The 57,671-nt window shown below is 44.3% G+C and carries 50 protein-coding genes and 3 pseudogenes (1 of these 53 running past the window's edge); 39 read left to right on the plus strand and 14 right to left on the minus strand.

Annotated elements, in window-relative coordinates:
• Positions 1-256 precede the first annotated feature (256 nt).
• The 4 genes and pseudogenes from ACYRYG_RS07605 to ACYRYG_RS07620 all read left to right on the plus strand — a co-directional run.
• Positions 257-1,243: pseudogene (locus ACYRYG_RS07605) on the plus strand (efflux RND transporter periplasmic adaptor subunit); the annotation flags it as partial.
• An 18-nt stretch (positions 1,244-1,261) separates the two neighbouring features.
• Positions 1,262-4,522 (plus strand): efflux RND transporter permease subunit, encoded by a 3,261-nt coding sequence (locus ACYRYG_RS07610; protein ID WP_293425470.1) that lies wholly within the window; start codon positions 1,262-1,264, stop codon positions 4,520-4,522.
• A 13-nt stretch (positions 4,523-4,535) separates the two neighbouring features.
• Positions 4,536-5,996, plus strand: coding sequence for a TolC family protein (locus tag ACYRYG_RS07615; protein ID WP_293428041.1), 1,461 nt, complete (start codon positions 4,536-4,538; stop codon positions 5,994-5,996).
• Positions 5,997-6,009: 13 nt separating this feature from the next.
• Entirely contained in the window at positions 6,010-6,849 is an 840-nt protein-coding gene (locus ACYRYG_RS07620) for an acyl-ACP--UDP-N-acetylglucosamine O-acyltransferase (protein ID WP_293418278.1), read from the plus strand.
• 27 nt (positions 6,850-6,876) lie between these two features.
• On the opposite strand, the gene ACYRYG_RS07625 is transcribed toward ACYRYG_RS07620, so the two are convergent.
• Positions 6,877-7,656 carry a radical SAM protein gene (locus ACYRYG_RS07625; RefSeq protein ID WP_460197933.1) on the minus strand — a complete coding sequence of 260 codons (780 nt, stop codon included), beginning with the start codon at positions 7,654-7,656 and terminating at the stop codon, positions 6,877-6,879.
• Positions 7,657-7,909: 253 nt separating this feature from the next.
• Between ACYRYG_RS07625 and ACYRYG_RS07630 the strand changes: the two genes are divergently transcribed.
• From ACYRYG_RS07630 to folK, 6 genes are all read left to right on the plus strand, one after another.
• The gene (locus ACYRYG_RS07630) at positions 7,910-8,788 is read left to right on the plus strand and encodes a cell division protein FtsX (protein ID WP_293418274.1); all 879 of its coding nucleotides are present in this window, start codon (positions 7,910-7,912) and stop codon (positions 8,786-8,788) included.
• A 45-nt stretch (positions 8,789-8,833) separates the two neighbouring features.
• Positions 8,834-9,130, plus strand: coding sequence for a DUF3098 domain-containing protein (locus ACYRYG_RS07635; protein ID WP_460197934.1), 297 nt, complete (start codon positions 8,834-8,836; stop codon positions 9,128-9,130).
• A 20-nt stretch (positions 9,131-9,150) separates the two neighbouring features.
• The gene (locus ACYRYG_RS07640) at positions 9,151-9,981 is read left to right on the plus strand and encodes an undecaprenyl-diphosphate phosphatase (RefSeq protein ID WP_293418272.1); all 831 of its coding nucleotides are present in this window, start codon (positions 9,151-9,153) and stop codon (positions 9,979-9,981) included.
• A gap of 43 nt (positions 9,982-10,024) precedes the next feature.
• Positions 10,025-10,777, plus strand: a complete 753-nt coding sequence (gene truB, locus ACYRYG_RS07645; protein ID WP_293418286.1) for a tRNA pseudouridine(55) synthase TruB — start codon at positions 10,025-10,027, stop codon at positions 10,775-10,777.
• Positions 10,774-11,940, plus strand: a complete 1,167-nt coding sequence (queA, locus tag ACYRYG_RS07650) for a tRNA preQ1(34) S-adenosylmethionine ribosyltransferase-isomerase QueA (RefSeq protein ID WP_293418270.1) — start codon at positions 10,774-10,776, stop codon at positions 11,938-11,940. The genes truB and queA overlap by 4 nt, the downstream gene beginning before the upstream one ends.
• An 82-nt stretch (positions 11,941-12,022) precedes the next feature.
• Positions 12,023-12,469, plus strand: coding sequence for a 2-amino-4-hydroxy-6-hydroxymethyldihydropteridine diphosphokinase (gene folK / locus ACYRYG_RS07655; protein ID WP_293418268.1), 447 nt, complete (start codon positions 12,023-12,025; stop codon positions 12,467-12,469).
• Between the two features lie 90 nt (positions 12,470-12,559).
• Here folK and rpsO read toward each other — a convergent pair whose 3' ends face one another.
• Positions 12,560-12,829, minus strand: a complete 270-nt coding sequence (gene rpsO / locus ACYRYG_RS07660) for a 30S ribosomal protein S15 (RefSeq protein WP_293418266.1) — start codon at positions 12,827-12,829, stop codon at positions 12,560-12,562.
• 265 nt (positions 12,830-13,094) lie between these two features.
• Between rpsO and typA the strand changes: the two genes are divergently transcribed.
• Together typA and ACYRYG_RS07670 are read left to right on the plus strand one after the other, a co-directional pair.
• Positions 13,095-14,906 carry a translational GTPase TypA gene (gene typA, locus ACYRYG_RS07665; RefSeq protein WP_293418264.1) on the plus strand — a complete coding sequence of 604 codons (1,812 nt, stop codon included), beginning with the start codon at positions 13,095-13,097 and terminating at the stop codon, positions 14,904-14,906.
• A 54-nt stretch (positions 14,907-14,960) separates the two neighbouring features.
• Positions 14,961-15,692: a porin family protein gene (locus ACYRYG_RS07670; protein ID WP_293418262.1), complete on the plus strand. Its 732-nt coding sequence runs from the start codon at positions 14,961-14,963 to the stop codon at positions 15,690-15,692.
• Between the two features lie 40 nt (positions 15,693-15,732).
• Here the strand turns inward: ACYRYG_RS07670 and ACYRYG_RS07675 are convergent, their stop codons facing one another.
• Entirely contained in the window at positions 15,733-16,212 is a 480-nt protein-coding gene (locus tag ACYRYG_RS07675; RefSeq protein WP_293418260.1) for an S-ribosylhomocysteine lyase, read from the minus strand.
• Between the two features lie 66 nt (positions 16,213-16,278).
• Entirely contained in the window at positions 16,279-16,980 is a 702-nt protein-coding gene (locus ACYRYG_RS07680; RefSeq protein WP_293424102.1) for a 5'-methylthioadenosine/adenosylhomocysteine nucleosidase, read from the minus strand.
• 222 nt (positions 16,981-17,202) lie between these two features.
• On the opposite strand from ACYRYG_RS07680, the gene ACYRYG_RS07685 reads away from it, so the two are divergent.
• From ACYRYG_RS07685 to ACYRYG_RS07730, 10 genes are all read left to right on the plus strand, one after another.
• Positions 17,203-19,725, plus strand: a complete 2,523-nt coding sequence (locus ACYRYG_RS07685) for a YfhO family protein (protein WP_460197935.1) — start codon at positions 17,203-17,205, stop codon at positions 19,723-19,725.
• Entirely contained in the window at positions 19,725-20,204 is a 480-nt protein-coding gene (locus ACYRYG_RS07690; protein WP_293424846.1) for an NUDIX hydrolase, read from the plus strand. The genes ACYRYG_RS07685 and ACYRYG_RS07690 overlap by 1 nt, the downstream gene beginning before the upstream one ends.
• A 78-nt stretch (positions 20,205-20,282) precedes the next feature.
• On the plus strand, positions 20,283-21,131 hold the full coding sequence (locus tag ACYRYG_RS07695) for a GSCFA domain-containing protein (protein ID WP_293418254.1): 849 nt from the start codon (positions 20,283-20,285) through the stop codon (positions 21,129-21,131).
• 15 nt (positions 21,132-21,146) lie between these two features.
• Positions 21,147-23,621, plus strand: a complete 2,475-nt coding sequence (locus ACYRYG_RS07700; protein ID WP_293424100.1) for a bifunctional UDP-N-acetylmuramoyl-tripeptide:D-alanyl-D-alanine ligase/alanine racemase — start codon at positions 21,147-21,149, stop codon at positions 23,619-23,621.
• Positions 23,622-23,926: 305 nt separating this feature from the next.
• Positions 23,927-25,345, plus strand: a complete 1,419-nt coding sequence (locus tag ACYRYG_RS07705; RefSeq protein ID WP_460197936.1) for a PTS galactitol transporter subunit IIC — start codon at positions 23,927-23,929, stop codon at positions 25,343-25,345.
• A 26-nt stretch (positions 25,346-25,371) separates the two neighbouring features.
• Positions 25,372-26,283, plus strand: coding sequence for a 5-dehydro-4-deoxy-D-glucuronate isomerase (kduI, locus tag ACYRYG_RS07710; RefSeq protein ID WP_460197937.1), 912 nt, complete (start codon positions 25,372-25,374; stop codon positions 26,281-26,283).
• Positions 26,284-26,332: 49 nt separating this feature from the next.
• Positions 26,333-27,811 (plus strand): MFS transporter, encoded by a 1,479-nt coding sequence (locus ACYRYG_RS07715; RefSeq protein WP_460197938.1) that lies wholly within the window; start codon positions 26,333-26,335, stop codon positions 27,809-27,811.
• Positions 27,812-27,985: 174 nt separating this feature from the next.
• Positions 27,986-28,861, plus strand: a complete 876-nt coding sequence (locus ACYRYG_RS07720; protein WP_460197939.1) for an ATP-binding protein — start codon at positions 27,986-27,988, stop codon at positions 28,859-28,861.
• Between the two features lie 368 nt (positions 28,862-29,229).
• Positions 29,230-29,568, plus strand: coding sequence for a DUF234 domain-containing protein (locus tag ACYRYG_RS07725; RefSeq protein ID WP_460197940.1), 339 nt, complete (start codon positions 29,230-29,232; stop codon positions 29,566-29,568).
• Positions 29,569-29,720: 152 nt separating this feature from the next.
• A complete protein-coding gene (locus tag ACYRYG_RS07730) occupies positions 29,721-30,602 on the plus strand; it encodes a hypothetical protein (protein WP_460197941.1) in 882 nt (293 codons plus the stop codon).
• A gap of 307 nt (positions 30,603-30,909) precedes the next feature.
• On the opposite strand, the gene ACYRYG_RS07735 is transcribed toward ACYRYG_RS07730, so the two are convergent.
• Both ACYRYG_RS07735 and ACYRYG_RS07740 read right to left on the minus strand, forming a co-directional pair.
• A complete protein-coding gene (locus tag ACYRYG_RS07735) occupies positions 30,910-31,788 on the minus strand; it encodes an agmatine deiminase family protein (protein WP_460197942.1) in 879 nt (292 codons plus the stop codon).
• A gap of 3 nt (positions 31,789-31,791) precedes the next feature.
• Positions 31,792-32,376, minus strand: coding sequence for a hypothetical protein (locus ACYRYG_RS07740; protein WP_293424090.1), 585 nt, complete (start codon positions 32,374-32,376; stop codon positions 31,792-31,794).
• A gap of 215 nt (positions 32,377-32,591) precedes the next feature.
• Between ACYRYG_RS07740 and ACYRYG_RS07745 the strand changes: the two genes are divergently transcribed.
• From ACYRYG_RS07745 to ACYRYG_RS07755, 3 genes are all read left to right on the plus strand, one after another.
• On the plus strand, positions 32,592-33,173 hold the full coding sequence (locus ACYRYG_RS07745) for a hypothetical protein (protein WP_460197943.1): 582 nt from the start codon (positions 32,592-32,594) through the stop codon (positions 33,171-33,173).
• Positions 33,174-33,496: 323 nt separating this feature from the next.
• A complete protein-coding gene (locus ACYRYG_RS07750) occupies positions 33,497-34,090 on the plus strand; it encodes a hypothetical protein (protein ID WP_460197944.1) in 594 nt (197 codons plus the stop codon).
• A 167-nt stretch (positions 34,091-34,257) separates the two neighbouring features.
• On the plus strand, positions 34,258-36,414 hold the full coding sequence (locus ACYRYG_RS07755) for a KAP family P-loop NTPase fold protein (protein ID WP_460197945.1): 2,157 nt from the start codon (positions 34,258-34,260) through the stop codon (positions 36,412-36,414).
• Between the two features lie 293 nt (positions 36,415-36,707).
• On the opposite strand, the pseudogene ACYRYG_RS07760 reads toward ACYRYG_RS07755, so the two are convergent.
• Positions 36,708-37,428 (minus strand): annotated as a pseudogene (locus ACYRYG_RS07760) (BRO family protein).
• Between ACYRYG_RS07760 and ACYRYG_RS07765 the strand changes: the two are divergent.
• Entirely contained in the window at positions 37,383-37,823 is a 441-nt protein-coding gene (locus tag ACYRYG_RS07765; RefSeq protein WP_294732210.1) for a hypothetical protein, read from the plus strand. The pseudogene ACYRYG_RS07760 and the gene ACYRYG_RS07765 sit on opposite strands and share 46 nt — an antisense overlap.
• Before the next feature lie 318 nt (positions 37,824-38,141).
• Here the strand turns inward: ACYRYG_RS07765 and ACYRYG_RS07770 are convergent, their stop codons facing one another.
• Positions 38,142-38,975 (minus strand): carboxylesterase family protein, encoded by an 834-nt coding sequence (locus ACYRYG_RS07770; protein WP_460197946.1) that lies wholly within the window; start codon positions 38,973-38,975, stop codon positions 38,142-38,144.
• A gap of 641 nt (positions 38,976-39,616) precedes the next feature.
• Here ACYRYG_RS07770 and ACYRYG_RS07775 point away from each other — a divergent pair.
• Both ACYRYG_RS07775 and ACYRYG_RS07780 read left to right on the plus strand, forming a co-directional pair.
• Positions 39,617-39,928 (plus strand): helix-turn-helix transcriptional regulator, encoded by a 312-nt coding sequence (locus ACYRYG_RS07775; RefSeq protein WP_460197967.1) that lies wholly within the window; start codon positions 39,617-39,619, stop codon positions 39,926-39,928.
• Between the two features lie 460 nt (positions 39,929-40,388).
• Positions 40,389-42,014, plus strand: coding sequence for an ISL3 family transposase (locus ACYRYG_RS07780; RefSeq protein ID WP_394802090.1), 1,626 nt, complete (start codon positions 40,389-40,391; stop codon positions 42,012-42,014).
• Positions 42,015-42,735: 721 nt separating this feature from the next.
• Here ACYRYG_RS07780 and ACYRYG_RS07785 read toward each other — a convergent pair.
• The 6 genes from ACYRYG_RS07785 to ACYRYG_RS07810 all read right to left on the minus strand — a co-directional run bounded on the left by ACYRYG_RS07785 (position 42,736) and on the right by ACYRYG_RS07810 (position 48,882).
• Positions 42,736-43,209, minus strand: coding sequence for a hypothetical protein (locus tag ACYRYG_RS07785; protein ID WP_460197947.1), 474 nt, complete (start codon positions 43,207-43,209; stop codon positions 42,736-42,738).
• A gap of 53 nt (positions 43,210-43,262) precedes the next feature.
• Positions 43,263-43,850 (minus strand): hypothetical protein, encoded by a 588-nt coding sequence (locus tag ACYRYG_RS07790; RefSeq protein WP_460197948.1) that lies wholly within the window; start codon positions 43,848-43,850, stop codon positions 43,263-43,265.
• 73 nt (positions 43,851-43,923) lie between these two features.
• Positions 43,924-44,847 carry a DUF4249 domain-containing protein gene (locus ACYRYG_RS07795; protein WP_460197949.1) on the minus strand — a complete coding sequence of 308 codons (924 nt, stop codon included), beginning with the start codon at positions 44,845-44,847 and terminating at the stop codon, positions 43,924-43,926.
• Between the two features lie 5 nt (positions 44,848-44,852).
• The gene (locus tag ACYRYG_RS07800; protein WP_460197950.1) at positions 44,853-47,477 is read right to left on the minus strand and encodes a carboxypeptidase-like regulatory domain-containing protein; all 2,625 of its coding nucleotides are present in this window, start codon (positions 47,475-47,477) and stop codon (positions 44,853-44,855) included.
• A gap of 6 nt (positions 47,478-47,483) precedes the next feature.
• On the minus strand, positions 47,484-48,314 hold the full coding sequence (locus ACYRYG_RS07805; protein WP_460197951.1) for a FecR family protein: 831 nt from the start codon (positions 48,312-48,314) through the stop codon (positions 47,484-47,486).
• Between the two features lie 37 nt (positions 48,315-48,351).
• Positions 48,352-48,882, minus strand: a complete 531-nt coding sequence (locus ACYRYG_RS07810; RefSeq protein ID WP_460197952.1) for a sigma-70 family RNA polymerase sigma factor — start codon at positions 48,880-48,882, stop codon at positions 48,352-48,354.
• 214 nt (positions 48,883-49,096) lie between these two features.
• Here ACYRYG_RS07810 and ACYRYG_RS07815 point away from each other — a divergent pair, with 214 nt between their 5' ends.
• From ACYRYG_RS07815 to ACYRYG_RS07865, 11 genes and pseudogenes are all read left to right on the plus strand, one after another.
• Entirely contained in the window at positions 49,097-49,282 is a 186-nt protein-coding gene (locus tag ACYRYG_RS07815; protein ID WP_293442162.1) for a hypothetical protein, read from the plus strand.
• A 249-nt stretch (positions 49,283-49,531) separates the two neighbouring features.
• Positions 49,532-50,620, plus strand: a complete 1,089-nt coding sequence (locus ACYRYG_RS07820; protein WP_460197954.1) for an AAA family ATPase — start codon at positions 49,532-49,534, stop codon at positions 50,618-50,620.
• Positions 50,617-51,285, plus strand: a complete 669-nt coding sequence (locus ACYRYG_RS07825; RefSeq protein WP_460197955.1) for a DUF4276 family protein — start codon at positions 50,617-50,619, stop codon at positions 51,283-51,285. The genes ACYRYG_RS07820 and ACYRYG_RS07825 overlap by 4 nt, the downstream gene beginning before the upstream one ends.
• 1,139 nt (positions 51,286-52,424) lie before the next feature.
• Positions 52,425-52,496: pseudogene (locus tag ACYRYG_RS07830) on the plus strand (SEC-C metal-binding domain-containing protein); the annotation flags it as partial.
• Positions 52,497-52,623: 127 nt separating this feature from the next.
• Positions 52,624-52,965 (plus strand): DMT family transporter, encoded by a 342-nt coding sequence (locus tag ACYRYG_RS07835; RefSeq protein WP_460197956.1) that lies wholly within the window; start codon positions 52,624-52,626, stop codon positions 52,963-52,965.
• A 350-nt stretch (positions 52,966-53,315) separates the two neighbouring features.
• Positions 53,316-54,155: a bifunctional hydroxymethylpyrimidine kinase/phosphomethylpyrimidine kinase gene (gene thiD / locus ACYRYG_RS07840; protein WP_294075833.1), complete on the plus strand. Its 840-nt coding sequence runs from the start codon at positions 53,316-53,318 to the stop codon at positions 54,153-54,155.
• Positions 54,152-54,775: a thiamine phosphate synthase gene (locus ACYRYG_RS07845; protein WP_294728902.1), complete on the plus strand. Its 624-nt coding sequence runs from the start codon at positions 54,152-54,154 to the stop codon at positions 54,773-54,775. The genes thiD and ACYRYG_RS07845 overlap by 4 nt, the downstream gene beginning before the upstream one ends.
• A gap of 16 nt (positions 54,776-54,791) precedes the next feature.
• Positions 54,792-56,510, plus strand: coding sequence for a phosphomethylpyrimidine synthase ThiC (gene thiC / locus ACYRYG_RS07850; protein ID WP_460197957.1), 1,719 nt, complete (start codon positions 54,792-54,794; stop codon positions 56,508-56,510).
• Positions 56,507-57,280 carry a sulfide-dependent adenosine diphosphate thiazole synthase gene (locus ACYRYG_RS07855; protein WP_460197958.1) on the plus strand — a complete coding sequence of 258 codons (774 nt, stop codon included), beginning with the start codon at positions 56,507-56,509 and terminating at the stop codon, positions 57,278-57,280. The genes thiC and ACYRYG_RS07855 overlap by 4 nt, the downstream gene beginning before the upstream one ends.
• Positions 57,281-57,292: 12 nt before the next feature.
• Positions 57,293-57,550, plus strand: a complete 258-nt coding sequence (locus tag ACYRYG_RS07860) for a beta/alpha barrel domain-containing protein (protein WP_460197959.1) — start codon at positions 57,293-57,295, stop codon at positions 57,548-57,550.
• 25 nt (positions 57,551-57,575) lie between these two features.
• Positions 57,576-57,671 carry the beginning of a thiamine phosphate synthase gene (locus ACYRYG_RS07865; protein WP_460197968.1) on the plus strand. 234 nt of this gene lie beyond the right edge of the window, so only the first 96 of its 330 coding nucleotides appear in the window; it begins with the start codon at positions 57,576-57,578; its stop codon lies beyond the right edge, outside the window.

Below are 57,671 nucleotides of genomic sequence, written 5' to 3' on the forward strand. Positions count from 1 at the left end.
TCCCGCTCATCAAGATATACATGCAGGATACCGGTGTACACATTCTTTTTAGAGATCTTCAACTTCTCTTCTTCTACCTTTACAAGGTCAAACCAGTCAAGTATACCTTCCGGAAGAAGGAAACTTGCAAAGAACTCATAGGATTTATTGTTATTGTTGTTCATGGATGCAAAGATACGCTCTTTCTTGCATTCTACAACTTATAACTTCAACCTTTATTTTCTTATAGTCAACACGGATTTATACATGTGCCCCTGTTTTTGTCCATGAAGGTCAGGCCGTCCAGGCCGGGCAAGTGCTCTTCACGATAGACAGTCAGACTTACCGTGCTGCTGTACTCCAGGCACGTGCGGCCGTAGGAACGGCCATTGCACAGAGGAATACGACCCGTCTGACCTACCAGAACAGCAGAAAACTTTTTGCAAAGAACATTATCGGCAAGTATGAGTTGCAGACAGCTTATGATTCTTATCGTTCTGCGGGAGCTCAGGTAGCCCAGGCACGTGCAGCAGTGATAGCAGCACAGCAGAATCTGTCTTATTGTACGGTGACAGCACCTGTCCCGGGAGTCATTGGCAGTTTGCCCTATAAGATCGGAACATTGGTAAGTCCATCCATGCAGACTCCATTTACTACGGTCAGTGATGTCCGTACGGTTGAGGTGTTCTTCTCTATTTCTGAAAGTGAGATCATGAGATTGAGCCAGTCTTCCGGCAGTTTGCAGTCTGCGCTGGCTTCTTTCCCCGCAGTAAAGTTGCTGCTGGCTGATGGCAGCACCTATAACCAGCCGGGAAGGGTGGTAAAGATGAGTGGTGTCATTGATCCGACGACCGGTGCAGTGTCGTTGATTGCACATTTCTCCAATCCTCAGGGATTATTGCGGAGTGGCGGATCCGGCCAGATCGTTATTCCTAGTGACGACAGTCGTGCCATCGTCATTCCTCAGGAGGCCTGCACGCAGGTACAGGACAAGATCTTTGTTTATGTCGTAGGTCAGGATAATAAGGTGAAGTATACGGAGATTATGGTAAATCCACAGAATGATGGTCTTCATTATATTGTCACGGGCGGGCTTCATGTGGGAGACCGTATCGTTACGAAGGGCATTTCCTCGTTGACCGATGGGATGAAAATAGTGCCGATCACTGAAGAACAATATCAGGAAAATCTTGATAAGGCGGCAAAACTGGGCTCTAAACAGAATTCTGCCAAAGGCTTTATCAATGCGATGAAAGGTAATTAATAGTTTTAAGTTTCGTATATGTCTTTTACCAACTTTATAAAACGCCCGGTTCTATCAACGGTAATTTCCATTACCTTGGTCTTGTTGGGCATCATCGGGCTCGTCAGTTTGCCCGTCGAACAGTATCCGGATATTGCTCCCCCTACCATTATTGTCTATACGACTTATCAGGGAGCCGATGCGGAGACGGTGATGAATTCAGTCGTAACCCCACTTGAGGAATCCATCAATGGTGTGGAGAACATGACTTATATGACCTCTACGGCCACTAACCAGGGCTCTGCCACCATAACCGTGTTATTCAAGCAGGGGACCAATCCTGATATGGCTGCCGTGAATGTGCAGAACCGTGTCCAGCAGGCACAGGCCTTACTCCCTGCTGAGGTTACCAAGGTGGGTGTTCAGGTCATCAAGCGCCAGACTTCTCAGGTCATCATGTACTCTTTGACGAGCAAGGGTGGAAAATATGATGACCAGTTCCTCACTAACTATAATGACATTAATGTTATTCCTGCCCTCAAACGTATTTCCGGAGTAGGAGATGTCCGGAGTCCGGGTACCAAGACTTATTCTATGAGAATCTGGCTGAAACCGGACAAGATGAAACAGTATGGCTTGATGCCTTCGGATATTACTGCTGCTCTGGCAGAGCAGAACATCGAGGCAGCTCCTGGATCATTCGGCGAAAACAGCAACATGGCCTACGAGTATACCATGCGCTATAAGGGTCGTTTGAAAACACCGGAGGAATATGGTAACATTATCATTTCGTCCAACACAAATGGGCAGACCTTGCATTTGAGGGATGTTGCCAGCATAGAACTCGGGAGTTTGATGTATTCCGTTTCCATGAAGAACAACGGGCAACCGTCTTCCATGGGTATGGTAGAGCAGATAGCCGGTTCCAATGCTACTCAGATTGCCAATAATGTGAAGGCAGAGTTGAAGAAACAGGCCAAATCGTTTCCTTCAGGCATGACCTACAAGATAGAATATGATGTGACGGAATACCTGAATGCCTCTGTTCATGAGGTCGTGAAGACACTTTTCATTACCTTGTTCCTGGTGTTCCTCGTGGTCTATGTCTTCCTGCAGGATTTCAGGTCGACCCTGATCCCGTTGATTGCCGTACCGGTGGCATTGGTGGGAACGTTCTTCTTCTTGCTCTTGTTTGGGTTCTCTCTCAATCTGCTGACCTTGTCAGCCTTGCTCCTTGCCATCGCCATCGTGGTGGATGATGCCATTGTGGTGGTGGAGGCAGTGCATGCCAAACTGGACCAGGGATATAAGAGTTCGTTAACGGCGGCTATTGATGCCATGAACGAGATCTCCGGTGCAATTATATCGATCACCCTGGTTATGGCAGCCGTATTTATCCCCGTTTCATTCGTGGGCGGAATTTCGGGAACCTTCTATAAGGAGTTCGGAATCACGATGGCCATCAGTATTGTCATCTCTGCACTGAATGCTTTGACCCTGTCACCTGCGCTGTGCGCCATTTTCCTGAAACCGAAGAAGGATCAGGAAGAAGAGAAGAAACTGTCATGGATAGACCGTTTTCATGCAGGTTTCAACCGGACATATAACAAGGTGCTGGTGAAGTATAAAAAGGGAGTTGAGCGGGTGATCAATCATCGTGTCGCTACGGGTATCGTGGTCGTCGCGGGGATTGCCGCACTGGTGATCCTGATGTCCGTGACCAAGACAGGCCTTGTGCCGGATGAGGATACGGGTACTCTGTTCATCACTGTTTCCTTGCCCCCTGGCACTTCCCAGGATCATACCCAGAAGGTGTCGGACCAGATTGATGATATGCTGGCGAACAATCCGGCTATAGAAACGCGTGAGAAGATTATAGGGTATAGTTTCATTGCCGGACAGGGCTCTAACCAGGCAACGTTTGTCGTCAAACTGAAACCGTACAAGGATCGTCCGAGTGGTTTCTTCTATGATCTCTCCGGACTTTGGCAGGGTGACGGCCTGATGCGCTTCTTCGTTAACCCGATGGCGAACACTTCAGTGCTGGGGATGATCTATAAGCAGACTGGAAACATTAAAGGTGCCCAGATACTGGCATTCGCTCCACCGATGGTTCCTGGTTTTAGTGCTACCAACGGCCTGACCTTCGTCGTACAGGACCGGACGGGCGGGAATTTGAACAAGTTCTTCAACATTACCCAGCAATATCTGGCTGCGTTGAACAAACGCCCGGAGATCAGCAAGGCGATGACCTCTTATAACCCTGACTATCCTCAGTACATGGTCAATGTAGATGTCGCCAAATGTAAGGAAGCTGGCACGTCACCGGCAGTTGTCTTGTCAACGCTGCAGGGCTATTATGGTGGCCTTTATGCGTCTAATTTCAACCTCTATGGCAAGTTGTACCGTGTGATGGTCCAGGGAGAGACGGCAAGCAGGATGCGTCCTGACGGCCTTTCCAAGATTTATGTCCGGACAACAGGGGGAATGGCTCCTATCAGTTCTTTTGTGACGTTAAAACGGGTTTACGGGCCTGCCAATATCGGCCGTTTCAATATGTTTACGAGTATTGATGTCAATGCAAGTCCTGCAAGTGGCTATTCTTCAGGACAGGCTCTGAAAGCTGTACAGGAGGTGGCCAAACAGACTTTACCGTCAGGATATACTATTGACTATTCTGGTCTGACCCGGTCTGAGGCTCAGTCTTCCAACACTACGGGGATTATTTTCCTGTTGTGTATCGTCTTCGTCTACCTGATTCTGAGCGCACAGTATGAGAGCTATATCCTGCCTTTGTCGGTGGTCCTCTCCGTGCCGTTCGGACTCGCCGGAGCATTCCTGTTTACCAATCTCTTCGGGCATTCCAATGACATCTATATGCAGATCTCGCTGATCATGCTGATTGGTTTGTTGTCCAAGAATGCGATCTTGATTGTTCAGTTTGCTCTTGAGAGGCGCCGGACCGGTATGGCAATCAAGTATAGTGCTATCCTGGGCGCGGGAGCCCGTCTACGCCCGATTCTGATGACTTCCCTGGCAATGATTATCGGTCTGTTGCCTTTGATGTTCGCCAGTGGAGTAGGTAAAAATGGTAATGAGACGCTGGGTGCTGCCGCCGTGGGAGGTATGCTGATAGGTACTTTCCTCCAGATCTTTATTGTGCCTGCATTGTTCGTTGTCTTCGAGTGGCTGCAGGAGAAGATCAAACCGCTGAAGTTTGATGATGAGAAACCTTCGGAGGAGTTGACTCAGGAATTGAAACAGTATGCGAATTTCCCGACGCAGGGTGAAGTTAAATAAGGAAAATACAGTTATGAAGAAATCAAATATGATCGTTATAGGTCTTGCAGTCCTGGCTCTTGCCGGCTGCAAGAGCCTTTACGGAACTTACACGCGTCCGGATGTGAATGCCAGGGGGATTTTCCGTGATGGCGTTTCCCGCGGGGACACGCTGACGGCAAAGGATACGGCCAGTTTTGGCAACATGCCTTGGCGTTCTGTCTTCACGGATCCGTTGCTCCAGAACCTGATTGAGAGGGCTTTGCATAATAATCCGGATCTGCTGAACGCTGCTGTCAACGTACAGATCGCAGAGACACAACTCAAGGCTGCAAAGTTGGCTTTCCTGCCTGGGTTTACGCTTACTCCTAAGGGTACGATCTCTTCATGGGACGGGAATAAGGCCAGCAAGATCTATTCCTTACCCGTAAATGCAAGTTGGGATGCTGATATTTTCGGCACACTTACTGCCTCAAAGCGTAGTACCCAGATGGCTCTTCTGGAAAGGAAGGACTATCAGGTGGGAGTGCAGACTCAGTTGATTGAAAATATCGCCAATTTGTATTATACGTTGGAGATGCTGGACAAGCAAGTGAAGATGGTCGATGATATGGCAGGGCTGACGAAGAGTACCTGGGACATCATGAAGGCTGAAAAGGAGTTGGGACGTGTCCGCTCTACCGGTGTGGAAAGTGCGGAAGCCAACTATTATTCCGTGCTCGCGCAGAAGACTGATCTGCTGCGCCAGATCCGGGAGACGGAAAATTCTCTTTCCATCCTGCTCGGTGAGCCGGCTCATTCTATTCTGCGGGGACAACTGGACCATGAGAGCCTGCCATCGGAGTTTTCTACGGGCATAGGTATCCAGTTGCTGCGTAATCGTGCTGACGTGCATGCAGAGGAGATGGCCCTTGCCGGATGTTTCTATAATGTAGAGGAGGCTCGCAGCCGGTTTTATCCGGTGCTGAATATTTCGGCCAGTGGAGCTTTTACCAATAGCAGTGGTCTGGGGATTGTCAATCCGGGGAAATGGCTCCTCTCGGCTGTCGGATCCCTGACGCAGCCGATCTTCATGAAAGGCCAACTGGTCGCCGGACTGAAGGTGGCGAAGGACCAGTATCAGATCGCCTTCAACAACTGGCAGAATGCAATTCTGAAAGCAGGCAGTGAGGTCAGCAATGCCCTCGTCCTGTACAATTCTTCGGCAGAGAAGGGCGCTATTGAAGCCAAGCAGATCGAAGTGCTGAAGAAAAATGTTGAGGATACGAGAGCCTTGATGGGACAGTCCAATACGACCTATCTCGAAGTGATCCAGGCTCAGTCCAGCCTTCTCAATGTGGAACTCTCTAAGGTGGCTGATGACTTCTATAAGATGCAGGCTGTCGTCGACCTCTACTCTGCGTTAGGAGGGGGATCCGGTGAACTCTATATGGCTAATGAGCAGGCTGAGGTTCAGGCTGCTGATTCTGCCCGCGTTTCGAAAATAAAACATTAAGATTTCGTTCAATATGGCAAATAAAATAAGTGATCGTGCGGTTATCGGGCCTGAGGTGAAAATGGGTGATGATGTGACCATCGGCCCCTTTGTCTTCATTGCAGGAAATGTCGTCATCGGTGATCATGTGACGATCTACTCGAATGTGAGTATGTCGGGCAAGATTATCATCGGTGACCATTGTACGCTCTTTCCGAACGTGAGTGTGATGAGTGGTACCCAACTGGGGAGTGATAATATCATTTGCCAGAATACGGTGCTTGGCGCACTCCCACAGGATTTCAGTTTCAAAGGTGAGGAAACGGAGTTGATCATCGGCAATCATAATATTTTCCGGGAAAACATCGTCATTAACCGTGCTTCCCATACCGGCGGCCAGACGGTCATCGGCAATCATAATTTTCTGATGGAAGGTACTCATATCTCCCATGATACCAAGATAGGGGATAAATGTGTGTTCGGGTATGGTACTAAGATCGCCGGAGACTGTCAGATTGCTGACCGGGTGATCTTCTCGTCCAGTGTTATTGAAAACGGGGGCACCCGCGTGGGAGAAGGGTCGATGATCCAGGCCGGGTCAACATTCTCGAAGGATATTCCACCTTATGTAATCGCTGGTGGTAATCCGGCACGGTATAATGGGATCAACTCGGTGATGATGACTTCCTACGGAGTGGAGCAGAAAGTTCAGAATCATATAGCAAATGCTTATCGCCTCGTGTTTCATGGCCAGAACAGTATCCTGGATGCTGTTCTGCAAATCAAGAACCAGGTGCCGGATGGACCTCAGATCCGTAATATCGTTGATTTTATCAATGCGTCCCAACTGGGAATTATCGGGAAGACCTGGTGATGAGCTGTGCCGGGAGAGCCGGGGATATCAGTATGAGGCTGTACACATTAATCCCTCAAGCTTGACCCGGTCCCGGATAGCATTCAACTCTTCCGGGGTGGCTTTCCTGAGATCCTGGTCGGGAGTCTCCCGTGCGATGGTATAGATCATGACTTCCTTGGGGGAGATGTCTACAAGGGCCTTGATCCATGGCTTGACATATTCGTCGCCCGTGTTGTCCACGTTTTTCCCATCGATGGTACCTTTCATGAACATCGTCTGGATGATGAGGCGGCCGTGGAAACTCTCCAGGCCTTCGATGATTCTCCGGACATGGTAATTGGGGTTCGTCGGACGGTTTACTAACTGGATGTATTTCGGGTTGACAGTGTCCAGTTTAAGGATGTTATTGTCTACTTTCATCAGTGCCCCGTGCACATCCCCCCGGAAGATCTGGGTGGAATTGCTCAATACGGAGATTTTAGCCTGAGGGCAGAACCGGTCGCGCAATTCTATGGTATCATTGATGATTCCGGCAAAGTCGGGATGACCGGTAGGCTCCCCATTCCCTGCAAACGTAAGCACGTCCGGATGCTCGTTCCGCTCGTGCATTTCCTTTAGCTTTGCTTCCAGGGCGGCAGAGATTTCTTTCCGCGTAGGCCGCCGGGTGACCGTCTTCCGGTCTTTGTTGAATCCACACTCACAGTAGATGCAGTCGAAATTGCAGATCTTTCCATCTGCAGGCATCAGGTTGATGCCCAGGGAAAGTCCTAATCTCCGACTGTGTACCGGACCATATATAGGGGATGAATAGATAACTGTGCTCATTGTTGTCCAAGAATTAGATATTGTTAGATATAATCTTTGCGATCATACTACAAAGGTATGAAATTAATTTGAATCAGACTTTCCAATCTGTATTTTCCGTGTTAATACTCGTTAAACGGTCGTGTTTTAAAAGCTTTTATCGTATATTTGCAACCTAAATAGGTGAATGTTGCTCTTTTCTTGAAGCTTCTTTCAGAGAGGAAGATCATGAGCGGCATGAAGCAGATATTTTTAAAATAGCCCTTGATTAAGGATGGGAAAGAATCGTCAGAGAACCCGCAATCATCATGGATTACAGGTTGTTACTTTATGTATAAGTACTGCCATGGTGCTCGTCTTGTTAGGATTGGTCGTATGCTCTACGCTTCTGGCGCGGAACCTGTCGACCTATGTGAAGGAGAATTTCGTGGTCCAGATTATGCTGGATCAGGATATGACCTCTCCCGAAGCTCAGCAGATCTGTAATAAGTTGAAAGTCCGTCCTTATGTGAATAGTCTCCATTATGTCAGCAAGGAAGAAGCCTTGAGGGAAGGGACGAAGGAGCTGGGGACGAATCCGAGTGAGTTTGCCGGCGTGAACCCTTTCCTTTCTTCCATTGAGATTACGGTGAAAGGTAATTATGCGAATGATGATTCCCTCAGATGGATCTCCAGGGAACTGAAGACTTATCCGAAAGTCAGCGAGATTGATTATCAGAAGGACTTGATCAATGAGGTCAATCAGAACATTGCGAAAATCAGCGTCATCTTGCTCGTTATTGCTGTGCTGCTCACTTTCGTGTCCTTCTCCTTGATCAGCAATACCGTTCGTCTGGGCATCTACTCGCGCAGATTTTCCATCCATACCATGAAGCTCGTAGGAGCTTCGTGGGGATTTATCCGAAGGCCTTTCATCACGGATGCCATCCTTATCGGACTGGTCGCTGCGGTGTTGTCCTGTGCAGTCCTGGGCTGTGGCGTCTATGCGCTCTATCGTTATGAACCGGGAATCCTTACGATCATGACCTGGCGGGAGATGGCTATTACGGGGGCTGCGGTATTCCTGTTCGGAATCATTATAACGGCTATTTGTGCAAGCATTTCAGTGAATAAGTTCTTGAAAATGAAGGCTGGAGAGTTGTATAAAATTTGAGGGAGTGTGCTTCTCTTGAGTAAAATAAAAGAAATCATTAAAATTATGGATAAAAGAAATTATGCATTCGATAAAGTCAACTTCATTTTGCTGGCTGTCGGTATGTTGATTGTCGTCATCGGTTTTGTGCTGATGGCCGGACCGGGTTCTAATGAAACTCATTTTGAGCCGTCAATATTCAGCGTTAGGAGGATCAAGGTCGCTCCTGTAGTGTGTCTGATCGGCTTTTTGTCTATGATTTATGCTGTCGCCAGAAGACCAAAAGATCCTCAGAAAGCTGACAAAATGCCTGAAATCAAAGATGTTCAGGGGGAGAAAGATTCTTCTATTGATAAACATTAATTGATCATCGGTATTTTCTTATGACTTTATTTCAGACTATTATCATCTCTATTGTCGAGGGATTGACGGAATTCCTTCCTGTTTCTTCTACCGGTCACATGATTATTGCACAGAATCTCCTGGGTGTACGCCAGGGGGATCCATTCGTGCATGCCTTTACCTTTATCATACAGTTTGGCGCTATCCTTTCTGTGGTCTGCTTGTATTGGAAGCATTTCTTCCAGATGCGCAACAGGAAGGAGTTCCTGCAAAAGATGAAGTTCTATGGGTTGTTGATCATAGGGGTTATCCCGGCCGTTTTTATCGGACTGTTCGCTAAGGAGAGCGGACTGCTGGACTTTCTGCTTGACAGCGTGAATGTCGTGGCGGTCATGCTGGTCATCGGAGGTATCTTCATGCTGTTTGTTGACCGGATCTTTAATAAGGGGACAGATCAGAATAAGGTGACTACCAAACGCGCGTTTATGATCGGACTGTTCCAGTGCATCTCCGTGATTCCGGGCGTCAGCCGCAGTATGGCAACGATAGTAGGGGGCATGGCCCAGAAACTGACGCGGAAGCGCGCAGCGGAGTTTTCCTTCTTCCTCGCAGTGCCTACCATGGCCGGAGCAACCCTCCTGGATCTTCTTGACATGCTGAAGGCGGGGACCACGTGGGCCACCTCTCATAATATTTTTTTATTGGTCTTAGGGTGTGCCATCGCTTTTGTGGTAGCTATGCTGGCCATGAAATGGTTTGTCGGTTTTCTCATGAAGCATGGGTTCAGGCCTTTCGGATGGTATCGTATTATCATCGGTGCAATCATCCTGATCCTTCTGGCTACAGGTCATTCTCTTGTCATTGCGGGCTGAATGGCCTTTGAGCGGGATGGAGAAGGTGGAAGAGAACGGGAAAATAGATTTCTTGAAAGGAGCGATCTTTGCAATAGATAAACCTTATAGAATATCCAGTTTCGGTGCTTTGGCCCATGTCCGGTACTTGCTGAAAAAGCGCTTGCACCATCGCGTGAAAATCGGTCATGCAGGCACGCTGGACCCTTTGGCGACAGGAGTGCTGGTCCTTTGTACGGGAAAGATGACCAAACAGATCGAGCGTCTGCAGCAGGGATCTAAGGAATATGTTGCCACGCTTCAACTGGGGGCCACTACTCCGAGTTATGACCGGGAACAAACGGTAGATCATACGTTTCCAACACTACAGATCACAAGAGACAGAATCCTTACGGTCCTGGAATCTTTTACGGGGGACATCCTTCAGACTCCTCCTTCTTACAGTGCAGTCAAGATTAAAGGTGACCGGGCGTATGAGTTGCGAAGGGCTGGCAAGGAGGTCGTACTGCAGCCCAAACCCGTCCATATAGACCGGATCGAACTGATGGATTTTTATCCTGAAACCATGCAGATGACCATCCGGGTGGTGTGCGGAAAAGGAACTTATATCCGGGCTCTGGCCCGTGATGTAGGGAGGAAACTTGACAGTGGGGCTTTTCTGACTTCACTCCGGCGGACGAGATCAAGTGGATTCTCCGTGGCTGATTGTGTAGACTTTGATCATATTGACAGGTGGCTGGAGGAGGTGACAGAACCTAAGGATAACGAATTGGAAAACCTTTTACATGAAAAGAAAGGAGAACAGGAAGTGATATGAAACTATCTCAGTTTAAATTTAAATTACCGGATGAACTGGTTGCACTTTATCCGCATCAGTCTAAACATTCGATTACCAAAACGGATGGTACGAAAGAGACTTTTACGGTGCTGCGTTCGGATGAATGCCGGTTAATGGTGGCGCATAAGAAATCGGGCAAGATAGAGATGTTCAAGAAAGGGGCAAAAGGCAAACCCGTCAAGGGTGATTTCCTTACCTTCTGGGATATGCTTGATTATTTCGGCGAAGGAGATACCTTTGTCTTCAATGATACGAAAGTGTTCCCGGCCCGCCTGTATGGCACCAAGGAGAAAACGGATGCGAAAATAGAGGTCTTTCTCCTTCGGGAACTCAATGAGGAGATGCGTTTATGGGATGTCCTCGTGGAACCTGCACGCAAGATCCGTATCGGCAACAAACTCTTTTTCGACGATACGGGTACGATGGTTGCTGAGGTCATCGACAACACAACCAGCCGTGGCCGCACACTTCGCTTCCTCTATGACAGTCCTCACGAGGAATTCAAGCGGAACCTGTTCGCCCTGGGAGAGGCTCCCTTGCCTAAATATATCATTGACAGACGTGAGAATCATCATGCAACGGCTGATGACCTGGTTAATTTCCAATGTGTGTTCGCTAAGAATGAAGGGGCAGTGACAGCTCCTGCTACAGGCCTTCACTTCAGCCGCGAACTGATGAAGATGATGGAGATCAAGGGCATCCATTCTGCTTTCATCACCCTGCACTGCGGACTGGGTAACTTCCACGAGATAGAGGTGGAGGATCTGACCAAACATAAGATGGATTCGGAAGAAATGGTGATCGGAAAAGAGGCTTGTGACACGGTCAACCAGGCTAAGAAAATGGGCCATCATGTCTGCATCGTAGGAGCAAGCGTGGCCAAGGCTACCGAAACGGCTGTGGGCACGGACGGACTCCTGAAGGAATACAAGGGCTGGACAAATAAGTTTATCTTCCCGCCTTATGATTTCGGACTGGCTGACAGTATGGTCGTCAATTTCTATCATCCGGAATCACCTTTATTGATGAGCACAGCAGCCTTCGGGGGCTATGATCTTGTCATGGAAGCTTATAATATGGCGGTCAAGAACGGCTATCAATTCGGCTGTTTCGGGGATGCCCTTCTGATCGTCAACGATTAGAGGACTGTCCTCAGGATGAGACGGTTACGGAAGAGCCTTTGGCTTGATACCATTCCTTCCCGTCCGCTTTAAAGTTTTTGAAATGCATCAGATCTATTTAGGACTGGGCTCCAATATGGGTAATCGCAGGCAGAATATCGATGAAGCGATCTTGCGTATCTGTAAGCAGGTGGGCAGGGTCGACGGCCGGTCTTCCCTCATTGAGACAAAACCGTGGGGCTTTGAGTCGGTTCATGATTTCATGAATTGTTGCATTGGGGTGCGGACATCCCTTTCCCCCAGGGGGGTACTGAGAACTACCCAGCATATAGAAAGGGAATTGGGAAGGCGCGAGAAGAGTCAGGACGGGGTCTATCATGACCGCGTCATCGATATAGATATATTGCTTTATGATCATTTGAGGGTGGACGAACCTGACTTGAAAATCCCTCATCCTCTCATGTTTCAACGTGATTTTGTGATGAGACCGTTAATGGAAATACTGGCGGAGGAGGAAAATAAAAGGAGCGCATTTTCAATGCAACCGTGAATGCTCCTTGCTCTTGCGGAAGGAAACTGGTTTCATCAAAAAGGCCCGGCACATTCAGTGCCGGGCCTTTTTGGCTTTCTCTAAGATAAGTTATTTGCGGAGACCTAATGACTTGATGATCGCACGATAACGATTGATGTCGCGCTTATACAAGTAGTCCAGTAAGGCACGGCGCTTGCCTACCAACTGGGTCAGTGAACGGGTCGTGACATGATCCTTGTGATGGTTCTTGACATGCTCTGTCAAGTGGTTGATACGATAGGTGAACAGGGCGATCTGAGCTTCTGAAGAACCTGTGTCCCGCTCATCTTTGCCGTACTTCTTGAAGATCTCTAACTTTTTTTCTTTCTGTAAATACATGACTTATTGGATTAATGATAATTACTATGACATCCTTCGGGCGATCCCTGCCTTAATCCCAACAGGACGCCGTCGAATGCATCGGAAACTCCGAAACGGTGGCAAAGTTACGAATTATATTTGACAATGGGGTGTCGTATGCAGATGAATTTTAGCAAAAACCATATTTTTAACACTCTGTTTCACGAGATTCTTATCCACTAATAGATTGATTGTCAAACTTTTTTTGTAATTTTGCATTCGAAATTTTAAGGTAAAGTAAGAAATGCAAGACATTAGAAATGTTGCTGTTATTGCACACGTTGACCACGGAAAAACTACTTTGGTTGACAAGATGTTGCTCGCTGGAAAACTGTTCCGTGACGGCCAGGATGAAAGCGGTGAAGTATTGGACTCCAATGATCTGGAGCGGGAACGAGGAATCACGATTCTCTCGAAGAACGTCTCGATGAAATGGAAAGGTGTCAAAATCAATATATTGGATACTCCAGGCCACTCTGACTTTGGAGGTGAGGTAGAACGGGTGCTCAATATGGCTGATGGCTGTCTGCTCCTGGTAGACGCCTTCGAAGGCCCGATGCCGCAGACTCGTTTTGTGCTCCAGAAGGCCCTTAAGCTCGGCCTGAAGCCGATCGTCGTAGTGAATAAGGTCGATAAACCGAACTGCCGTCCTGAAAAGGTCGCTGAGATGGTCTTTGACCTGATGTGTGATCTGAATGCTACTGAGGACCAACTGGAATTCCCGGTGGTTTACGGCTCGGCAAAGCAGGGATGGATGGGACCAGACTGGAAGAAGCCTACGGGGAACATTGACTATCTGTTGGATAAAATCCTGGAAGTTATCCCTGCCCCGAAACGTCTTGAGGGAACTCCGCAGTTGCTGATCACCTCCCTTGATTATAGTACTTATACCGGCCGTATCGCAGTGGGCCGCGTACGTCGCGGAACCCTGAAAGACGGCATGAACGTGACGGTCTGTCACCGTGACGGCTCGCAGGAGAAGTGCAAGATAGGTGAGCTTCATACCTTTGAAGGTATCACGCATAAGAGAACGGATGAGGTGAGCAGTGGCGACATCTGCGCAGTCATCGGCATCCCTAACTTTGAGATCGGGGACACCATCGCCGACTATGATAATCCGGAAGCGCTGCCTCCTATCGCCGTCGATGAGCCTACCATGAGTATGCTCTTTACGATCAATGATTCTCCCTTCTTTGGCAGAGAGGGTAAATTTTGTACTTCCCGGCAGATTGGGGATCGTTTGCACCATGAACTGGAAAGGAACCTGGCTCTCCGCGTCCACGATGTAGAGGGATCAAGAGATAAATGGGTTGTCAGCGGACGTGGTGTGCTACACCTCTCTGTGCTGATCGAGACCATGCGCCGTGAGGGGTATGAGCTCCAGGTAGGACAGCCTCAGGTGATCTATAAGACCATTGACGGAAAGAAGTGTGAACCGGTCGAGGAACTGACGATTAATGTCCCTCAGGACTATTCTTCCAAGATGGTAGATATGGTGACTCGTCGTAAAGGTGAGTTGACGGGCATGGATACGGAAGGCAGCCGGGTAAATATCACTTTTGATATTCCTGCACGCGGGATCATCGGACTTCGTACGAATGTGCTGACAGCCTCTCAGGGAGAAGCTATCATGGCGCACCGCTATAAGGAGTACCAGCCGTACAAGGGCGAGATCGTGCGTCGTACCAATGGCTCCATGATCGCTATGGAGACCGGCACGGCTTATGCGTATGCACTCGACAAACTCCGGGATCGTGGAAAGTTCTTCATTGATCCGGGTGAGGATGTTTATGCGGGCGAAGTTGTGGGTGAGCATGTCCATGAGAAAGACCTGGTGGTAAACGTGACCAAGGCTAAACAGTTGACGAATGTACGTGCGAGCGGCTCTGATGAGAAAGCTCGGGTGATCCCCAAGACGGTGATGAGCCTGGAGGAGTGCCTTGAATACATCAAGCAGGATGAATATGTAGAAGTCACTCCCAAGAGTATGCGTATGCGCAAGATCCTTCTGGATCATCTGGAGCGTAAGCGTGCGAATAAGAATTCTGAAGAATAAGAAGCAACTCTAGGGCCGCTTCCGATAGGGTAAGGTGAATAACAATTATAGCTTATGAAACGTCTTTTATTCATGTTGACAATCCTCGTTTCGGTTCTGTCGATGAAAGCCCAACCGGAAGCGGGGACCTTTTCCATTATTCCCCGGGTAGGGGTGAGTATCACTAATTTAAGCAGTGAGACCTTAAAACTTCCCTTCTCGGGAGATATTCGGGATCCTCAGTTTAAACCTGCCTATATGGCTGGCCTGGATTTCCAGTATCAGGTGGCAGGGAGCCTGGCCGTCTCTGCGGGGGCACAATATGCTCTTCAGGGGTGCAAGTATAAGGATATTGAAAGTATCACAGACAATCAGGGGAGCACTCATTTTAGTGGGGCTTCCGACTGTCATGTCAACGTGGGATATGTGAATGTCCCGGTGATGGTGCACTGGTATCTCTCCCAGGGTCTGGCCCTTCAGGGTGGTCTGCAGATGGGCTTCCGGGTGAATGCCAAATCTTATTATACCTATACGGAATATACGGAGACAAAGGATGAGTCTGGGATACAACGTACGTACGCCAAGGATACGGACGGTAATCTGCTGAAGGACCATGAGTATAAGACTGATGTGAAGGATCAGTTGAAGGCTACCGATTTCTCCATTCCCGTAGGTCTGTCTTACGAATATATGAATGTTGTGCTTGACGCCAGATATAATATCGGATTGAGGAATGTCTATAAGTCCGGTGGCCATCATCGCAATGAAGTCTTCCTCTTCTCCGCAGGTTATAAATTTAACTTGTAGGAGCTGGCAGGGCGCCCGTAGGGGGAGCCGTCCATCCGGATCATTCCGGATAGATGAGGTTCTCCGGGCGGATGTCTCTGAGAATTTCCGTCAGGAATTTCCGTGACTCCCATTTGGCCATCGGCAGGTCATGAAGGAGGTAGTTGCCACAGTCTTTTGGCCTGGCACCGGGAATTTCACCTTCGAAATCAGCGATAAACTGGAAAGTTCGCTGCATCAGGCTGATGATGTCCTTGCTTTCCAGGTCTCCTTTCAGTATGCAGTAAAAACCGGTCAGGCAACCCATCGGCCCCCAATAGAGGACCCTGTCTTTCCATTCCGGGTCATTGCGCAGGAAGGTCGCGCCGAGATGCTCGATGGTATGACTGGCGCCGGCATGAAGGACAGGTTCCCGATTGGGCTCTTTCATGCGGATGTCAAAGGTCGTTACGATAGCTGCCCCGACGCTATCCTTACGACTGACGTAGATACCGCGGAGAAGTTGATTGTGATTAATGGTAAAACTGGTTATCTTTTTCATATTTGTTTTTTTTGTTTGGGGAACACTTGCTCTTTTACCGTGTTCCATTTGATCAGAAGAAAATGCTTATAATCTTTCCAGGAAACTTTTAGTTGCCTGGAAGCTGCCGTTTGCCAGACGGTTCCAGAAGTCAAAATACTGGGTCGCCTTCTCATCCTTCAACGGGATGTCACTGATAATACGGAAGGAGAGAAAGGGAGTCTGGTAGATATGACAGGTCTGTGCGATGCTGCAGCTCTCCATGTCTACGGCCAGGGCCTCGGGGAATTTCCTCAAGATCGACTGCATCTTCTCCTTTGTATCTACAAACCATTCTCCACTGACGGTCAGTCCGGCTTTAACATGAATTCTGGTGCCGTGATCATCCACGTCATTCAGGGCCAGGGCCTTTTCGATGAGACGGGCAGGGGCCCTATATCTGGCAGGCATTCCCATGATCTGCCCGTATTCTACCTCATTCCCGCAATAGGCATCATGATAGGCGCATTCGGTGGCGGCGACAATATCCAGAGGCGCGAGACGGATGTCCGCCCCTCCAGCACATCCCGTAGAAAGGATCAGGTCCGGGTGATAATGATGGATCATCTCCACGGTGCCGATCGCAGAGTTAACCTTGCCGATGCCACATTGCTGGAGAATGACCTCCTTGTCACCGATGGTCCCGGTAATAAAATCCTGATGGTCAAACTCCTCCGTGGTCTTGTCCTCCAGGAGTGTTTCAAGTTGGGTGAACTCCTTGTCCATCGCTACAATAATACCTGTTCTCATCACCTGTTTCCTTTAAAAGCAGATCGTTGCCTCCCGCTGGAGGGAAGAGGAAGCCCCCTCTCTCCGGCTCCGCTGCTGTTTTTATGCAATTTTGAAGCAAAGTTACTAAAAAATCACTAATCTCTAAACATTAAACGACAAACTTTTATTAACTTTGCACATTGGAATTGGTGTCTTGAAGAGGCCTGTTCCCCTGAAAAAGAACGTAAACCTGTTTATAGAATGAAAACTTATTTGAAGAGGTATCTGCCAGAGATTCTGGTAGTCGTCGTTTTCGCTTTAATCTCCTTCGTTTACTTTATGCCTGCCGATATGGACGGTCGCATCCTTTACCGTGAGGATTCACAGGCTGGAAGGGGTGCAGGCATGGAAATCAATCATTACCGCGACAGGACGGGCAAGACCACACGCTGGACCAACTCCATTTTCGGGGGGATGCCTACCTACCAGATGGCTCCGTCCTATAAGTCGGATGGCATCCTGGACCAGGCCATCCAACTTTATCATCTGTGGCTGCCGGAGAATGTCTGGTATGTGTTTGCTTACCTCCTGGGCTTTTATATCCTGCTGCGGGCCTTTGACTTCCGACGATCGTTGTCCGTACTGGGCGCCGTGATATGGGCTTTCTCCAGTTATTTCTTTATTATTATTGCCGCAGGGCATCTGTGGAAGGTGATGGCTTTGGCCTATCTGCCACCGATGATAGCGGGCATCGTACTCTCTTACCGGGGGAAATACCTGTGGGGACTGATCCTGACGGCTATCTTCGCGGCTTTTGAGATCAAGGCCAATCATGTGCAGATGACTTATTATTATCTCTTCATCATCCTCTTCATGATTATTGCTTTTCTGGCTCAGGCGATCAAGGAGAAGAAGATGCTGCAGTTCCTCAAGGCTACGGGCGTATGCCTCGTGGGTGCAGCCATAGCGGTCTGCATCAACCTCCCTAACCTCTATCATACCTACCAGTATGGCCAGTTGAGTATGAGAGGAAAGAGTGAGTTGGTGAAGAAGAATGCGTCCAATCAGACCAAGAGCGGTCTAGACCGGGATTATATCACCCAGTGGAGCTATGGCATCGGCGAGACCTGGACGCTTCTGGTCCCGAATGCGAAGGGAGGAGCATCAGTACCCCTGGCCCAGAACCAGAAGGCCATGGAGAAAGCGGACCCTCAGTTTATGCAGATTTACCAGCAGATGGGACAATACTGGGGGGATCAGCCGGGAACCTCGGGACCGGTATATGTCGGGGCCTTTGTTCTCATGCTCTTCATCCTGGGGCTGTTTATCGTCAAGGGTCCTATGAAATGGGCCCTGTTCGCGGCGACCGTCCTTTCCATCCTGTTGTCGTGGGGACATAATTTCATGCCTCTTACTAATTTCTTCATCGATTATATCCCGATGTATTCCAAGTTCCGGACGGTGGCCTCTATCCTGGTCATTGCGGAGTTTACCATTCCGTTACTGGCGGTGATGGCCTTAAAGGAAATTGTGGATCATCCGGAAATACTGAAGACAAAGATCAAATTTGTATATGCCAGTTTTGGACTGACGGCTGGTTTCTGCCTGTTGTTCGCCTTGTTGCCCGGGACCTTCTTCAATTTCGTCTCCGGTCAGGAGATGCAGTCACTGCGGCAGATCCCGCAGCAGTACCTTGGGCCGCTGCTCAGTAATCTTACGGAGATCCGTAAGTCGATCTTTACTTCAGATTGCTGGCGCTCTTTCTGGATCATCGTGATCGGTACCGCCATCCTGATGCTCTTCAGGGCGAAGAAACTGAAGGCTTCCTATATGATCGCGGCTATAACCGTGCTCTGCCTGGGAGATATGTGGCTTGTCAACAAGCGTTACCTGAATGATAATATGTTTGTGGAGAAAACCCAGCGTGACCTGCCTCAGCCCATGACGGCAACGGATAAGCAGATTCTCCAGGACAAGAGCCTCGACTACCGTGTACTCAACTTTGCCTCCAACACCTTTAATGAGAATGAGACATCCTATTATCATGAAAGTATAGGAGGGTATCATGCTGCCAAGCTCCGTCGCTATCAGGATCTGATAGATGCTTATATCGCGCCGGAAATGCAGAAGAGCATGAAGGCGATTGCTGCGGCCAATGGCGATATGACAAAGGTTGCAGGTGACTCGGTCTTCCCGGTTCTCAATATGCTGAATGCGAAATACTTCATCCTTCCGTTACAGAATAACCAGACCGTTCCTCTTCAGAACCCTTATGTCTATGGCAATGCTTGGTTCGTGGATCATGTTGGCTATGTGGATAATGCCAACCAGGAGATTGAACGCCTGGGCAGGATCAATCTTCGTCATCAGGCCGTCGCTGACGCGCGGTTCAGAACCCAACTGGGGGAGAGCAAGACCCAGGATACGCTCTCTATCGCCAAACTCACCTCTTATGAACCGAATCACCTTACTTATGATGTCCATTCAGACAAGGGGGGAATCCTGGTCTTCTCCGAGATTTATTATCCGGGATGGACAGCCACCGTTGACGGGCAGCCTGCTGTCTTAGGGCGTGCCGACTATGTCCTACGTGCATTGAACGTGAGCCCCGGACATCACCAGATCGTACTTGATTTCCATCCTTCCTCCATTGCCAAAACAGAGACGGTGGCTTATGTGGGATACTTCCTTCTCGTATTGCTCATCGTTCTGGGTGGCGTCCTGGAATACCGGAAAAAGAAAGCCAGGGACGTTGAGGCACTGGCTGACAAAAGTTTGAAATGATGTATACTTATCGTTATCCTCATCCTTCGGTTACTGCCGATTGTCTGGTGTTCGCCGGAACAGGTGATGAGGAGCAGATCCTCCTCGTAAAGCGGAAAAATCCTCCTTTCCAGGGGTGCTGGGCTTTCCCTGGAGGATTTATGAATATGGATGAGACCGCTTCGGCAGCTGCCTGTAGGGAACTGCGGGAGGAGACCGGCCTGGAGGTCATGGAAGGTGACCTGAAGCAGGTGGGAGCTTTTTCGCAGGTGGACCGTGACCCCCGGGAGCGGGTGGTGACGATCGCTTATTATACTTCTCAGGATACGGAGGGGAAGGTACAGGGCGCTGATGATGCCGGAGAGGCGGAATGGTTCAACCTGAACGCTCTCCCGGAGTTGGCCTTTGACCATGCTTCCATCCTCCGCGCGGCCCTTCGGCGCAGGCAGGAGGATGAGGGAGAGAACGGACAATGCTCGGGAGGAAAGAAGTCCCGTTGAGATGATCCGTTACGGTCTGTGCTGTGGGAGAAGTCTGCAGTGGGACGGTTTAGGAAAAGAGTAAAAAGAGGATGAATAATGGATTTTAGGACGGTTGTGGAAACAGACAAGGCTGATTTTGAAATCCCCCCTTGTGAGTCAATGATTTTTGTCGGATCTTGCTTTGCAGACCGACTGGGGAAGCGCTTCCAGGAAGAGAAATTCCGGGCTGTAGTGAATCCTTTCGGCGTGATGTACAATCCTGTGAGTATTCTTCATACGGTGGAGCAGTGGTCGGATCATATCCGGACCACCGCAGAAGCGTCAGCCCCACATGTGGCTGTGTTCACGCTCGGCACGAATCATGTCTATGTGCTGAAAAAGACAGGTGAGATCGTCGACAATTGCCGGAAAAGACCGCAGGACTGGTTCCGTGAAGAGGAGTTGACCATCAGCCAGTGTGCAGAATATCTGGGTAAGGCAGTGGAACGGTTGGAGGAGGATGATCCGGCGGTGAGAGTGATCATTACGGTCAGTCCTATCCGGTATGCTAAGTATGGCTATCACGGGAGCGCACTCTCCAAGGCGGTCCTCCTGCTGGCTGCCGAACAGTTGAAAGGCCATTATCCTGAGCGGGTGAGCTATTTCCCGGCGTATGAAATCCTGAACGATGAACTGCGTGATTACCGGTTTTATGACCGTGACATGCTGCATCCGAGTGATCAGGCGGTCGATTATATATGGGAAAAATTCGACGACAGGTATTTCGGGAAAGCCACGCGCGAGTTCCTGGCGGAATGGGGACCGCTCAGGCGGGCCCTGGCGCACCGGCCGTTCCATCCGGAGTCTGAGGACTATCAGGAATTCTTGCACAAAACAAGGTTAAAAGTAAACGCGCTTTCAAAAAAATACCCTAACTTTGCGCAAAATTGTAAAACCTTTGAATAATAATTTATTGTTACAATGACATATACTATTGAAAAAGTAACCACTCTCATCGGCGCACGCCGTTATGGGGAGAAAGATGCGAACATCGGATTCATCCTCACGGACAGCCGTTCGTTGTGCTTCCCTGAAGAGACGCTTTTCTTTGCCTTGAAATCTGGCCGTAATGATGGGCATCGCTATATTCCCGAACTCTATCGCCGTGGGGTCCGGAACTTTGTGGTGAAAGAGGTGCCGGCAAACTATGTCCAGACATTCCCGGAGGCTAATTTCCTGAAGGTGCTGTCACCGCTTGAAGCTCTGCAGCGGCTGGCAGAGCGCCATCGTGATGAGTTTAATATCCCTATTGTCGGGATTACAGGATCCAATGGGAAGACAATGGTCAAGGAATGGCTTTACCAGTTGATGTCTCCGGACCTGTTTGTGACACGCAGCCCGAGGAGCTATAATTCCCAGATCGGCGTTCCCCTTTCGATATGGCTGATGAATGAGGATACACAGGTCGGTATCTTTGAGGCGGGGATCAGTAAACCGGGAGAGATGCTTGCCTTGCGGGATATTATCCAGCCCACGATCGCAGTGTTGACTAATCTGGGTGCTGCCCATCAGGAGAATTTCTCTTCCATGGAGGAGAAATGCCGGGAGAAGATGATCCTCTTCCATGATGCTCCTGTCATTGTGTACAATGAAGATGATGAGATCATTGACGGGATCGTCCGGAAGAGTGATTTCAAGGGGGAGAAACTCTATTGGTCAATGAAGGACAAGAAAGCTCCGATGTATGTCAGTGCTGTTCATAAGGAGGCTGAGTCAGCTACGGTTATCTGCTCTTTCAAAGGGGAGAAAATACAGTATGTCCTGCCTTATATAGATGATGCTTCGATAACTAATTCCATCATCTGTGCGGCCGTGGCTTCTCAATTGGGATTGAAGGCGGAGGTCCTCCAGGAACGTATGGCAAAGTTGGAGCCTGTGGCCATGCGTATGGAAGTAGTTGAGGGTCAGCATGGGTGCACACTGATCAATGACAGTTATAATTCAGACATCAACTCGCTGGGAATCGCGCTGGACTTTATGAGCCGCCGGCCGGACCAGAAAGGACGCCGCCGGACATTGATCCTCAGTGATATCTATCAGAGTGGACTGCCTCCTGAAGAACTCTATCGTGAGGTCTCCGGTCTGGCCGTGAAGAGAGGAGTGCAAAAATTTGTCGGGATCGGACCGGATCTGTGTCAGCAGGCAGACGAGATCCGTGTACCGGAGAAATTCTTCTTCACCACTGTCGCACAGTTTATTCATAGTGAAGTGTTCGCTTCCCTCCAGGATGAGGTGATCCTGATCAAGGGTGCCCGGAAATTCGGCTTTGACCAACTCACGGAACTGTTGGCGAAGAAAGTGCATGAGACGGTGCTGGAGGTCAATCTGGATGCGGTGGTGAAGAACCTCAATTACTACCGCTCACTCATGAAGCCGGAAACAAAACTAGTATGTATGATCAAGGCGGATGCCTATGGCGCAGGAGCTGTGGAGATTGCCAAGACACTGGAGGATCACCGTGTGGACTATCTGGCAGTGGCGGTGGCTGATGAAGGAGTCATCCTCCGCAAGAACGGGATCACTTCAAATATCATGATCATGAATCCGGAGATGTCGGCATTCAAGACAATGTTCGATTATGACCTGGAACCGGAAGTCTATTCGTTCCGCCTGCTTGAAGCTCTCGTCAAGGCTGCTGAGAAGGAGGGGATCACGGGCTTCCCGGTACATATCAAGATTGATACGGGCATGCACCGTCTGGGATTCAACCCGGAGGAAGACATGGATAAACTGATTGACCGTCTGAAACATCAGAATGCGGTTATTCCCCGTTCGGTGTTCTCCCACTTCGTGGGCTCGGACAGCGATGATTTCGATAACTTCAGCGCCATGCAGTTTAAACTCTTCGACACGGCCAGTAAAAAACTGCAGTCGGCTTTCAGTCATAAGATCATCCGTCATATTGATAACTCTGCCGGCATCGAGCATTTCCCCGAACGACAGTTGGATATGTGTCGTCTGGGATTGGGCCTCTATGGCATCGATCCTCGTACAAATAAACCGATCCATAATGTTTCTACCCTGAAGACGACGATCCTGCAGATGCGGAAGGTGCCTGCTGGAGAGAGTGTCGGATACAGCCGCAAGACCATCCTGGAGCGCGATAGTGTCATCGCTGCCATTCCTATCGGGTATGCAGACGGACTGAACCGGCATCTGGGCAACCGTCATTGCTATTGCCTGGTTAACGGCCATAAGGCTTTGTACGTAGGAAATATCTGTATGGATGTGGCGATGATTGATGTTACCGGCATCGCCTGCAAGGAAGGAGACAGTGTGGAGATCTTCGGTGATGACCTCCCCGTAACCGTGCTGAGTGACGCGTTGGATACTATTCCATACGAGGTGATGACTACGATCAGCAGCCGGGTCAAGCGGGTTTATTTCCACGACTGACCTTTGAGAATAGAGATTAAAGATAGATTGATTAGTTATAGGCGGGAGAGCGAAACAGATTTGTTCTTCCGCTTTTTATTTCTTGGTCTCAGGGGGGATAGATAAGGACCGGTTTTATTCTGGTTGGGCCGTTCCCGCAGATAAAAAGGGACTGAAGAAGAAAGGGTTGCCCCCGGATCTTGATGTAATCCTTTGCGTAAAAGTTTAAAGCGAAACGTATTGATTTTTAGGAAAAAAAGTGTATCTTTGCATACGATGCACTTAAAAACCTGCTAAATTAACAAACTAGAACTTAAACGGTATTTATGGAACAAGTATTTAGCTATATCATTAGTCTCGGTGCGAGCGTAATGATGCCTATTATCTTTACGATCATCGGACTGTGTATAGGCATGAAATTCGGCAAGGCCCTGTTGTCAGGTCTCTATGTCGGTGTTGGGTTTGTAGGATTGGGTATTGTAACGGCTCTGCTGACGAAAAACTTCAGTGACCCGCTGACCATGATGTCTCAGATTTACCATCTTAAGCTGAAGGTCTTTGACATGGGATGGCCTGCGGCTGCTTCTGTCGCTTACAGTACGGCAGTAGGTGCGTTGATCATCCCGATCTGCCTGGGTGTGAATTTCCTGATGCTGATCACCAAGACCACACGGACCGTCAACATCGACCTGTGGAACTATTGGCATTTTGCTTTTATCGGTGCAGTGGCTTACTTCTGCATGGGGAAGAGTCTGGCATGGGGATATTTTGCAGCTATTGTCTGCTATATCATCACCCTGGTCATGGCAGACCTGACGGCCGATAAGTTTCAGAAATACTATCATCTCGACGGCATCTCTATCCCGCAGCCTTTCTGCCAGAGTTTCTTGCCTTTCACATTGGCCATCGACTGGCTGTTGGATAAAATCCCGGGATTCAACAAACTCGACATTGATGCAGAAGGCCTGAAGAAGAAATTTGGTGTGTTGGGCGAGCCACTGGTGCTCGGTGTGATCGTAGGAGCACTCATAGGCCTCGTCGCCCACATGAGCGTGAAGAAGATCCTCTTCCTGGGGATTACGATGGGAGCAGTGATGGAACTGATTCCACGTATCACCAAACTCTTTATCGATGGCCTGATGCCAATCTCGGATAAGACCAAGGAGGTGGTCGCCAAGCGTTTCCACGGGAAGAAGATCCATATCGGTATGAGCCCTGCTTTGGTCATCGGCCATCCCACTGCGTTGGTCTGTACCTTGCTGTTGATTCCTACCTATTTGATTATCTCGGTTATTCTGCCCGGTAATCAATTCCTGCCACTGGCTTCTCTGGCAGGTCTGTTTTATCTTTTCCCCATCATGCTTCCTTATACGAAGGGGAATGTGCTGAAGAGTTATATCGTAGGGGTCGTGGCTTTGCTCGTCGGCTTGTGGTTCGTCACGGATATGGCTCCTGATTTTACCATGGCTGCCAATTCAGTGTTCAAGGCGACACAGGATCCGGCAACGAGCGTGCCGAAAGGTTTCTTCGCCGGAAGTATGGACTTCGCCTCTTCCCTGATCGGATGGGTGATCTATAAACTCACTTGTTATGTGAAGGTTGTCGGACCGGTAATCCTGGTTGTCCTGGTCATCGTCATGATGCTGTACAACCGCCATCAGATCCTCAAGGATGAGAAGGTCGCTGCCGCAGCCATTGATGCTGAGGAGAAGGCTGGAGGGAATCCTTCTGCTCCTATAGAATAACAGAGAATATTAAATATCATGGTAGAATGAAGAAATCGATTTTGACATTATTGCTGTGCCTGATCGCCGGTTGGGGAATGGCGCAGAATGCTTACACACATTATGAAGTCCGCTGGGCCAGCAATCCCCGGGACGCGAAGCATTATGATACTGAGCGCCTGCGTAAGGAATTCCTGATCCAGAAGGTGATGGCACCGGGAGAGGTCAACTGGACCTATTCCCTTTATGACCGTTTCCTCGTCGGCGGTGCTGAGCCGGTGGATGCTCCCCTGGAGCTGGCTTCCATTGCCCCGTTGGATACAAAGAACCTGTTGGATAATCGTGAACTGGGTATCATTAATATCGGTGGTGACGGTGTGGTGACCGTTGACGGCAAGGATTATCCCCTCGCCTTTCAGGAAGCCCTTTATATCGGCCGTGGTTCTTATCAGATTACCGTTTCCAGTAAGGATGCTGCTCATCCGGCCAAGTTCTATCTGAACAGTGCTTGTGCACAGAAGGCTTATCCGATCAGGAAGGTGACGTTGAAGGAGGCTCATAATATCAAAGCTGGCTCTCTGGCTGGCAGCAATGACCGGGTGATCCACCAGATGATCATTGACGGTGTGGCCGGCGTACATACGTGCCAGTTGCAGATGGGCATCACGGAATTGAAGGAAGGCTCTGTATGGAACACGATGCCGGCTCATACCCACCTCCGTCGCATGGAGACCTATTTCTATTATAAGATCCCAGAGGGCCAGCAGGTCCTTCATATTATGGGAGAACCGCAGGAGACACGTCCCATCTGGGTCAAGAATGAGCAGGCTGTCATCTCTCCTCAATGGAGTATCCATTGTGGGGCAGGAACGTCCAACTATACCTTTATCTGGGGAATGGCGGGAGAGAACCTGATCTATACCGATATGCAGGTCGTCAAGATCTCTGACCTCAAATAGAAGCCGGAGAGATCATCATAACTCAACTAACCAAAACAAACCTTAAACTATGAGTTCTGTTCAAACTACTAAGAAAACCAATTATCGGTGGGTGATCTGTTCCATGCTCTTCTTTGCCACAACGGTCAATTACATGGACCGTCAGGTATTGTCACTGACGTGGAAGGATTTCATCGCTCCGGAATTTCACTGGACGGATGCCGATTATGGCGTGGTAACAGGGATTTTCTCTATTCTCTATGCGTTCTTTTGCCTTTTTGCAGGTAAGTTTATTGACAAGTTAGGGACGAAGAAGGGGTATCTTACCGCCATCGGCATTTGGTCTGTGGGTGCCTGTATGCACGCTGCCTGCGGATGGGCGACCATGCATATCGTGGGGGTTCCATCATTGGCAGCCCTGCGTGCCGTGAAAGCTGGATCGGAGTTGGCGTTGTCCATCTCCACGGTCTCTGTCTACCTCTTCCTTTTCTGCAGGGCGGTGCTCGCCATGGGAGAGTCCGGCAACTTCCCTTCAGCCATCAAGGTGACGGCCGAATATTTTCCGAAGAAAGACCGGGCGTTTGCTACGGCGATCTTTAACAGCGGGGCGTCTATCGGAGCCCTGGCGGCACCGGTCACGATCCCTGTCCTGGCTGAACATCTCGGCTGGGAGATGGCTTTCATCATCATCGGTGGACTGGGTTTTATCTGGATGGCTCTGTGGGTATTCGTTTATGACCGTCCTAAAGATAGTAAGCATGTAAATGAAGCAGAACTGACTTATATTAACCAGGATCAGGAGGATGCCAGTCAGACAACTGCGAAGGGAGCAAAGAAAGAGGAAAAGACGATTCCTTTCCTCAAATGTTTCCGCTATCGTCAGACCTGGTCTTTCATTGCCGGCAAATTCATGACGGATGGGGTATGGTGGTTTTATCTGTTCTGGGCACCTGCATATTTCTCAGACCAGTTCAATTATGGATCTAACACCACGATGGGCAAGATGCTGATCTTTGTGCTCTACCTTATCGTGACGGTGATCTCTATTTTCGGTGGCTATCTGCCGAAATTCTTCGTGGAGAAGAAGGGGATGGGAGCTTATCGCGGACGTATGCTCGCCATGCTGATCTTTGCTTTCTTCCCTCTGCTGGCTCTCTTTGCACAACCTTTGGCTTCCTGGAAAGCCAGTCCTATTGACCCGGCATGGTGGCCGGCAATCATCATCGGCCTCGCCGGTGCAGGACACCAGGCATGGTCTGCCAACCTCTTTTCAACTATCGGCGATATGTTCCCTACCAGTACGGTAGCCACGATTACCGGTATCGGTACCATGGCGGGAGGTATAGGCTCGTGGCTGATCAATACAGGGTCAGGTGAACTCTTTACCTATGCAGAGAATGCCGGGTCAGCTTTTACTTTCCTCGGTTTCTCAGGCAAGCCAGCCGGGTATATGATTATCTTCTGCATCTGTGCCGTAGCTTATCTGATAGGCTGGGCAATCATGAAGACCCTCGTACCGAAATACAAACCTATTGTAACAGACGAATAATTGATCCGTTCCGGTATGGAGAATACCGGTATGTTGATTGATTCCTTCCCGAAGGTGAGCAACCGTTTTTGCTCTCCTTCGGGATTTTTTATGATCAGCAGAATACAAATACTTGGATTTGCTGGATAATGAACCTGCATTTGAATAAATGCGGAAAATTAAAATGTCGCTGCCATGATGTTCTCTACTCATCCTGAGAAATTCTTCCCCTACACGCAGATTGATGTGGTAATTTTCCCCGAGGGCAAAGAGGACAATCCTAATCGCTTTACGGAACGTACATTTAAAGGCTCGGTGCCAGAGATCATCACGAAAGCAATGGATTATATTCAATCTGTCGTCATTCAGGAACAAGTGATTAAGCCTAAGAAAGATTTGCACTCATATCGTTTTTTCAATTACCCTTATCAGGCACTTGAAGAAGCTGTGGTAAATGCTATGTACCATCGAGACTATCAAGAAAGTGAGCCTGTTGAAATCACTATCGAGCCAGAAGGTGTTAGTATTCTTAGTTTCTCTGGCCCGGATCGTTCTATATCGGCTCTGGCTATCAAAGAGTGCAGGAAGCTAAAATCAAGGAGATACAGAAATCGCCGTTTGGGAGATTTCTTAAAGGAGCTAGATATGTCTGAAGGACGTGGAACTGGCATTCCCACTATTCAGAAAGAACTGAAGAACAACGGATCACCTCGTGCAAGCATCGAAACAGATGATGACCGTACTTATTTCTTAATGGACATACCCGTGCATGAAGGCTTTGGAAATGAGGTAATCCTAAATGTTGAGAAAGAAGGAGTGTTAGATTCCAGCAATCTAACTAGTAATCTAACTGGTAATCTAACTGGTAATTCAACAGCCTTGGACAAAATATTTAATGCATTGAAAGCCAATCCATTGCTGACCTATCCGGAGTTGGCTTCCCTGTTAGGTTATTCACGCAGTTATGTCCAAAAGTGTATTAAAATGTTGAAAGAAACAAAACGTATCCGTCGTGTTGGTTCAAAAACATACGGAGGTTATTGGGAAATAATAGAAAACTTAAAATCTTAATAGATATTCATTTGCCATTTTTACATATTTTAAGTGGATAACTTTTGCAAAGTTAGCGACATCTTCTTGAATGACAATCATAGAGGATAATATTTTTATTGCGGAAATGATAAAAAAAGAAATAGACGGTTCTGTATTAGATGAATTCTGATGTTCAGATAGAATATAATACCGAAACTGGAATGTTACGTGTGATGATGAAACATTAGTAAGCATTAGAGGCGTTTTTCCTTGTCTTGCTTTTATATTCTTATGGAAGAACTTGTTCGGTGTTATTCTTTTTATTATATTTGTCGTAAATTTTATGGCCATAAAATTTACGATGATAAAATAACTGGATGATAATTTTTTAGGAGAGAGATCGTTCTTTGATAGAGATAGGCAACTTCAAGATGCTTGGTACAATCATCAAGAACGATTATCCTGTCTTTTCCGGTTTTGCTTTGGAACGCTGGTTCCGTCAGAAGTTCATGGAGAGTCAGAACTATGTCGATATCGGTGGCTGGTGGTTGCCTCAGAGCCGTGATCCGGAGGAGATAGATATCGTCACGGAAGACTCAGAAGGCAATATTAATGCCTGGGAAGTGAAAAGACAGCGCAAGAAATATATCCCTTCACTTTTGGAGGAAAAGGCCGGTGTCATGCAGAGCAAGATCTTCAAGGGCCGTGACGTACGGATCGGCTGCCTTTCTCTGGAAGAGATGTAGATAGGAGATAGAAGCTCCTATAAGAAAGAGGATAGTTGAATAGCATGTTTTTTCGGACAACCATACGAAAAAACCTTCTATTTCTGATTTTTGTTATTGCTTTTTTCATTATCTTTGTGGTAGTCTTGGTATACCCTTTTAATAAGTTTAATATGACTGAACAAGAAATTCTTGAGAAAAATCCTTGGAGGCTTTGTGGAGAAAAACCTTGTAATTATGTTAACGCAAATACTACAGTTCTTTTTGACCCTAATGCAGTATGGTTACTAAAAGAAGATCTGCCTATTATTAAGGAGTTTAATGAAAAAGTAAAGGATAATGAATATAAATTACATCTTGAGATTCCACCAGAGCCTTTTGTTGGAAATCCTTTACGGGCAAAAGTCATTATCTTAAGTCTTAATCCTGGATATATGGATCGAGTAAACAGGCTTGTTGCTCAAAATTTAAAGGTTGACTTAATGAAACAAGTGAATCAGCAAAAGCTTAATCAGTTAAATCTTGCAGTTGATTCTTTTATCTGTGAAAGGAATATACCATCAACAGATCCACAAACCAGTTACCGGAATGCTGACTGTATGATAGGCGATTGGTATTGGTATGACATATTTGAAAAGTTTAGAAAAGAAGCACAAGGGAAATTAGGTGTAGAAGAGGATGATTCAGCCAAGGATAAAATTTATGGGAATATTGCTATTTTACAATATTTCGGGTATTCTTCTTCTAAATTTAAACAGATGCCACATAAAGCTTTACTTCCTTCTCAATTATTCACCAAAAGCTTAGTAGAGTACATTGCTATGAGTAAAGAAAATGTATTATTTGTTGTATCTCGTTCAGAAGCATTATGGAAGAATCTTATAGGTAATAAAATTTGGGATATGCTCGAAAAGGAAGGACGTCTTATTCATAGACCGATATATAATGGTAAAAATGGCAGAAAAGTTTCTTATAGAGGTCAGCAATTTACTGCTAAGGCATTCAAAAAAGAAACGGACTTCGATAAAATAGTCAATGCTTTATTGAAAGAATAAATCAATCAATCTTTCTGTGATATTTCTGCCTCTTTCACTCTTATTTGATCTTTACCCGATGTCTAACTGAAGAAATAGGAATTTGACCAAATATCAAGATTTTTTGATTCTTGATAAAGGACAGAACATGGTGAATTGGTGACTTCAACAGGCAAGTGCAAATTCACGGAATCTTATTGTGAAAGGTTTCCAGCTATATTCCCATTTACAACGCCCAACGCTGAAAGCGGAAAAATGAGTAATGATTCCGCAAACGGCAATGAATGGTGAACTGGAAGGAAAAAAGACAAAAAGGGATTGGACCCTGTCAACTGTCTCTTATCATGGTAGCGGAACGATCGTGCCCTACGGTCCATGACAGACAGTTGAGGGCTCCATTCCATTTTGATACAATCTTTCCTATATTTACTTGATAGATATGTTCTGCATAGGAAGGGTAAAGTGACTTGATTTGGTTGAACGCCTTCTCATCAGAGGGTATTCCTAACCCGGGAACAATAATGATGTCACGTGTCTGAAGCATATTGATGTATGCCCAACCGCCATCTTCCGTACAGTCAAGGTCTACCAATTCGAAGTCTTTTTCCAGTACTGTGCGCATATCCCGAGCCATCTTCTTGGGATAGATATCAAGGTCTACTAAAATCTTGCCATCGCTGATAGGACGAAGGATTCCATCGGTATGTCCACATTCATCGCCTGAGACGTTGGGTTTCCAAGGGAGAAAGATTATCTTAGTGTCATGAAATAATTCATGTAACTCTGAAAGGATTTCTTTATGACTTTTCTGTTGATTTTCCGAGAAAATCTTATTACGCATTACAATAGCCGGTTGACCTTGTCGAGTGACACTGGCCGTAAAATTTCCACCATCTGCGATGAGGGTGGAAACTTTCGGGGAAACTCCTGTGGCTTTAACCGATAGTGTTATAGCAGTTTTTGTAGAGGTTTCCTTGTCTCTAACCTTTTCAAGATAATCCGGGTGATAGCGAAACTGTATGAATTGGTTATATCCGCATTGTACAGGCATATAGTCACGGCACCAATAATCTTCAGTACCCTTCAGAAAACTATGGCAAACATGATTTTTATCTAATAGAGCTGTTATTTTTTGATAGACGGCAGGATAATCTGCTTTCAGGGTATCGGAGAAATAAACAGTATCCTTGTACTGCTCTTGGAACATGAGCTATTTCTGTTGAGGATCTATAGAAAAACGCCAGGGCCTGTCACCTTCTTTTGTATTATAGGCTTGGATATTTACCCTTTTGCTTTCAATTATATTTCCGCTGAATGCAGACAGACTGTTTACCCAGATTATAGAAAGACCATTCCCTAAAAAAGAAGCATTTCCGAATAGATCATCCCATATATAACGGGAGTGATAGCCTGACTTTCCATCATAATTGACATAAGTTTCCTTATTGGTCAGACTGATGTATTTATATCCTCGGATCAGAAATGAGGCACGATATTTAAGGGAACCTTCATTTTTTTCAAAGGTCACGTCTACACCTGATGCATTGGGACAGAGTGTACCTAACTTAAAAAAGGGAAGATTTCCCTTGTGGTACATTCTTTCTTCTTTGACACTTCCGTTCTCGTCGTGAAAGTAAAATTCTATGTCTACCGGATGAATTTCATATTCATTGTTCACACGGAAGTAACCGCTAAATACTGACTGTGCAATGCTCCGAAATTCTGCCGTGAGTTCATCTATCGTATCGTGAGGAACAAACTCTGTTAAAGCTGATGATAATGTTTTTCTAACCATATCTTTTTTCTTTATCTGATTATTTCGTTATAGTGCATCGATGATGCAAATATAGTCATTTCTTTTGAAAATGTTCTATTATGTTCCCCCAAACAGATGATTGTAATAAAAAGTGAGCTAAATGTGATTAATTGTATAAAATTGATTATCTTTGTGATTGAACATAACGTTTGGCAGTGGATTAAATCGGAAATAAGGATATAAAACTAATAACTATGAGCATGAATAATTTTAAGGATAAGATGATGAAGAGGCAAACGATTCTTGTTTTGTTTTTACTGTTTCTTACGTTGTCGGTACAAGCTCAAACAAAACACATGAAATTTGCAGGTATTCCATTAGCTGGCACTATTGAACAGTTTCAAAAGAAACTGGTTGCAAAAGGTTTCCATGTGCAGACCATGTTAAATAGGCAACTCCCTGTTGGAACTCGTTTATTCAAGGGTGTCTTTGCTGGAAAGACCGGAAATGTAGCGGTCTACTATGATGTCGGGGCTAAGGTGGTATATGGTGCAAAAGTTTATTTTGATTCCATGACTTCAGACGGTGCCAGAACAGAATTGGATAATTTGAAATCCTTGCTGACAATCAAATATGGTGTAGAAAATATTACGGATGGTGTGGATCATGAGGATCATCCTACTTTCACAGTCAAGACAATGCTGGGAAGCATATATTGCTATATGATGCAGGATGCGTTTATGAGCAGTTATCCTTATGATTGGTCAACTCATGCAGAATTCTCGGATGCAACTAATAGTATTATACATGAATCAAACATTTTGAATGATTTCTAAACAGAGAATCATATTTATAATTACTATGTGTAAAATAGTAAAAATGAGATTTGAAATTTAAAACAAGGAAGTTATGGGACGTAGAAGACGGATTAAGTATGACCCTTTAGGTTTGATATTATGGATAATTATACTTTTTTTAGGGGGATGTTGAATAGACTTTGTCCCTTTTTGGTATATAGTAATGTAGGGTAGGCAAATCATACCATCTTATTGTTTTAACTGATATTTCTGTCTGGAAATTATTTTGGTTCTACTGTTTAATGATGAAATAACAAACTCTTCGTATGATACGACAAATATATAATCAGAATTAATAAACCATGAAAAAGAGAACTGTTTTGCTGTTGCTGTTGTTGGCAACGAACATTATGACTTTTGCCCAGGATGATGAATATGCAGCGACTTATGGACAGCGGTCATCAAGTGGAATAAACGGTTGGATAATCTTTTGTTCCATTGTTATCTTTGTCTTTGCTGTTCTGCAAATCATTCTTTTCTTTAAGGTCTGGGGAATGACCGATGATGTGAAAAAACTGAAGCAGAAATTTGTTGAAACGGAGAAGCCTGATACGAATGAGTATATCTCGCACAAAGTGATGTTGCTGCATCTTGAAGGTAAAGATGAGGAGGCCTTCGATTTCTTAAACCATAACTTATATAATAGGCTGATTCCATATATCAGCCAGATCTGTCAACTCATACAAAGCGATTCATATAAGATAAAAATAAAGGATGGTGAATGCTATGGAGGTTATTATGAGCCGAAAAATAATCTAAGTAAATTGTTTGAAGAAAGGAAAAAGAGAAAAATAGAGTCTCTTGAGGTTTATTATCATAAAATAGGAAAAGAGATTCCTTCATATCTCAAGGATCTGACCTTCATGTCATTTTATAGCTTCAATAAAGAAGAGTAATGAGATGCTAAAGTCTTCGATTTTACTGCAAATAAATTTTGAAAAATCCTCAAAGAAAGAGGACAAAAAATAATTACAATCTTCAGAAGAGAATGTTTGCAGCTATGTTATGAAATTTTATATTTGAGAGTGAAAAATGAGACAAAGACTTGTTCAATATATATCGTATGAAAGAAATTTTTAGTTCGGATAATTCTATATCTACTTTGGCAGAAGATAGATTTCAAAGAAAGCCATTTGCAGTCCGAGTTGCAGATGCAATTATTGGATATAATGATAGCTCATCGTTAGTGATAGCTATTTATGGAGAATGGGGCAGTGGAAAAACTTCAGTTTTGAACATGATAGGGGAGGCAATCAAAGAGAAACAAGCAGATAATTATAGCATTATACATTTTAACCCATGGAGATATAAAGATGAATTAGCATTACTTAATGCATTCTTTAATCAATTAAGGAATAACTATGACGAATCTAAAGATATAACAAAAAAATGTCGAAAAAAGATTCTTAAATCTTTTGATGAATATTCTATAGGAATAGGGGCAGAAATACCTGTTGCTGGGGTAAAAGCAGGTCTGAATCTTAAGTTTAAACCGAGCCATAAATTGAATCTGGAAGGAATAAAGGCACAATTAGATGATTTTATCTCAAAAAGGAAAGATCGAATCATTATTATGTTAGACGATATTGACAGATTAGATAAAGATGAGATCTATAGTTTACTAAAACTAGTTCGGTTAAATGCAAACTTCCCTCATACAATATATGTTCTAGCTTGTGACAAAAAAGAAGTAGCAAATGCTATTTGTAAACATTTTAATGAAGAGGGGAATGTAAATACAGGGATGGACTTCCTTGAAAAGATAATACAAATTCCATTAGAATTGCCAACAATTTTAGTGACGGACTTACGTAAATACCTTATTGATAATATTACTCCTGTAATAGATGAAAATTATCATGAAAAAGATAAAAACGATTTTCGTGTTTTTATCCAGCATTTAAATGATGTATTGGTTTTTCTAAATACGCCTCGTGCAATTAACCGATATATAAATGGCTTGAAATTTGCTATCCCGATGATTAGTAAAGAGGTTAATGCTTCTGATTTATTTCTTATTGAGGTAATTAGAATTTCTTTACCTGATGTTTATAATTTTATAAGGAATGACAGTAATTATTTTTTATATTCATATTCTGATTCAAATAATAGTTTTCTTCAGCAAAAGAATAATGAGAGGAAGAATAATTATCTTTCTTGGGAAGGCAAATTGATACACAGACTCAAAATTGAAGAGAAGAGAGCGAGAGCTTTGAATAATATATTAGAAACATTGTTTCCCTATTTAAGAGAGACCAAAGGTAAAATAAATAGAAGTCTTTATTCCTCTAATTGGATAAAAGATAAACGTATATCCTCTGCTCGTTATTTTGATAGGTATTTTATGTATACGGTTTTGGATGGAGATCTTTCTGATACTGTATTTAATGAACTTATAGAAGGGATTGCACAATGTTCAATAGATAAGTCTTTGCCATCAATTGTTCCATACTTAGATAAATATGAAGATGCACTGCGGCTTTTATTGCAAGTCCATTATACAGAGTATGATTGGAGTCTAATAAGAAAACTTGGTATCATTATATCTCGTAATGGAGATCGATATAATAACGAAGGGACTTTTGGATTTACTTCAAGGAGATCATATTGCGACTTATTGCTTGATATGCTTAGAGATAAATCTCCGAAACTTAATGAGTCTCTTGATGAAGTTTTAGTTGAATCTGACAGTATAGGATTTTTAGATGAAATAATAAACGATTTAAAATATAGAATAGACCATAATGAAATAGATTTAGACCAGAAAGATTTGGATAACGTAGTCAAGATTATAATATGTAAAATAAAGAAGGTCTATGTACGAAAGCCATATTTCTGTGATTTAGGTTTAGTAAATGGTTATGTGTTGGCAGAATGGAAAAAATTGGATCAACAAGATTTTGATAACTATTATAAATCTTTTGTTGATAATAATCCTAAATTAGCATTAAATATCATTACTAGCTGTATTACACTTGCAAAACCATTACTAAGCGAAGAGAATTATTATAAAGTTCCACTCTCTCAACAAAACTATGATGAAATCAAAACGGTTTACGATGTTGATTATGTATATAGAAATTTATGTGCAGCTTATCCAAACTACATCCAAATAAGTAACAATGTGAATTTAAATAATCAAGAAAAGAAGGTGGAGGATGATAAAGATTATATTGGGCAGTTTGTTGAACTTTATAAAAAGAATCATATACGGGACTAAATTTATTAATTGTAAGCCTTTAGCTTGTCCCTCTTGCATCATTCAAAATTTAGTAGGGAAGTCTACAACCTCTTAAGAGACACTTAAGGAGCCCCTTTGCCTTGAGAGGGGTTGGCTGCAGTTTCGTTAGGTGACAGTATCAGCGAATCGGTACCAAGATAGCGCACTAATCGGTACCATTGTATCACTCTAATCGGTACCATAGCCTATTTTGTCTTAAGTCTTAAGTTTGCAGCTAGCATTTTATGTTGAACTAACTGTCTGAGAGTTGGCCTGTATATAGAGGAGGGAGATTATTTCTTTTTCTGGCCTTTGTTATTCTTGTTTTCCAAAGCCTTTTTCTCTTCACTAGCCAGCCGCCTTTCGACCTTCTTGACATCTTCAGCAGGGGGCAGATTCTCAGGTACAATGCCTCTGTCAATCATCATTTTCCGGACAGCCTTATTGTTGTCCACATGTTCCGTGGCAATCTGTCCTTCACCGTACAGATTCTTCTGTTGTACATTGACATTGGTCATTTCGGCTGCGAAGTCCTTGGCTTTAATGCTAATGGTAGGAAGGAAGGCTATAAAGGATTCCTGAAAGATGTTTTTCTGTCTCCTGTAGTTTCGTACGTGCCTTGACACGTTCTATTTCCATGAGACGCTGCTCGATGAGTTCGGCCTTGCGTGTCTGTACTGCAAAGTAAGTTTGTGCAAAGGCAATCTGCTCCTTTCTCGGGTCTCCGTTCTGTGCGATAAGATAGCAGGCGTAGCGAGTGAGAAGGATGTCTTCAACTTGACGCTCTGCTCCAGATCCCAGTTTGACCATTTTATTGACGCCAATAAAATGGTCTTCGACTTTTTGATTTGCCTTTTGGCAGATAATCTTTGCTTTATCAATAACTTTATTGAAATTCTGCCATAAGTTATAATTCAATAAGTGTTGTAAGTCTCTTGCACTCCAGCATTCGATGCCTCCTGTTTCCAATGCAGCTTCTTCGAAGCCATTGTATAATTCTTTCTTTAAAGGAATGTATTTGGTTAGATTCTATCCAAAAGCATAAGCCTATCACGGATGATGCAATTAAGATATTAAGAGATAAAAAATTAATAGAAGGACGTAAACCAAACTTTATAATCTCTTTAGGCATTGCACGGAAGACTCACCAAGTATCCTTGTATACACAGCAAAAAGGACTTTCTTCTCTTAGGTATAGCAATATGATTTTGGAGTTTTTGAATAATATAGGAGTTAAAGGAGCTAATCGTATGGAAATAATTGATTATTTGGGAGAATCATTACCGCAAAATAAAGATGTTACGGCTAAAAAGAAATTTGTGACGAATCTCTTATCTAAACTCAAGAGAGATAATAAAATATTTAATGTTGGAATGAAGTGGAAGTTGACAGAGTTCTTAAATGAATAATTTAGACCAATTTTAGACCAATTTTGTTGATTATAATGTTCTAATAGTACATAACTCTCTATCACTTAATGTCTATGCCAGATCTTTTATAGAGCGATTTATGCTCCGTGTATTTTTTAAGGTGAGGTAATCGGTTACCCGTGAGTATGATGTATTGTCAGGGATTTTGCAGGGAAACTCATGTCGTAATTGTTATCTGATGATAAGAATAAAAAGGATACTTACAAAAGTGTGGATGCGCTCATGTCTGAACTGATGAAGTAATGAAGAAATGGTATGGACTTAATATATGATGTACGGAGGCGTGACCTTTTGTGATTAGTATTCATGTCCGGTAGTTATACTCGGGCCATCTATGATTTCCGGATTATCCGTACCGGAATGTATATCACTGTAAGCCTTCTGAATATCAGACATTCCGATGTTGATATCTCTGTTGACGGGGCGGCCTTTATCCACCAAACTGTGAGAGAACAACCATTCGTAGGTCTTTTTGAGATAGAATATACGGGCCGGTGTACCGTGATTGCCGCCTTCTAACCACTCATAACGCAAACGACTGTCATTATGAGAGTCTTGCAACTTCTCAACTACCTCTTTAGACTGTCTGATGGGAACTGCCCTATCGGCTGTACCATGAATTATCCAGAAGGGAAGTTTGCCCAATCCACTTACATCTTTTAGTGATGTACCACCACATAGGGCAATACCTGCGGCTATCCTGTCAGGATAAGTGCCACAGACATCCATTGTGCCAAAGCCGCCAAGGCTCATCCCCAACACGTATACGCGAGTGCTGTCACACTGATAATTAGACTTTACCCAATCCAAGACCTGCATTACTTTTTTAGGATTCCATGCCCCGCCTGGGTTCTGGGGAACAATAGTTATCGCTTCTATGTCCCGCCCTTTCACGATGGCATCAAGCGGACCATAGCGGCGTACCTTATTAAGGTTGTGTCCGCAAAGGCTGGCACCATGCAGAAATATTATTACTGGAGTTCTTTCGAGTGAATAATAATAGTCTTGTGGTGTATATACCCAGAAATTATATCCTCCGGGTATCAGTCCTTTAACGGGTCGAAGAAAATCGTATGCTGAAGAACTGAGCGAAACAATAGTCAGCAGAAGTAGTAATATCGTTTTCTTCATTTACATGGATATATTTATGTAGCAAAGATAGTGATAAATAAAATATCTCGCAATAGGGCTAAATTAAAAAATGGCAAGACTGACTCAATAATAAGTTATCGTAATTTTAATTGAGATACTTTAAGATAGTTGTGTAGCCCTCCTTGAAAATCAGACAGCGTATCAGTCCTTTTTCGTAGACACTAGAAATATTTTTAAAGTAGACGTGTTGGTTTGCCTGATATTGGAGGATGGAATTAAAAACGTACAAATATTTGGAGATTTGTAATAAACTACTTATGTTTGTGACATGGAACAGATTATTAGGAAAGTAACTTACACGAAGGAGTTTGAGGATTACTTCCAGACTCTGTCCAATGATGTCAAAGGCAAATATGATTATGTCTTTCAAATTATGTTGACGCAAAAGATAGTTAGTAAGAAATTTGTTAAGCGAATTGAAACAACAGAGTTTTATGAAATGAGAGAGTATCACTTGGCAATAACCAATACCGTTCTTTCTTATTTACTATTGATGCTGAAAACTTTATGGAAAGTCACAAGATTGTATTACTGAATTCCTTTGTCGAAAAAAGCTCAAAGCAATATAAAGCTGAAATTAAGAAAGCAAGGAAAATCTTAAAAGAATGGGAGGAAGATTTATGATAAAGATCAATGAAGAGAGATGGAATAAACTGCCAACTGTGAATAATCATTTGGATGAGAAATATGGCAAGCCCGGCACACCATCACGTGAAGCTTTTGAGGCCCGTGCCAAGTCTTGGTATTATGCCGAATTACTTAAAGAGGAACGTAAGCGCCAGAAACTTACGCAGCAACAACTCGCTGACCGTATCGGAAAGAAACGGGAATATATATCCACTATAGAGCGGGGCAACTGTGATATGCAACTTTCAACGTTCATCCAAATTGCCAATGCCTTAGGACTGAGGTTTTCTCTGGTACTTGGATAACTAGTGTGTATGACGCTTTTAATATCAACAACGAATAGCAGTGAAATGGATTATCTTTAGTTTGTAATGGAATAAAGAAAGAAAATTTAATAATGTTTGGGATCGCCTGTTTTTATTGAAAAGAGGAATCAGAATGTATGCTTGTCAATGAAATCAGTATGGCTTCTTCTCTTGTGTCTATCTATTCGGTTCTTCTTTAATTTAGTTGATGGAATGAGATTAATTTGTCACATAATGTCGTGGAATAATATTATATTTAATTAACTGATCATCAAAGTTTTATAACGATAAAAATTAGGATATCTGACAAATATTTTGTAACTTTATATCGCTAAACACAAATAACAAAACAGTGCCAGCATATCCTAACAACGCCAAAGATACGACAAAAAGTCGTAACAGCAAGACCTTTCATGCATCAAAAGATGTTTTTTCTTATTTTATTAAGCATATTTTGAATATGCCTGAATTTAAAATAGAAAACATACAATATGGAAAAGAGGTGATTTCCATTTATGTATCCTCAAGGGCAAAAACAGCAGTATGTCCGTATTGTGGACATAGAAGCGGTAAGGTCCACAGTTTTTACGAGAGGACTCTGGAAGACTTGCCGTTCATGGGCAAGGAAACAAGGATAATCTTCAAGGCAAGAAAGATGTTCTGCACAAACGGGTCCTGTTTCCGCAAGACCTTTGCCGAGCAGCCTGGAGAGGAAGTGTTCAGATACCGCAGAAGGACACGAAGGTGTGAGATGGCAGTAATGCGGCAAGGTCTGTCATCATCATCGGAGAATGCGTCCAGGCTGTTGTCCATGTCGGGGATCCTCCTGAGTCAGTCAACCGTACTTCGTGATCTCCATCGTCTGCATGTTTCTCCATACAGAGACATCAGACGAATTGGCGTGGATGACTGGGCGCAGCGGAAGGGCATGGCCTATGGAAGCATTATTATAGACCTGGCCGGCCGGCATCCCATAGATTTACTCGGAGACCGTGAGGAGGAAAGCTTCCGTGACTGGATAAGCGTCCATCCGTCGGTAAGCCTTGTCAGCCGTGACCGCTCTACGGATTACAGTAGTGCGATAGCTTCTACCGGACGCCCTATAACAGAAATAGCAGACAAGTTCCATCTGGTTAAGAATATTATGGAACGGATAACCAGGCTGGTCGGCCTGCACTATGCAGATTACAGGAAGGCTGTCCTGGAAAACAAGGATGAAGTAAAGGAGCCTGACACCGGAACAGCCGATGCGGTATCCGTGAAGGAAGAAAAGACAGTTTGCATTCATCCGGTCAGTAATAAACCTGATATGAGACAGGTAATGTTTGATGAAGTCAAGCAGTTGCAGTCAAAAGGATTTAAACCGGCGACTATAGCAAGGAAACTGGGCATAGCCAGAATGACCTCAACAAAATTCTGCCGTCTGGATTCATTACCTCCCAGAAGCAGTAAACTGAGAAAACAATACAACAAATATAATACATTCGTTGAACGACAGTATGCAGATGGTAAATCCCTGCGTGCAATCTTCAAGGACATATACACTATGGGATTTAATGGCTCCCTTACCCCCTTTTATGATCATTACCGTTATCTTGAAGATGTTTATAAGGATTCCAGATCCCAAAACAAGAAAGTACCGGAGAAAAAGAGACGGCCGGTAGACAAACGGCCGGCATTAATGTCAATCAAGGCAATAGGAATAATCATAGGAAAGAAAATTCGAAAACGGACTAATGCAGAGGATGACAGGCTTATTTCGATATTATCCGGCTTTACCTGGTTCTATGAAATGTATGAGGCAACAGATTCCTTTTACGGGATCATTACCGGACATGATGCTACCCGGCTGTTAAAATGGATGAAACTCTATTGGAAAACCGGCATTGGTACACTCAAGACTTTCCTTATCGGCATAAAACGGGATTATAAAGCTGTCGTAAACACGATTAAATACAATGTTACGAATGGGATTACGGAAGGATTTGTAAATAAATTAAAGGTGGTAAAGAGATCCATGTACGGACGGGCCAGTATTGAACTCCTAAGAAATAAGCTGGTTCTAGAACATATCTTCTTCAACTAAATTAAAGAAGAACCATCTATTCTGCATGGATAGAAAGGAAGCGTCTACTGATCTCGCTTATGACGGAGAAAAGTGCCTGTCGAATTCGATTAAAGTCACGAATCATAGTCATTAATTACCTGGATGGTGCATACCGCTTTATGATATGGTGCATAGGGCTTTGCTGTATGGTGCATACAGCATTGCGATATGGTGCATATAGGTTTATTTGGAGTATTTTTGAAACATTAAGCCATACCGAGGTTTAATATCTTCATTCACTGATTTGACTACATTCTTAGTATTTCCATTCATTATGATTGCCGGATTCTGCAAATAGAAGGGAATGCTTGTTGCTGGGTGATTAATAAGAAAGGGGAGAATGGTAGTCTTTGCCATCAGTGGAAATTGACGGTATGTTGGGTATTGTCATTTGTGTTTTTCATCTAACCGGAACTGGAATCTGATCTCTTCGGCTCTCTTTCTTATTGTAGGTATAATAATTATATTTGCAATAATCAAGGAAATTCGAATAAATGGTGTGAAAACACAAACTTGCTATGTGATATGAAAGGCATTCCCATGCTGAAGGACAATCTGGTTTTAATAGATGCCACATCAATTTGTAAAAACAGAAGTTGGGATGACCTGCTACAAATAACAAGAAGTGTATCAGAGAAAAACAATGATACACTTCTTTTAAGATAATGGAATGATCAAACGATTATTCCGTATGGATTCTTTATTTGATAGTAACTTTTGCAGGGGCAGTATCCATGACAATAAGTTTTATATAATAAGGAAAGGTTTCTGCATGCTCATAAGGTTGGATAAGATAAGCGCATTTCAATTTCTTCTCTTTAGATTTCAGAATTGAGATCTTACAAAGGTTAGGAATATCAACGATATCAATCTGATCTCCATTGTGAATGATGGTTCCGATCTGTGCCCCATTAAACGTAATCTGATCTTGATGATAGAAAGATATACAGTCACTGGCAGGAGAATCATCTTTCCTTGTTATCATTTGTACTCCATCAATGGAAAATTTTCTCTTGTTCAGGCTATATATCGTATCCGCTTTCGTGGTACTCAATGAGATGGAGGTCTTGTTGAGATCAGGAAACCAATCGCCGTCATTATCGTATTTAGTACATGATACAATTGCAAGTACTGACAAGAAAGCTAATAAGGCTAATACAATTCTTTGTTTCATAGTTTTTATTTATAAAAATGATTTTCTATTACTGTTTCGTAATAAGACGTTTACTAAAGAAGAATAAACTTGATATTGATATTATGTGTTTCGTCAGGCTTATCTTTGTTATAGAAAGTGCCCCACAAATGTCCTCTTATTCCAAGTTTTTCTATATAGTATTCTTTATCACTTCTGCCTTTGTTATTCCAGTCAAAAGTATTCCATGTCAAGTATAAAGGATAATCCGGTGAAGAAGTATATATAGAGAATTGTTGTTTGGGGATATTTTCTAAAATCAAACGACACTTGTCCAACTGCTCCTTATCTTTGGAAAAACAAACTTGATGTTTTCTGCTATTGATATTGTTCAAGCAAAGACGGATTCCAACAGCTGAGTCTCCTAAATTCTGCAGCACTAATCGCCAGTCGAGGGACAATGTGGAAGAATCGGCTTCATCTCTATAATATGTTATCCAATATGACCTTCCGAAATTGATATTATAATTTGTGTCATTAATACAAACAGGATTTCCATCAAACTCTCCATTCTCACAGTTCAAGTTAAAAATGAAAGGATCTGCTTTCATCTTATTGTCATCTTTGTCACATGCAGACAATGAGCAAATAACTAAAATGAATATAAAAATGCTATTCTTCATTTAATAAATGGTATTTTGGTTGGGTTCATTATAAAGACTATAAAATATCAGTATACCCCTATGTGAACACAAATTATTTTTCTTTTATCCAATTACTTTTCGTCATTGCATAACCTCCCATGACCCCTATGCCATTATTAATATTGGTATAGCTCGGTCGGACAAATGATATTCCATAGTTGGCTGTGCTGTTGTTATTACTGTCATTGACACTCTTGAAGAAATTATATAACTCAGGGGTGAGACGGTAAAGTTCTACACGATAAGCGCCAACATCACCCTCAGACCGTATATCCAAGTGCAATGTATAGGTGGAATCATGGAGGAATGAACTGTTATCGAAGACATAGAAATTCTGGTAGAAGTCATTGGATTCATCAAATATCTTTTCTCCCAGTGTGTAGTTGTTCAGCACCGGTTCATCATACGTGCAAACTTCTTCAACCTCTTTGTGTGTTATGATAGAATCAAGATCTCCATCATAGTCTCCGGCAAGTCCAATCACCCTCACTGCATATTTCGCAGGTGAAGTAGAATTCTTAAGAGAGAGCCGGATTTGGTCATACCAGACCCCGTCGTTGAATACAGACCCCATCTCTGTCTTCGTTATTTCCGGCACAGCGGGGATAGTGGTGGTGGATGAAGCCGCTTTCATCCCTTTTGCACTGGCCTGCACGGTTATCCGGTCTTTGGTATGCAGTTGCCCTGTGAAATAATAGACGGGTTGGTAGGTCTTGTAAGCATCTACTTTTTTCAGAAACTTGACCACCCTCTGTACTCCGTTGACCGTACAACTTACCTGGGCCGTATCCAGAAACATGTTCTTTCCTTTTACCGGTATGGAAGAAGAAACAAATATCTCCGTCGTGTCCTGGGAAGATGGGAAACAATAGATGACCAGTTGGCTGTCTTTCGAGAGTTGATCAATATTAATATGATCCTGACAGGCTGTACAGGCTAACAATATGAGGATGCAACTGATAAGGAAATATCTCATGACGATTAAAATTTCAAGGTATAACTTACTGAAGGAATCAATGGAATATATCCGCTGGTCGTGGCAGTATAAGTGCCATCATCCTTCTCATATATTTTCATACGCATGGTGTTCAGGTGGCAATAGGCATTATAGATACTGACATTCCAGATGCCTTCTCTGCCGTGACGGGTACGGTGGGTGAAATTAGCGCCTATATCCAGCCGGTGATAAGCCGGCAAGGCCATGTTGTTGGATTTGCTGTAGAATTTTCCTATTTCATTTTCTTCTTTATGGTTAGGGAAATCCGGAAGCAAGATATACTGGTCGGGCAGTGTCATGCGGTTCCCGGAATGGTAAGTCCATGCCGCATAGACTCCAACTCGGTGAGAAAACTGGTATCTCCATGTGATATTGATCTTATGCCGGTTGTCGAACTGGTCCCGAAACCATCCGGTTCCTATTTCATTGTATTTCCTTAATGTCCATGAAAGGGTATAGGCAGCTTGAAGGCTCATTCGGGCATGGTGATAGTAGCCGTCGAATTCCAGTCCATAGGAGCGGCCGTCGCCGTCTGTGACGTCCTTGTCCCATCGTGATGCTGCTGGCTGGAATCCTGCCCAGTGACGATAGAGCAACAGATGGCGGGTCCTTTTATAAAATCCTTCTATGGAGAGAAGCCATGAACGGCCGGGCTGAGCATAGATACCTGCTGCGACCTGACCAGAACGGGCAGGAAGGACAGTGGATGTCGTCGGTACCCAGTAGTCGGTGGGCATATCCAGATAAGATGTGGCAATGCGATGGACATACTGGGTCATCATCGTATAGGATAATTTGACAGAGAGGTTGTCTCTCATTTGAATCTTTGTAGCCAGACGGGGATCAAGATAATGATAGATCTTGCCTTTCGTTGAGAATGAAGAGAAGTTCAGTCCGAAGTCTGTACTCCATTGGTCTGTGATTCTCATCTCGTCTTCTGCATAAGCCGTAAATTCACTGGAGTGTTTGATATTATGGCTTTTCATTTGCACGGTATCCACTGCTTCATCCTTATCGCCATAATAGTAGGATTTCTGAATGGTCTGTGGCCTGAAAAGGTGTTGGGTAAAGGTTCCTCCGAAATTGATCTTGTTCCGGTTGTCCGGCCGGTAATCAAAATCTGCTTTCAGTCCTCCGTCGTATATCTTAGAGTGATTGTGCTGCTGTTCAAGACTGGTACGATGACGGATGCCATCATCTGATTCCTCAAAATTGTCATCAGAGTAATCCAATCCGGAATAATTATAGGTGAATATCCCTGCTATATTGGAGAAAAGACGGTTTCCCCATTGCCGGTCCCATCCCAGGGCCAGATTCAGATTCCCCCATTTGAAATTGTTTTTCATATCTTCATAGTCTTCTTCCCAGGCACTTTTATCACGGACATTGTAGTGGTCAAGTCCGGAATAGATGCTGACATACATCTTGTCTCTGTCACTGAGATGATGGGTGATCTTAAAGTTCAGGTCATGGAAAAGGTAGCCGACGGTGTACTTGTCGTCATCCGATTTGCGATGGTTTGCGATGTCAAAGATAGGTTTCAGGATCAGGTCAATCCAACTCCTGCGGAGGCTGAACACGAAAGAGGTCTTTCCCTTGACAATAGGTCCTTCCAGAGAGATCCTGCCATCCAGAAGTCCCAGTGACCAGAGGCCATGATAATGGTAGAGGTCACCGTCTTTGGTTCTGACATCCGTGACGGAAGACAGTCTGCCACTATATCTTGCGGGGAATCCACTCTTATAAAAGTCAGCATTCTTGATGATGTCCGTATTGAAAGAAGAGAAAAGTCCCAGGGAATGATTCGTCTGATAGAGAGGGGTGCCGTCGAGCAGGAACAGGTTCTCGTCATTGTTTCCTCCGTGTACGTATAGTCCGGAAGCGAGGTCCACTCCTGATGCAACACCGGAGATACGCTGTAAGGTCTTGATGACATCCGGACTGCTTAGCAAAGAGAATTCGGTGTTGAAGTCGGCAGAGGTCAGGGATCTTTTTCCTGTCTGGGTGGTCAGCAAGGGTGAATTCAGGTCACCTTTTACAATCACATCATTCAGCGTCGTATTTTCCTGCAACTGGAAATCGATTCTTTTATTCCCGGACAACTTGATCCTGGGGTGGATGTCTTGACAACCGATATAGGAAATCCGCAGAGAATGTGTGCCTTCGGGAAGAGTGAAACTGAAAAATCCATATTCATTGGTCAGCGTGCCTTGTTTTTCTTCCTTGTCATAGATCGTCACATTGACTAGCGGCTCACCATTTTCATTTTTTATGTAACCGCTGATGGTGTACTTCCTGTGGACATTCTCTTTCTTCACTTTTGCCTTAGGCTGCTGCTTGCTCTGTTTTTGCGGTTTCCTTCCAAGAATGATGTTTATCCCACTTCTTGTCCAGATGATACCGGTGTTCCGGAAGAGTTTGTCCAGGGCTTTGTCAACTGGCATATTCTTAAGAGACGGGCCATGATAGGGGGTATCCAGTCGGATACTGGAATCATAGATGACGAATATTTTCTTTTCTTTCTGCAGTTTCTTGATTTCCTGGCCGATGGTCTGACCATAAGCGAAACTTGAGAACATGCACAGGAGTACGATCAAAATAGATTTCATGGCTTCCTATTTCTTGATATGGATGGTAATGTGAAGTGCATCTTCCAATGCACTGATGATGTCGTTGACATTCCTGGTCTTAAACTCACCCGATATGGACTTGGTGGTGTCGCTTGTTGCCAGTTTGACCTGATAACAATCGTCTATCTCTTTCAGGGCTTTGTTGACAGGGGTGTTGTCGAAGATGAAGATGCCGGTTGCCCATGCGGTCTGGTTGGAATGATCGGAAGAGATAAGATGAGGCTGAGGATCTCCTCTGGAGATTTCTGCTGCCTTGTCTTGGGTGAGGACAAGGTTATGCTTCCTGTCCCGTGCAGAGAAACGGACTTTGCCACTGGCAACATAGACTTTGGATATATCCCGACAGGTTTCATCTACCTGGAAGGTTGTTCCTATATCTTCCACAAGTCCGAGGTCACTGTGTACCGTGAAGGGATTCCGACGGTTGTGCTTGATGATAAAGTAAGCCTTTCCTTTGAGATATACATTTCTTGTATCTGCAGTCTTGCCGCTCTCCTGATAGGAAACGGAGGAATGAGGGGCTATGATTATCTTGCTGCCGTCTGCAATGGTAAGGGTCTTGATGCTGTCATTCGAAGCTATGAGAACCGTATCTCTGTTTTGTTGCAATAAACCGATACCGATTCCTGTCAGCAAGAGGATTCCGGCAGCAGCGGCTGCAATACGGCAGGCCAATACTTTCCTTCTGTGAAGTATAGAACCATAACCGGTCTTTTCATGAAAGGTGGAAATCGCCTTCCGGGTGTCAAATTTACCTTCCTGATAGTATCTGACAACGAAATCAAGTATCTCGTTCCATTTCTTGTTTTTCCCCATCTTTTTATTTTAAAGACTGTCCGATTCCTGAATACCCTTATGAAAAGAGAGAAAAAATAAAGAAATAGATTTTCCGGGCTTCTCCGCGGAGGATTTTGTATGCCTTTGTAATCTGGGCTTCTACCGTCTTTACCGATAAATGGAGTTTCTCTGCAATTTCTGCATAGGTATCCTGATCCCGTTTACTCATCAGGAAGATCTCACGGCACCGCTTCGGAAGAGAATCTATAGCCGTCCAGAGTTGTGCTGCACGCTCGGAATTGTCTTCATCCTCATTGATGTCAGCTTTATCTCCGGCTTTTTCAATGTCAACGAAAGAAGGGGTGCTGCTGGTATGTTTGTTGGCATCGTAGCAGGCATTCCTTACGGAAATGAACAGATAACTCTTGGTATTCAGGACAGGTGTGTTAGCTTTTATCTTGTTCCACCAACGGATGAAACATTCCATCACAATGTCTTCCACACTATTTGTGTCTCCCAATAAAGAGGTGGCATACATACATAGCGGGCGATAATATAATCTGAAAGTTTCATCAATATCTTTCTGATTAGGCTCTTTATTTAACATAAAAATGTTCGTTATATTCAGACCGTAATGCAAATATAAGCATAAATATTGAATCCGGAATATTACTCTTTATGTTTTTGTGCCTTGAGTCTGAATATCCGGAAATATCAGGTTATACTGATAATTAGTGTTTCCATTCACTAATTTTATGGTATTTTTAGTGTTTCCATTCATTATTATTGCTTATCTTTGCAAATAGAAAAAGAATAATAATATGACAGAGCAAGATCCTTGTAAAGGGGATTTCTTCGTTGATGGAAAATATTATTTTGAAGTTGGAGGAAAAGGTAAGACTTTTGATCAGATAGCTGATATTGATGATGGTTATCTTGCTGTTGCCGATACGGAAATAGGACGCAGGCATCGTATCCCTCTGTGGATGTGTGGATTGCTTTATTGAAAAAATGCGTGGATAAGACTTTCTTTGCTGACCTTTTACAATCATGATAAGAAAACAAAAACTCAAGGCTTTATCCTTAATGAATTTTGAAGAATTACAAAGAAAAGAGAAGGAAAGAGGGAATTATTGCTTAACTTTGTGTTGTCCTATTTAAGAGAATGTCTATTTAATAAAGTGGAGCAGAAATGATGATTTTAGATAACAGTTCAAATATTTAAATTCATTTATTCTGTTTGAAAGAAATATAACATGATTGATCAAATTATTATAGAAAATTACAAGTCAATACAGAAGGCAGAAATTCCTATGAGAAATTTGAATGTATTGATTGGGTCAAATGGAGTGGGTAAAAGTAATTTTATTTCATTCTTTGAACTGGTGCAGAAAATGTTTGATCAGCAACTTGGCAGTTTCATTTTAAAGCACGGTGGTATTGGCAGGTTTCTTTATCAAGGTCCCAAACATTCTGAATTTATCAAGGGACTTATTGATTTTAAAAACACAAATGCCTTTTTCTTTAAATTAACTCCGACAATAGACAATAAGGCTTTTATAGAGTATTCTGGAGATTATTTCAATTGGAATAATAAAAATACTAAAAATTATTCTGACTGGAATAAGACTTATTGGGATAGGAATGTCGAGGAGTCAGGAATAAAGAATAGTCCGAAATGGAGAGCTGGATATCTGAGAAACTTCCTTAAAGGATTTACGGTATATCATTTTCATGATTCCAGTGAGACTTCTCCTATGAGACGTGAATGTCCCATAGATGATAATGAGAAGCTAAGACATGATGGAGCAAATCTGGCAGCGTTTTTGTATAAACTTCAAGAGACGAATCCCAAATCTTTAAAACTGATAGAAGGTGTTGTAAGGTCCATTGCACCCTATTTTAAGGGGTTTAAATTGCAACCGAGCCGGATAAATCCCAATATAATCAAATTGGAATGGGAAGAGATGGGATCGGATATGTATTTGGATGCTCATAGTTTTTCCGATGGGACAATTCGTTTTATTGCTTTAGCAACGGTATTACTGCAACCCAATCTGCCAGATACCATTATTATTGATGAACCGGAGTTAGGCCTTCACCCTTCTGCTATAAATAAGCTTGCTGCTCTCATGATTAAAGCTTCAAAGAAAACTCAGGTAATTGTGGCTACCCAATCAGTTAATCTTGTTGATTGTTTTGAAGCTGAAGATATTGTTGTCGTTGACAGGAAAGAGGATCAGACAGAATTCAACAGACTGTCATCAACAGATCTGTCTGAATGGATCAATGACTATAGTATGGGAGAGATATGGCGGAAGAACGTAATTGGAGGGCAGCCATGAAAAGACTCTATATTATTGTAGAAGGACAAAGTGAACAGGAATTTGTCCGGACTTTAATAGCTCCTTATTTACGTGACTTTGGCATTTATTTCGTTGAACCAATCCTGATACATACCAGCAAAAAGGGTAGTGGCGGTTTTGTCAATTATGAGCATTTGAAAAGGGATGTCTTCCATTTATTATCATCACCTAAGGATGATTTTATTGTTTCTATGTTCGTTGACTTTTTCCGGTGTCCGGAACTTCCACAAAAAGAACGATACAACAAGATATCTGATCATAAACTTCAGGTTGATGAAATGGAAAAATGTATAGATGATGATATACATGACCATCGTTTTATTCCGTATATTCAACTCCATGAGTTTGAGTCTTTACTATATTCTTCTAACAAAGGATTTGAAGAATATTTTTCAGATAAGGAACAGCAGAAAACCCGGAAAATAATTGATGAATTCCCTAACCCTGAAGATATTAACTCTTCGCCTGAAAAATCTCCGTCAAAACGTTTATTGGCTATTAAGGAGGATTATGATAAAGTGATAGAAGGTAATCTTATTGCTTTAGGAGTAGGATTCAAACAGATATTGGATAAATGCCCACGATTCAGAGCGTGGATAATGAAATTGATCAAGGCTTGTAGTGATGGTGAGAGGCATCTATAATAGAATTTAATGAACATCAGATTATGAATAATTCAGAGAATAATAAGGGACCACGGTTCAAGCAAACTGCGACACTAAAGGAATTGTTGATGGAAACTCCGAAAACGTCGCTTGTTAGCATTTCAAAAATATTTGGATGGCATATCAAGCCGAGTCTCCGGAAGGAGGAGTTTGCCAGTCAACTGGCTGAGATGATTCTGGGAAATCCTTCACATGTGTTGGAATTCCAGACGGTGTATGAACTGCGATTTCTCAAGAAGGTCGTGGAGGCTCCGGATGATGAACCATATAAGGCGCCGCTCTTGCTATACCAACTATCTCTGAACGATATGGAAATACTTAAAATCTTGTTGCCTGAGGATCTGAACTGTGCGTATTATTCCATTGCAACAGATCTGAAGGAGGCTTTCAAACCTTGGATTGACCGAGTGCTGCAAAAGAAACTGGATCAGGGTGAAGAACTGCTGGACAGGATGACAATGGGATTCCTCAATCTTTATGGAATTGTAGACAAGGATCCGCTGGTACAGATGATTGCTTCGTGTCGTGGGGTGACTTCCGACAAGAAGGCTATCGAGGACTATCTGCTCAGCAGGAGCCTCTATTGCATCCATCAGATTCTTTTTAATGAAGATGATGGGACGCAGACCATGGCTTTTTTATCGGTCTTTTTGGAACAGGAATATATAGACCAATTGATGCTGGGACTGAATGAGCGTCCCGAAATCCGGGATTATAAGTCATTTTCTGAAACGGAAGTAAAGGCATGGGGGCAAATGCCTTTTCCTGTACATGATCAGCCTGGTGCCGAGAAGGTTTACCAGCTTCTGAAAAAGGGGAAACTGCCGGCAGATCAGGCTGACGTGCGTATGAATATATTATGGGTGGGAACACAGTTGGAGAACCTGTCTCTTTCCCAACAGATCTCGGCTTTGTTGCGTGGCTTGACTATCACTGTAGCTGAACTGAACGTAAGTTTAGGTGTCGTAACAGATTTCGCCAATCATATTCCGCGATGGTTCCTGAGAGGGTATTGTCCGTCGGAAGTCTATAATAGGTCCGGAAAACCGCAAATGCATCCTCTGTCTGGTGTGCCTTTCATGTATCCTGAAGACAATCCTTGGACAGGAATGAAAATCCGTCCGAACGATCCTTGCCCCTGTGGATCCGGGAAGAAATACAAGAATTGCCATGGGAAGAATATCAATTGATGAAAAGAGAAAATGAGAATGATCATGATATGAAGATATGGCCACTTGATGGATAGAGATTCACTTGTGAGAGTTTAGAAAGAATAATAGAAACAATCCCCTTCAGACCAAACGGGGTAAAATATTTATGAATGATATGAAAGGATGGATATTCCTTATCGGAGCTGTCGTCTTCGAGGTATTAGGCACATCAATGTTAAAGTTGTCGGAACAGTTTTCTCGCTTGTTGCCAACGGCGATAGCGATTATCGGTTATTTGCTGTCACTCTATCTGCTTAGTTATGCTTTACGTACATTGCCTATAGCCATAGCCTATGGGGCTTGGGGTGCTATAGGCATTGTCTTGATTACATTTATAGGTGTGATCTTCTTTAAACAAGTTCCTGATTTGCCGGCGATCATAGGGCTGTTCCTGATCGTTTCAGGTGTATTGATTATCAACTTGTTTTCTAAAATGCAAATTCATTAGAATCATTCCCCTTTATAGACGTTTTCTTAAAAGGGAATCCTCTGTTTTTAAGAGACATGGCATCTCTGTCCTGTCCCGTTGGCTTTAGTTGCTATTAGCATCTTTTAAAGATATTCATAAAGAAAAGCTTTCAGAAAGTTCCGATAATAGGATAAAAGTCTTATCTTTGCAATGTTAAAATAAGATTGGAGCAATCCAAAGAGGGGTGCCAGACAGAATGCCTGGCTGAGATTATACCCGTATGACCTGATGCAGACAATGCTGCCGTAGGAAGAACGAGCGAAGAATATATTTTTATATTTGGGAGATCAACAAATATAAGCCCTTCTTGATTATTTGATTAAGTAGGGATGTTTTATATAACAACCTTAACTATTGCAGGATCTGACTGTAGCGGCGGTGCCGGCATACAGGCGGATATCAAGACGATGTCCGCACTGGGCGTCTATGCCGCTTCTGTCATTACTGCCATTACTGTACAGAATACCCTGGGGGTACAGTCGGTATGTGCTGTTGAGCCGCAGGTCGTGAAGAGTCAGATACTTGCTGTCTGTGAAGACCTGAATATCAGGTATGCCAAAATAGGAATGGTAAATGACAAAAACACGATTCAAGCGATTGTCGACGCAATCAATATTCATCCTATCCCTTATCTGATCATAGATCCTGTTATGGTAGCCACCAGCGGGGACCGGTTGATGCAACAAAATGCACTATCCCTTTTTATTAAAGAACTTATTCCCAGGGCGTATCTGCTCACGCCTAATATCCCTGAAACGGAAATACTGGCCGGCATGCAGATACATGATGCCCCGGATATCAGAAAAGCAGCTTCCAGGATTGCGGCACTCAACTGCCGGAATGTTCTGATAAAAGGCGGGCATCTCGAAGGGAAGGAAAAAACGGATTATCTGTTCTGCTTCTCTGAAGACGGAAGTTGCAAGGAACAAACTTTCAAAACTTCTGCGATTGAGACAAACAATACCCACGGGACAGGGTGTACTCTTTCTTCTGCCATCACTTCCTATTTGGCAAGAGGCAGCAAGTTGCCCGAAGCTGTGGAACACGCTTGCCGATATGTGCATCTTGCCATTGAAGCAGGAAGTGATGTCATGATCGGACATGGGAAAGGTCCTGTCAACCATTTCTTTGAACCCCATTCATTAATAAAAAAAACTTCTGAACCATGACAAACATCCAATTTATTACTCATCACAACGAACGCTATTCGTATGTCGACGGTGCCCTGATGGCTCTCAAAGGCGGATGCCGCTGGATCCAACTCCGCATGAAGGAGGCTTCGGATGAAGAAATCATCGAAGCGGCTGGGCAGATAGAACCGATGTGCCGGAAATACAAGGCAACTTTCATCGTCGATGACCATGTCGAACTGGTGAAGAAGATCAAGGCACAGGGTGTGCATCTGGGACAGAAAGATATGAAAATAGACAAAGCCCGGAGGTTGTTGGGTGACCAATGTATAATAGGTGGGACAGCCAATACCCTCGATCAGGTCCGGGAACATGTTCTCCGTGGTGCTGACTATATCGGTTGTGGTCCTTTCCGGTTTACGACAACGAAGAAGAATCTGGCTCCAATCTTAGGACTGGAAGGATACCGGCAGATGGTCTGTCGGATGAAAGAGGCGGGCATCGATATTCCTGTTGTCGCCATCGGTGGTATAGGATATGATGACATACAACCGATATTGCAGACCGGCGTCAGTGGAATAGCACTGAGTGGCTGTGTCCTGGATGCCGACAACCCGATAGAAGAAATGAAAAAAATCATGGCATTGATTCACCAATAATAAATGATAGAAGAATATGAACGAAAACATCAGGATTTCCTATCCGGATTCGGAGAAGGTGTATATCAGAGGTACGATCTACCCTGACCTTAAGGTAGCAATGAGAAAGGTGACACTGACACCTACCGTTACAGTAGTCAACAATGAAAAGAGAAGAGAAGAAAATGCTCCTGTCTTTATCTACGACACCAGTGGCCCTTACAGTGATCCGAATATTCAGATTGATTTGCATAAGGGACTGCCTCGTTTGCGGGAGCCCTGGATATTGAAAAGGGATGACGTAGAGCGACTGCCGGAAGTAAGTTCGGAATATGGACGGATGAAACTTGCGGACCATTCGATAGACCATCTGCGGTTCGCCCATCTCTCTTTGCCTTATCGGGCCAAGAAGGGACATGGGATAACTCAAATGTATTATGCCAAGGAGGGGGTGGTCACTCCTGAAATGGAATATGTGGCGATCCGGGAAAATATGAACTGCCATGAACTGGGAATCGAATCTTATATCACACCGGAATTTGTCCGGCAGGAGATTGCTGCAGGACGTGCCGTCCTTCCTGCCAACATCAATCATCCCGAGGCAGAGCCAATGATCATTGGCAAAAACTTCCTGGTGAAGATTAATACAAATATCGGTAATTCGGCCACATCGTCAAATATAGAAAAAGAAGTGGAGAAAGCGGTATGGAGTTGTAAATGGGGTGGTGATACACTGATGGACTTGTCTACGGGAGATCATATCCATGAGACCCGGGAATGGATTATCCGCAACTGCCCCGTTCCGGTCGGTACGGTCCCTATCTATCAGGCGATGGAAAAGGTGCATGGCAAAGCGGAAGATCTCACCTGGGAACTTTTCCGTGATACCCTTATTGAACAGTGTGAACAGGGAGTGGACTACTTTACGATTCATTGCGGTATCCGTCTGAAGAATATCCATTATGCTGTCGAAAGGCTGACCGGTATGGTTAGCCGGGGTGGCAGCATCATCTCCAAATGGTGCCAGATGCATCAAAAAGAGAGTTTTCTATATGAGCACTTTGATGACATCTGCGATATACTGGCCCGATATGATGTTGCTGTATCGCTGGGTGACGGATTGCGCCCCGGCTCTATCTATGATGCCAATGACCGTGCCCAGTTTGCCGAACTTGATACCATGGGCGAACTGGTTCAGCGTGCCTGGAAGAAGAATGTCCAGGTCATTATCGAAGGCCCCGGTCATGTGCCTATGAATAAGATCAGAGAGAATATGGAGCGGGAAATAGAAAAATGTCATGAAGCTCCGTTCTACACCCTCGGACCTCTCGTTACGGATATTGCACCGGGATATGATCATATCACCAGTGCTATCGGTGCAGCACAGATAGGATGGTATGGTACGGCAATGCTTTGTTACGTCACTCCGAAGGAACATCTGGCACTGCCTGATAAGGATGATGTGCGTACAGGGGTGGTGGCTTACAAGATTGCTGCCCATGCCGCTGATATTGCCAAAGGGCATCCTTGTGCAACTGTCCGAGACAATGCGTTAAGCAAGGCGCGGTATGAGTTCCGGTGGAAAGACCAGTTCAATCTGTCGCTTGATCCGGAAAGGGCACTCGAATTCTATAAGGCTGCCAATCATGTAGGGGGTAAGTACTGTACGATGTGCGGCCCGAATTTCTGTGCCATGCGCATCAGCCATACTTTAGGCAAAGAAAATGATTGTTCAATAAATAATAAAAAGAAATGATAGAAACACAAGTGTCAAAAGGTATTATCAGTACCTATTTCAGTAAATTGGAAAAGAATCTTGAACTGGACGTGGCTATTGTCGGCGGCGGACCTTCTGGTATCGTGGCTGCTTACTATCTGGCAAAAGCCGGACTCAAGGTGGCACAGTTTGATCGCAAACTTTCTCCCGGCGGCGGCATGTGGGGTGGTGCTATGATGTTCAACCAGATTGTCATCCAACAGGAAGCGCTTCCTATAGTGAAGGATTTTGATATTCATACCACTCCATATCAGGACGGCCTCTATGTGATGGATTCCATAGAAAGTACTTCGGCTCTTCTCTATAAAGCCGTTCATGAAGGTGCAACCGTTTTCAATTGTTATTCGGTGGAAGATGTCGTGTTCAAGGACAATAGGGTGAACGGTGTGGTAGTCAACTGGACCCCGGTATTGCGTGAAGGACTTCATGTCGACCCTCTGAATATCATGGCAAAGTTTGTCATTGACGGAACAGGACACGATAGTGAGGTGTGCAAGACCATAGCCCGTAAGAATGGCGTGTGTCTGAATACCGAAACAGGGGATGTCATCGGAGAACGCTCTCTGGATGTTACAGCCGGGGAAGAAGAGGTGGTAAAGGGAACAAAAGAAATCTATCCGGGACTGTATGTCTGTGGTATGGCCGCATCAGCGGTGTCCGGTACTCCTCGTATGGGACCGATCTTCGGGGGTATGCTCATGTCCGGGAAAAAGGTTGCGGATGAGATCATCGCACGACTCAGAAAATGATGCATTACGAAGATGAAAATTATCGTTATTACTTCTCCCGGCGCTTTGCCGGGAGAAGCATCTGCTCTCTGCCGGCTGTTGGATAATGGAATAACCAGTATCCATATCCGGAAGCCTGACTGGGATGAGCGTCAATGCCGCCAACTCCTTGAGCTGATACCTGAGCGATATTACCACCAACTCGTCCTGCACCAGCATTTCAAACTCTGTCAGGAGTTTCATCTGCAAGGGATACATCTTAACAAGCGCCATTTTTGGATGCTTCTGTGACCATCTGATCCTCTGTCTGCAAGGGATACATCTTAACAAGCGCCATCCGTTCCTTCCGGTACATCATGAAGGTACGGTAAGTTGCTCTTGCCATTCCCTCGAAGAGGTAGCCGTACGGAAA

The organism is Segatella asaccharophila (genome assembly GCF_054687055.1).

Coding starts and splice junctions, on each gene's coding strand:
- ACYRYG_RS07640 (WP_293418272.1), top strand. CDS start 9,151: ATGACTTTATTTCAGACTATTATCATCTCTATTGTCGAGGGATTGACG.
- ACYRYG_RS07675 (WP_293418260.1), bottom strand. CDS start 16,212: ATGAAAAAGATAACCAGTTTTACCATTAATCACAATCAACTTCTCCGC.
- ACYRYG_RS07635 (WP_460197934.1), top strand. CDS start 8,834: ATGGATAAAAGAAATTATGCATTCGATAAAGTCAACTTCATTTTGCTG.
- ACYRYG_RS07735 (WP_460197942.1), bottom strand. CDS start 31,788: ATGTTCCAAGAGCAGTACAAGGATACTGTTTATTTCTCCGATACCCTG.
- ACYRYG_RS07835 (WP_460197956.1), top strand. CDS start 52,624: ATGAATGATATGAAAGGATGGATATTCCTTATCGGAGCTGTCGTCTTC.
- ACYRYG_RS07845 (WP_294728902.1), top strand. CDS start 54,152: ATGACAAACATCCAATTTATTACTCATCACAACGAACGCTATTCGTAT.
- ACYRYG_RS07740 (WP_293424090.1), bottom strand. CDS start 32,376: ATGGTTAGAAAAACATTATCATCAGCTTTAACAGAGTTTGTTCCTCAC.
- rpsO (WP_293418266.1), bottom strand. CDS start 12,829: ATGTATTTACAGAAAGAAAAAAAGTTAGAGATCTTCAAGAAGTACGGC.
- ACYRYG_RS07790 (WP_460197948.1), bottom strand. CDS start 43,850: ATGAAGAATAGCATTTTTATATTCATTTTAGTTATTTGCTCATTGTCT.
- queA (WP_293418270.1), top strand. CDS start 10,774: ATGAAACTATCTCAGTTTAAATTTAAATTACCGGATGAACTGGTTGCA.
- ACYRYG_RS07615 (WP_293428041.1), top strand. CDS start 4,536: ATGAAGAAATCAAATATGATCGTTATAGGTCTTGCAGTCCTGGCTCTT.
- ACYRYG_RS07680 (WP_293424102.1), bottom strand. CDS start 16,980: ATGAGAACAGGTATTATTGTAGCGATGGACAAGGAGTTCACCCAACTT.
- ACYRYG_RS07715 (WP_460197938.1), top strand. CDS start 26,333: ATGAGTTCTGTTCAAACTACTAAGAAAACCAATTATCGGTGGGTGATC.
- ACYRYG_RS07765 (WP_294732210.1), top strand. CDS start 37,383: ATGCAGCTTCTTCGAAGCCATTGTATAATTCTTTCTTTAAAGGAATGT.
- ACYRYG_RS07705 (WP_460197936.1), top strand. CDS start 23,927: ATGGAACAAGTATTTAGCTATATCATTAGTCTCGGTGCGAGCGTAATG.
- ACYRYG_RS07720 (WP_460197939.1), top strand. CDS start 27,986: ATGATGTTCTCTACTCATCCTGAGAAATTCTTCCCCTACACGCAGATT.
- ACYRYG_RS07785 (WP_460197947.1), bottom strand. CDS start 43,209: ATGAAACAAAGAATTGTATTAGCCTTATTAGCTTTCTTGTCAGTACTT.
- ACYRYG_RS07775 (WP_460197967.1), top strand. CDS start 39,617: ATGATAAAGATCAATGAAGAGAGATGGAATAAACTGCCAACTGTGAAT.
- ACYRYG_RS07700 (WP_293424100.1), top strand. CDS start 21,147: ATGACATATACTATTGAAAAAGTAACCACTCTCATCGGCGCACGCCGT.
- ACYRYG_RS07860 (WP_460197959.1), top strand. CDS start 57,293: ATGAAAATTATCGTTATTACTTCTCCCGGCGCTTTGCCGGGAGAAGCA.
- ACYRYG_RS07755 (WP_460197945.1), top strand. CDS start 34,258: ATGAAAGAAATTTTTAGTTCGGATAATTCTATATCTACTTTGGCAGAA.
- typA (WP_293418264.1), top strand. CDS start 13,095: ATGCAAGACATTAGAAATGTTGCTGTTATTGCACACGTTGACCACGGA.
- ACYRYG_RS07745 (WP_460197943.1), top strand. CDS start 32,592: ATGAGCATGAATAATTTTAAGGATAAGATGATGAAGAGGCAAACGATT.
- ACYRYG_RS07800 (WP_460197950.1), bottom strand. CDS start 47,477: ATGAAATCTATTTTGATCGTACTCCTGTGCATGTTCTCAAGTTTCGCT.
- ACYRYG_RS07695 (WP_293418254.1), top strand. CDS start 20,283: ATGGATTTTAGGACGGTTGTGGAAACAGACAAGGCTGATTTTGAAATC.
- thiC (WP_460197957.1), top strand. CDS start 54,792: ATGAACGAAAACATCAGGATTTCCTATCCGGATTCGGAGAAGGTGTAT.
- ACYRYG_RS07820 (WP_460197954.1), top strand. CDS start 49,532: ATGATTGATCAAATTATTATAGAAAATTACAAGTCAATACAGAAGGCA.
- ACYRYG_RS07730 (WP_460197941.1), top strand. CDS start 29,721: ATGACTGAACAAGAAATTCTTGAGAAAAATCCTTGGAGGCTTTGTGGA.
- ACYRYG_RS07630 (WP_293418274.1), top strand. CDS start 7,910: ATGGGAAAGAATCGTCAGAGAACCCGCAATCATCATGGATTACAGGTT.
- ACYRYG_RS07685 (WP_460197935.1), top strand. CDS start 17,203: ATGAAAACTTATTTGAAGAGGTATCTGCCAGAGATTCTGGTAGTCGTC.
- ACYRYG_RS07610 (WP_293425470.1), top strand. CDS start 1,262: ATGTCTTTTACCAACTTTATAAAACGCCCGGTTCTATCAACGGTAATT.
- ACYRYG_RS07815 (WP_293442162.1), top strand. CDS start 49,097: ATGACAGAGCAAGATCCTTGTAAAGGGGATTTCTTCGTTGATGGAAAA.
- ACYRYG_RS07855 (WP_460197958.1), top strand. CDS start 56,507: ATGATAGAAACACAAGTGTCAAAAGGTATTATCAGTACCTATTTCAGT.
- ACYRYG_RS07670 (WP_293418262.1), top strand. CDS start 14,961: ATGAAACGTCTTTTATTCATGTTGACAATCCTCGTTTCGGTTCTGTCG.
- ACYRYG_RS07625 (WP_460197933.1), bottom strand. CDS start 7,656: ATGAGCACAGTTATCTATTCATCCCCTATATATGGTCCGGTACACAGT.
- ACYRYG_RS07805 (WP_460197951.1), bottom strand. CDS start 48,314: ATGGGGAAAAACAAGAAATGGAACGAGATACTTGATTTCGTTGTCAGA.
- ACYRYG_RS07825 (WP_460197955.1), top strand. CDS start 50,617: ATGAAAAGACTCTATATTATTGTAGAAGGACAAAGTGAACAGGAATTT.
- ACYRYG_RS07795 (WP_460197949.1), bottom strand. CDS start 44,847: ATGAGATATTTCCTTATCAGTTGCATCCTCATATTGTTAGCCTGTACA.
- kduI (WP_460197937.1), top strand. CDS start 25,372: ATGAAGAAATCGATTTTGACATTATTGCTGTGCCTGATCGCCGGTTGG.
- thiD (WP_294075833.1), top strand. CDS start 53,316: ATGTTTTATATAACAACCTTAACTATTGCAGGATCTGACTGTAGCGGC.
- folK (WP_293418268.1), top strand. CDS start 12,023: ATGCATCAGATCTATTTAGGACTGGGCTCCAATATGGGTAATCGCAGG.
- ACYRYG_RS07690 (WP_293424846.1), top strand. CDS start 19,725: ATGTATACTTATCGTTATCCTCATCCTTCGGTTACTGCCGATTGTCTG.
- ACYRYG_RS07620 (WP_293418278.1), top strand. CDS start 6,010: ATGGCAAATAAAATAAGTGATCGTGCGGTTATCGGGCCTGAGGTGAAA.
- ACYRYG_RS07750 (WP_460197944.1), top strand. CDS start 33,497: ATGAAAAAGAGAACTGTTTTGCTGTTGCTGTTGTTGGCAACGAACATT.
- ACYRYG_RS07810 (WP_460197952.1), bottom strand. CDS start 48,882: ATGTTAAATAAAGAGCCTAATCAGAAAGATATTGATGAAACTTTCAGA.
- ACYRYG_RS07770 (WP_460197946.1), bottom strand. CDS start 38,975: ATGAAGAAAACGATATTACTACTTCTGCTGACTATTGTTTCGCTCAGT.
- ACYRYG_RS07780 (WP_394802090.1), top strand. CDS start 40,389: ATGCCTGAATTTAAAATAGAAAACATACAATATGGAAAAGAGGTGATT.